At 57.8% G+C, this 54,760-nt stretch carries 40 protein-coding genes and 1 riboswitch; of the genes, 12 read left to right on the top strand and 28 right to left on the bottom strand.

Features of this window, described 5'->3' with window-relative positions; genetic code table 11:
- Positions 1 to 153: 153 nt before the first annotated feature.
- On the bottom strand, positions 154 to 951 hold the full coding sequence (locus Q0650_RS17750) for an SDR family NAD(P)-dependent oxidoreductase (protein ID WP_298821432.1): 798 nt from the start codon (positions 949 to 951) through the stop codon (positions 154 to 156).
- 80 nt (positions 952 to 1,031) lie between these two features.
- The gene (locus tag Q0650_RS17745; protein WP_298821429.1) at positions 1,032 to 2,156 is read right to left on the bottom strand and encodes an ArsA-related P-loop ATPase; all 1,125 of its coding nucleotides are present in this window, start codon (positions 2,154 to 2,156) and stop codon (positions 1,032 to 1,034) included.
- Positions 2,157 to 2,365: 209 nt separating this feature from the next.
- On the opposite strand from Q0650_RS17745, the gene Q0650_RS17740 reads away from it, so the two are divergent.
- The 8 genes from Q0650_RS17740 to Q0650_RS17705 all read left to right on the top strand — a co-directional run bounded on the left by Q0650_RS17740 (position 2,366) and on the right by Q0650_RS17705 (position 9,611).
- The gene (locus Q0650_RS17740; protein WP_298821427.1) at positions 2,366 to 3,004 is read left to right on the top strand and encodes a cyclodeaminase/cyclohydrolase family protein; all 639 of its coding nucleotides are present in this window, start codon (positions 2,366 to 2,368) and stop codon (positions 3,002 to 3,004) included.
- Positions 3,001 to 3,858 (top strand): bifunctional 5,10-methylenetetrahydrofolate dehydrogenase/5,10-methenyltetrahydrofolate cyclohydrolase, encoded by an 858-nt coding sequence (locus tag Q0650_RS17735; RefSeq protein WP_298821425.1) that lies wholly within the window; start codon positions 3,001 to 3,003, stop codon positions 3,856 to 3,858. Before Q0650_RS17740 ends, Q0650_RS17735 begins: the two co-directional genes overlap by 4 nt.
- Positions 3,859 to 3,906: 48 nt before the next feature.
- Positions 3,907 to 5,214, top strand: coding sequence for a phosphoribosylamine--glycine ligase (locus Q0650_RS17730; RefSeq protein ID WP_298821423.1), 1,308 nt, complete (start codon positions 3,907 to 3,909; stop codon positions 5,212 to 5,214).
- Positions 5,215 to 5,358: 144 nt separating this feature from the next.
- Positions 5,359 to 5,802, top strand: a complete 444-nt coding sequence (locus Q0650_RS17725) for a GNAT family N-acetyltransferase (RefSeq protein WP_298821421.1) — start codon at positions 5,359 to 5,361, stop codon at positions 5,800 to 5,802.
- 178 nt (positions 5,803 to 5,980) lie between these two features.
- Positions 5,981 to 6,460 carry a phasin family protein gene (locus Q0650_RS17720; RefSeq protein WP_298821419.1) on the top strand — a complete coding sequence of 160 codons (480 nt, stop codon included), beginning with the start codon at positions 5,981 to 5,983 and terminating at the stop codon, positions 6,458 to 6,460.
- A 162-nt stretch (positions 6,461 to 6,622) separates the two neighbouring features.
- The gene (locus tag Q0650_RS17715) at positions 6,623 to 7,150 is read left to right on the top strand and encodes a polyhydroxyalkanoate synthesis regulator DNA-binding domain-containing protein (RefSeq protein WP_298821417.1); all 528 of its coding nucleotides are present in this window, start codon (positions 6,623 to 6,625) and stop codon (positions 7,148 to 7,150) included.
- A gap of 33 nt (positions 7,151 to 7,183) precedes the next feature.
- Positions 7,184 to 8,401, top strand: coding sequence for a patatin-like phospholipase family protein (locus Q0650_RS17710; protein WP_298821415.1), 1,218 nt, complete (start codon positions 7,184 to 7,186; stop codon positions 8,399 to 8,401).
- A gap of 1 nt (position 8,402) precedes the next feature.
- Complete coding sequence (locus Q0650_RS17705) at positions 8,403 to 9,611, top strand: glycosyltransferase (RefSeq protein ID WP_298821413.1); 1,209 nt, start codon at positions 8,403 to 8,405, stop codon at positions 9,609 to 9,611.
- A gap of 14 nt (positions 9,612 to 9,625) precedes the next feature.
- Here Q0650_RS17705 and Q0650_RS17700 read toward each other — a convergent pair whose 3' ends face one another.
- The 24 genes from Q0650_RS17700 to Q0650_RS17585 form a co-directional block, all read right to left on the bottom strand.
- Positions 9,626 to 11,497 carry a protein kinase domain-containing protein gene (locus tag Q0650_RS17700; protein WP_298821411.1) on the bottom strand — a complete coding sequence of 624 codons (1,872 nt, stop codon included), beginning with the start codon at positions 11,495 to 11,497 and terminating at the stop codon, positions 9,626 to 9,628.
- A 112-nt stretch (positions 11,498 to 11,609) separates the two neighbouring features.
- Positions 11,610 to 12,839 (bottom strand): anaerobic glycerol-3-phosphate dehydrogenase subunit C, encoded by a 1,230-nt coding sequence (locus Q0650_RS17695; protein ID WP_298821409.1) that lies wholly within the window; start codon positions 12,837 to 12,839, stop codon positions 11,610 to 11,612.
- A gap of 74 nt (positions 12,840 to 12,913) precedes the next feature.
- A complete protein-coding gene (gene glpB / locus Q0650_RS17690) occupies positions 12,914 to 14,152 on the bottom strand; it encodes a glycerol-3-phosphate dehydrogenase subunit GlpB (RefSeq protein ID WP_298821407.1) in 1,239 nt (412 codons plus the stop codon).
- Between the two features lie 24 nt (positions 14,153 to 14,176).
- On the bottom strand, positions 14,177 to 15,847 hold the full coding sequence (gene glpA / locus Q0650_RS17685; protein ID WP_298821405.1) for an anaerobic glycerol-3-phosphate dehydrogenase subunit GlpA: 1,671 nt from the start codon (positions 15,845 to 15,847) through the stop codon (positions 14,177 to 14,179).
- 188 nt (positions 15,848 to 16,035) lie between these two features.
- A complete protein-coding gene (gene glpK, locus Q0650_RS17680) occupies positions 16,036 to 17,532 on the bottom strand; it encodes a glycerol kinase GlpK (RefSeq protein ID WP_298821403.1) in 1,497 nt (498 codons plus the stop codon).
- A gap of 46 nt (positions 17,533 to 17,578) precedes the next feature.
- Complete coding sequence (dhaL, locus tag Q0650_RS17675) at positions 17,579 to 18,226, bottom strand: dihydroxyacetone kinase subunit DhaL (RefSeq protein ID WP_298821401.1); 648 nt, start codon at positions 18,224 to 18,226, stop codon at positions 17,579 to 17,581.
- A 59-nt stretch (positions 18,227 to 18,285) separates the two neighbouring features.
- A complete protein-coding gene (gene dhaK / locus Q0650_RS17670; protein WP_298821399.1) occupies positions 18,286 to 19,284 on the bottom strand; it encodes a dihydroxyacetone kinase subunit DhaK in 999 nt (332 codons plus the stop codon).
- Between the two features lie 38 nt (positions 19,285 to 19,322).
- Positions 19,323 to 20,057, bottom strand: coding sequence for an MIP/aquaporin family protein (locus Q0650_RS17665; protein WP_298821397.1), 735 nt, complete (start codon positions 20,055 to 20,057; stop codon positions 19,323 to 19,325).
- A 442-nt stretch (positions 20,058 to 20,499) separates the two neighbouring features.
- Entirely contained in the window at positions 20,500 to 22,383 is a 1,884-nt protein-coding gene (locus Q0650_RS17660; protein WP_298821395.1) for a sigma-54-dependent Fis family transcriptional regulator, read from the bottom strand.
- A 206-nt stretch (positions 22,384 to 22,589) separates the two neighbouring features.
- Positions 22,590 to 23,774 carry an acyl-CoA dehydrogenase family protein gene (locus tag Q0650_RS17655; RefSeq protein WP_298821394.1) on the bottom strand — a complete coding sequence of 395 codons (1,185 nt, stop codon included), beginning with the start codon at positions 23,772 to 23,774 and terminating at the stop codon, positions 22,590 to 22,592.
- 186 nt (positions 23,775 to 23,960) lie between these two features.
- The gene (locus Q0650_RS17650; protein ID WP_298821393.1) at positions 23,961 to 26,069 is read right to left on the bottom strand and encodes a glycoside hydrolase family 3 N-terminal domain-containing protein; all 2,109 of its coding nucleotides are present in this window, start codon (positions 26,067 to 26,069) and stop codon (positions 23,961 to 23,963) included.
- 15 nt (positions 26,070 to 26,084) lie between these two features.
- Positions 26,085 to 28,322 (bottom strand): beta-galactosidase, encoded by a 2,238-nt coding sequence (locus tag Q0650_RS17645; RefSeq protein ID WP_298821391.1) that lies wholly within the window; start codon positions 28,320 to 28,322, stop codon positions 26,085 to 26,087.
- Positions 28,323 to 28,346: 24 nt separating this feature from the next.
- Positions 28,347 to 29,585 (bottom strand): glucoamylase family protein, encoded by a 1,239-nt coding sequence (locus Q0650_RS17640; protein WP_298821389.1) that lies wholly within the window; start codon positions 29,583 to 29,585, stop codon positions 28,347 to 28,349.
- A 3-nt stretch (positions 29,586 to 29,588) separates the two neighbouring features.
- Positions 29,589 to 30,572, bottom strand: coding sequence for a LacI family DNA-binding transcriptional regulator (locus Q0650_RS17635; protein WP_298821387.1), 984 nt, complete (start codon positions 30,570 to 30,572; stop codon positions 29,589 to 29,591).
- Between the two features lie 19 nt (positions 30,573 to 30,591).
- Positions 30,592 to 31,977 (bottom strand): glucoamylase family protein, encoded by a 1,386-nt coding sequence (locus Q0650_RS17630; RefSeq protein WP_298821385.1) that lies wholly within the window; start codon positions 31,975 to 31,977, stop codon positions 30,592 to 30,594.
- The gene (locus tag Q0650_RS17625; RefSeq protein WP_298821383.1) at positions 31,970 to 32,899 is read right to left on the bottom strand and encodes a carbohydrate ABC transporter permease; all 930 of its coding nucleotides are present in this window, start codon (positions 32,897 to 32,899) and stop codon (positions 31,970 to 31,972) included. The genes Q0650_RS17630 and Q0650_RS17625 overlap by 8 nt, the downstream gene beginning before the upstream one ends.
- A gap of 15 nt (positions 32,900 to 32,914) precedes the next feature.
- Positions 32,915 to 33,784, bottom strand: coding sequence for a carbohydrate ABC transporter permease (locus Q0650_RS17620; protein WP_298821380.1), 870 nt, complete (start codon positions 33,782 to 33,784; stop codon positions 32,915 to 32,917).
- A gap of 83 nt (positions 33,785 to 33,867) precedes the next feature.
- Positions 33,868 to 36,015 (bottom strand): DUF5696 domain-containing protein, encoded by a 2,148-nt coding sequence (locus Q0650_RS17615; RefSeq protein WP_298821377.1) that lies wholly within the window; start codon positions 36,013 to 36,015, stop codon positions 33,868 to 33,870.
- Entirely contained in the window at positions 36,008 to 38,047 is a 2,040-nt protein-coding gene (locus Q0650_RS17610) for a YIP1 family protein (RefSeq protein ID WP_298821375.1), read from the bottom strand. The genes Q0650_RS17615 and Q0650_RS17610 overlap by 8 nt, the downstream gene beginning before the upstream one ends.
- Before the next feature lie 49 nt (positions 38,048 to 38,096).
- On the bottom strand, positions 38,097 to 38,999 hold the full coding sequence (locus Q0650_RS17605) for a carbohydrate ABC transporter permease (protein ID WP_298821372.1): 903 nt from the start codon (positions 38,997 to 38,999) through the stop codon (positions 38,097 to 38,099).
- A 2-nt stretch (positions 39,000 to 39,001) separates the two neighbouring features.
- Positions 39,002 to 39,916 (bottom strand): carbohydrate ABC transporter permease, encoded by a 915-nt coding sequence (locus Q0650_RS17600; protein ID WP_298821368.1) that lies wholly within the window; start codon positions 39,914 to 39,916, stop codon positions 39,002 to 39,004.
- On the bottom strand, positions 39,906 to 42,758 hold the full coding sequence (locus tag Q0650_RS17595; protein ID WP_298821366.1) for an extracellular solute-binding protein: 2,853 nt from the start codon (positions 42,756 to 42,758) through the stop codon (positions 39,906 to 39,908). Before Q0650_RS17595 ends, Q0650_RS17600 begins: the two co-directional genes overlap by 11 nt.
- A 152-nt stretch (positions 42,759 to 42,910) precedes the next feature.
- Positions 42,911 to 44,362 (bottom strand): ABC transporter substrate-binding protein, encoded by a 1,452-nt coding sequence (locus tag Q0650_RS17590; RefSeq protein ID WP_298821364.1) that lies wholly within the window; start codon positions 44,360 to 44,362, stop codon positions 42,911 to 42,913.
- A 97-nt stretch (positions 44,363 to 44,459) separates the two neighbouring features.
- On the bottom strand, positions 44,460 to 46,841 hold the full coding sequence (locus Q0650_RS17585; RefSeq protein ID WP_298821363.1) for a GH36-type glycosyl hydrolase domain-containing protein: 2,382 nt from the start codon (positions 46,839 to 46,841) through the stop codon (positions 44,460 to 44,462).
- A 404-nt stretch (positions 46,842 to 47,245) separates the two neighbouring features.
- On the opposite strand from Q0650_RS17585, the gene Q0650_RS17580 reads away from it, so the two are divergent.
- From Q0650_RS17580 to Q0650_RS17570, 3 genes are all read left to right on the top strand, one after another.
- A complete protein-coding gene (locus tag Q0650_RS17580; RefSeq protein WP_298821361.1) occupies positions 47,246 to 47,545 on the top strand; it encodes a DUF507 family protein in 300 nt (99 codons plus the stop codon).
- A 471-nt stretch (positions 47,546 to 48,016) separates the two neighbouring features.
- A complete protein-coding gene (locus Q0650_RS17575) occupies positions 48,017 to 48,379 on the top strand; it encodes a Rieske (2Fe-2S) protein (RefSeq protein ID WP_298821360.1) in 363 nt (120 codons plus the stop codon).
- 71 nt (positions 48,380 to 48,450) lie between these two features.
- Positions 48,451 to 49,617, top strand: a complete 1,167-nt coding sequence (locus Q0650_RS17570; RefSeq protein ID WP_298821358.1) for a serine hydrolase — start codon at positions 48,451 to 48,453, stop codon at positions 49,615 to 49,617.
- Between the two features lie 71 nt (positions 49,618 to 49,688).
- Here Q0650_RS17570 and Q0650_RS17565 read toward each other — a convergent pair whose 3' ends face one another.
- The gene (locus Q0650_RS17565) at positions 49,689 to 51,365 is read right to left on the bottom strand and encodes a hypothetical protein (RefSeq protein WP_298821356.1); all 1,677 of its coding nucleotides are present in this window, start codon (positions 51,363 to 51,365) and stop codon (positions 49,689 to 49,691) included.
- A 466-nt stretch (positions 51,366 to 51,831) separates the two neighbouring features.
- Positions 51,832 to 52,866: a uroporphyrinogen decarboxylase family protein gene (locus Q0650_RS17560; RefSeq protein ID WP_298821353.1), complete on the bottom strand. Its 1,035-nt coding sequence runs from the start codon at positions 52,864 to 52,866 to the stop codon at positions 51,832 to 51,834.
- Positions 52,867 to 53,112: 246 nt separating this feature from the next.
- Positions 53,113 to 53,213: riboswitch (TPP riboswitch) on the top strand.
- A 111-nt stretch (positions 53,214 to 53,324) separates the two neighbouring features.
- Between Q0650_RS17560 and tenA the strand changes: the two genes are divergently transcribed.
- Positions 53,325 to 53,978, top strand: a complete 654-nt coding sequence (tenA, locus tag Q0650_RS17555) for a thiaminase II (protein ID WP_298821351.1) — start codon at positions 53,325 to 53,327, stop codon at positions 53,976 to 53,978.
- Positions 53,979 to 54,760: the final 782 nt, after the last annotated feature.

Below are 54,760 nucleotides of genomic sequence, written 5' to 3'. Positions count from 1 at the left end.
GTGATAAATTGTGATACGGCGCCGCGTTCTGGCACAGGATGGGTGGGCAGGCGGCACGAGAACTATCTACCGGCGAACAGAGCCGCTGACTGGCGCGCAGCGCGTAGTTCCGTTCCCGGTCGTTGGTCATCTTTGGGAAGTCGAAGTCATTGGTTACCGGCGTAGAGCAGCCTTGATCAGCCGCCAGATCGCGCGATGACGCGGCATGACCTCGAAGATCTGCCCGCTCTTTCCTTCCCGCACGATGCGCAATGCCAGCTCTGCCGTCTCTTCAGCAGTGGTGCCGAAGATGCGCAAGACGCGCGGCAGTTGTTTGATAGCCTCTCCGCCCGGGCCGACAGTCTCGAAGTGGTTGATCATGTCGGTAGGCACCATCCCCGGAGTGAGCACGTTAAAGCGCAAATATGGGTGATCCTGGTAATCACGAGCGAAGGCTTCGGTCAGGCGAACGATGGCCGCTTTCGAGGTGCTATACGCCGAGAGAAAGCGTTGAGCGCGTTTAGCGCCACCGCCGGACAGATTGATGATCTGACCGTTGCGCTGTCTTATCATGTACGGCAGCGCAGCCCGGCAGCCGTAGTACGTGCCGAGCAGATTCACCCGAATGACTTGTTCCCAGGCTTCCGGCGGCACATCGAGCGCATAGCCGAATGGCCCGGAAATGCCGGCATTGTTAACCCACAGATCGATGCGGCCCATACGCTCAACCGCAGTGGCAGCCAGCGCTTCCACTTCAGCGCGGTTGCTCACGTCGCACCGCGCGCCACTCACATTGAGGCCGGCAGCTTGCAGAGTGCGTTCGGCTTCAGCCAGGTTGGTCGCATTGGCTGACGAGATGACAACCTGTGCCCCTGCCCGCGCCAATGCCTCGGCGATTGCGCGCCCGATCCCGCGACTGCCTCCCGTGATCACTGCGGTCAGGTTGCGTAAATCTGTGGTTGTGCGAGCCATAATCTCCTCTTTGCAGCAAAAGCAGGTTGCTTCGCTCAACAGGCAACATAATCGCAAAACAGTTTCAGGCCTTGGAACGGTTACCGTCGCTGAATGGTCAGCCGATCTCCCTCGCGCGTGGCACGGATCGGCACTCCCCGCAATGGTGGCGGCAAGAGCAGATGTCGTCGGTATGTCCCGAGCGAGACGATTAACTCGTCACCACTCACGCTGATACTGAGATCGTCGCGCGCAACGCCGGGTAGTAACAGGCTGAGAGAAGCGTGGTCAGGCGCGCCATATCCAATCGGCGGCGGTTTCGGTACTGGCGGATAGAGTAAATCTTGCCCAATCGCTGCCAGGCGAGTGATTTCCAGCGGGGTGGAACTCAGGGGCAGGCGCAAGAGGGGCAAGTTTGGCCAGCGCGCGCTTACAGCGGACAGCGCGCCAGCCTGCTCTTGAATAAGTGCGCTCAGCGGATCTGGAGTTCCGGAATCAGGTAATAGCGGGCCAACGATCAGCGCATCGAGATTAAGTCCAAAGAGTGGCAGTGCCGGCGCATACAGGGTTGCGGCCCGCAAGCCGGCCTGATCAGGACGAATGACTAACCGCGCGCGCACCCGCGTCGGATCGAGCGCGGCATCGCGCAGTTGCTCGAACTGCACCCGCGCCTCTTGCATCTGCCCGATCTGCTCGAATGGCAGAAGATTGGCCGGTAGAGCAGCCCGGGCCAGCGAATCGCTTGATTGCCCGGGACCGCGGTCAAGACCAAAGAGCTGGCGCATCAGCCAGCGGAAGGTATCGGGCACTGCCAGCGCGCGAAGCAAACCATCAGGTGAACCGGCATCAACACAGATCAGTTGATAACCGCGTCGCGCATGCACAGCCAGACGATACACTGCCAGAAAGAGTTCGAGACCCGGTAGTAAGGGCAGATCGTTGCCGTCAATTGGCGGACCGGGTAACCTGACCCGAGAACGCAATTCATCCCAGGTTGCGCTCAGATCGACCAGTGGGTTGAACGTCCAAAGATCGAGGCTCGGCGCAATCGTTGCCGGTTGGATCGCGAGCGTGGTTCCCAACAGCGCTGCGCAGGCATGGATGGGAGTCAGGCTGGCAAGGAGAGTGTATTGACCTTTGGTAGCCGAAGCTGCTGCGGTAGCGGTAGCGGCAAAAGCGCTCGCTTCGCCGCTAAAGATGATAATCTGCGAGGTGGTGGGCCACATAGGCGCAATCCTGATTGCAGCACAGGTAAAAATACCATGCTTCTGTCGGATATTATATGCAACTTTGCGGCAATGGTGGTAAAGAGCGCCATACCCGGCACACTCATGCTGCCGGTATGGCTCGTTGGCTGGTACTACCGATCAGCTATAATGAGGGCAAACGTCACAGAGCGTTCTTACCATGAGTTTGTCCAGCTCAGGGAGGCGACATGTCAGAATCATTAATGCAACAGCCGCTCGGCGCTATCCTCGATGCTCTGGCTTCGCGCGCGCCCACCCCCGGCGGTGGCAGCGTAGCGGCCTTGACCGGCGCAATGGCGGCTGGTCTGGTGAGTATGGTATGTGAGTTGACGATCGGCAAACCACAATTTGCCCAGGTTGAAGATGAGTTGCGCGCTATTCATGCCCAGGCTGAGCAGTTGCGAGCTGAATTGCAACGGCTGGCCGACGAAGATATTGCCATCTTTAACCGGCTGGCTGCCGCGTACAAGCTGCCTCGCACAACTGAAGCCGATGCGGCAACCCGTAAAGCGGCAATCCAGCAGATTACCCGGCTGGCAGCCGAGGTACCGCTGCGAGTGGCCCAGGCTGCGGCTGCGCTCCTGCCACTCTGCACAACGCTGGCCAGCAATTGCGCCCGGCTGGTAGTGAGCGATGTCGGTGTGGCCGTCTTGCTGGTGCGCGCCACCGTGCAGAGCGCCGCGCTCAATGTCGAGATCAATCTGGCGGCCCTGGAAGATCAGGTCTTTGTGCGTGAAACGCGCGCCCAGTTGCAAGATCTGCTGATCGGGCTTGGTGACGAAGTTGACGGTATCGTCACCATCGTCCGGGGAAGGATGGTGGCATGAGTGCCCAAATCCTGGATGGTCGCGCGCTGGCGCAAGAGCTACGCGCCGAAGTTACCGCCCAGATTGGCGAACTGCGGGCGCAAATCGATCGTCCTCCTACCATTGCCGTTGTTCAGGTAGGCGATGATCCCGCAGCGACCCGTTATGTGCGCAGCATTGATCGACTCTGTCAGGCACTGGGAGCGGCCTGTCGGGCCATTGCGTTGCCGGCGGTGACCGAACAGGCTGATCTTGAAGCAACGGTTGCCGGTTTAAGCAGAGATGACCGGATTGATGGCATCTTGTTGCAATTGCCATTGCCCGCCGGTTTATCACTCGATGGAGTGTTGCATTGTCTCGCGCCGGAAAAAGATCTCGATGGTATCCATCCCATTAATGCCGGCTTGCTGGCGCAAGGCCGGCCTGCGCTTACCCCGAATACACCTGCTGGTGGGATGGAGCTATTGCGCCGTTACGGGATCGAAGTGCGGGGTAAGCGAGCGGCTGTGGTTGGTCGATCGGCTATCGTCGGTCGCCCGATGGCTCTCTTGCTGCTCCAGGCTGATGCAACTGTCACTATCTGTCATTCGCGCACGCCCGACTTAGGCACAGTTTTGCGGGAGTGCGACATTGTAGCCGCTGCTGCCGGTCGGCCCGGTCTGATCACTGCTGATATGATCAAACCCGGGGCAATTGTCATCGACTTCGGCACAAACGTGTTAGCCGATGGCAGCATGGTCGGCGATGTCGATTTTGCGGCGGCGGTTGAAGTTGCCGGCGCGATCACGCCGGTGCCCGGCGGCACTGGCCCGGTCACCAACATGATGCTCATGCAAAACCTGATCAAAGCAACACGCTCTCGATTGGGGATCTGAGCGCAGCTTTGACAGGTAACGCACACGCTCCAGTAAGGCAATGCAGGCATGAAAATACTGGTTCTCGGCAATGATGGGCGCGCCCACGCGCTGGTCTGGAAACTCTTTGCCAGCCCGACTGCTGATGTACTGGTTGCGCCGGGGAATGGCGGCGCGTGCCAGATCGCGCCCCAGGTCGATCTCGATCCCTTACAACCGGCGCAGGTCGCGCAATGGGCATTTAACGAAGGAGTCGATCTGATCGTGCCTGCCGGTAGCGAACCGCTCTGGGCCGGACTGGTTGATGAGGTTGTGAGCATGCACATCGGTGTGTGCGGCGCTTCACAACGTAGTACCCGGATCGAGTGGAGTCGCTGCTACGCCAAAGAGCTACTCCTGCGCTATCAGTTGCCAACGCCGGCAGGACGGTGCTTTACCAGTCTGCCGATGGCCGAAAAGTATCTCGCCGCGCAACGATTACCGGTCGTCTTGCGCGGCGACCATCCGGCTTCTGGCGAAGGCGTGTACCACGACCGCTACACCGCTCTGGAGGCATTGCGCGCGTTGTTCGTTTCGCGACCTGTAGAGGGGAGTAGCCACGGGGTGGTGATTGAGGAACACGTAGCCGGGCCACAGGTCAGCTTTTCCGCGATCACCGATGGCAGTCATCTCATTTCGCTGTTACCAGCGCGTATCTATGACGGCATGGGGCCACAGCCTGACAGTCCGCCGGCGCCAGCGATGGGCGCCATGACCAGCAATTCAACCTATGCCCATAAGCTGAAGGCCTATCTGGAGCGTCACATCATGCAGCCGCTGATGGCAGCCATCGCGCGTGAACAACTGCCCTACTGGGGCATAATCGGCGTTGATTATATCATCGGCGCGCAAGGCCCGCGGATCATCGGCTTGCGTTGTAGTCTGCGCGATATGGAAGCGCAGGCCGTCTTGCCGCGGATGATCGACGATCTGGCCTCCTATTTCGAGGCGGCCATTGCGCGGCGATTGCATCATCTGCCGCCATTGCGCTGGCGCGACGAGGCGACTGTCGCCCTGGCGCTGGTAACTCAGGGGTATCCCCATCACTACCCGATCAACGCTGCCGTTGAAGGAATCAGTGAGGTCGAAGAGGGGGTGCTGGTTTTTCATGATCAGACCGAGTCGCCGTTCATTTTGCGCTACGATCCCGCCCGGCGCGATCGCTTATTTGGTGGCGGCAGCGGTGGGTTGTATTTAACCGGTGGGCACGTCGTGGTTGTGGTGGCGTCAGGCGCAACCCTGGCCGGCGCTCGCGGGAGGGCAATCATCAACGCGGAACGGATCCGGTTTCCGGGACGTACCTACCGCGATGATGTTGGCGCCAGCGAACAGGCATAAGGTGCAACACCTTTCTTCTTTCCTCGTTGGTATCGATTCGCAGTGATCCATGCGCGCTTTGCTACCCCTGGTTGAGGCTATGTTTGGCGCAGATAGAGACTGCATTAAGCGTATTCCTGTTCTCTTGTAAGCGGAGTAATTCAGATGCATCCTGACCTGTCAATCGTTCTGGCAACCGCCGACAATGAGATTGCCGCCTGCTATCCGGTAATGCGCGAACTTCGTCCTCACCTGGAGGAAGCGACCTTCGTTGCGCGCATTCGCCAACAGATGGCGCAGGGCTATCACCTTGCTGCGGTTTGGGTTGCCGGCGAGGTTGTTGCAGTGACCGGCTTCCGGGTAAGCGAAAATCTGGCCTGGGGCCGGTTTCTTTACGTTGATGATCTGGTTACGTGCTCTGATTGTCGCTCATGCGGATATGGCGCCGCACTGCTCACCTGGCTGAAGAAGCAGGCCGTCGCCGAACGCTGCGACCAGCTTCATCTCGATTCCGGGGTGTGGCGCAAAGATGCGCACCGTTTCTACGAGCGAGAAGGCATGCGGCTGAGCAGCTTCCATTTCGTGTGGGATGTGCCGGCGACAGCGTAGATCGATGGTGGTGTGGTTAGTACCAAAGCTTGCCTGCTGGCAACTTTTCTGGCATTGACTTTCATGACGCAGTGTGTTATATTCGAGTCTGTAACGCGCTGCGTTATACGGCTACCGAAACCTGGTAGACTGTGCTATGATAATAACAGGCCATACAAGCATAGAGCAGGAGGCTCTTATGACGACGGTTGAAGAGATTGAGGTTAACGTCCGCCAGATTGACGAAACACCGCCACCGGTCAATCCGAGCGTACAAGTCTTCGAAATTGTGCGTAAGCTGATGCTGGCCGGGATCGGCGCTTTTGCGCTCAGCCGCGAGGAGGCCGAGGCATTCCTCAACCGGCTGGTTGAGCGGGGTGAGCTGGCGCAGAAAGATGCGCAGAAGCTGTTCGAAGAGGCTGCTGAGCGCTTCCGCAAGACGGCGATGCCTCAGGCCGATCAAGTGCAGGCCAATCTGAATAATCTGACCGCGCAGGTTGAAACCGGTTTTGAGCAGTTCCTCAACCGGCTCAATATCCCATCCAAGCGCGACATCGATGAGCTGAGCGCCAAGATTGCCCAGTTGGCCGCTCGTGTTGAAGAACTGCGCCGCGCTCAAGAGACGCCGAGCCGCAGCCGCGCTCGCAGCGAGGCGAAGGAAGAGGGTGGCGATAAGTAGCTGGTCAGGTTTGTTGACGCCGGCGCTGCGGCATTGTCCGCAGTTGCCGGCGTTTTGGCGCAGCGTGTTATAATTGCCGCTGATACTACTTCATCCACGCCGAAAGTGAGGCAAAACGGAAACCTGATCTCGTTGCCTGGTTCGGCTGAGGGCGGCAATACCATGCATGTCATCAAAAAATACGCTAATCGGAAACTCTACCATACCAATCAGAAGCGTTATATCACGCTCGACGGCATTGCCCGGCTGGTGCAAGAGGGCGAAACGGTTCAGGTACTCGACAACGAAACCGGCGACGATATTACGGCCAATATTTTGGCGCAGGTTGTATTGCAGGCCCGCGGTCGCAACTCGCCGCTGCCGACCAATCTGCTAACCGGTCTGATCCAGGTTGGCGGCGATACCCTGACGACGCTGCGGCGCACTCTCTTCAGTTCGCTCGGTGGAGACGATCTGATCGAGGCTGAAATTGGTCGGCGCATCGATGTGCTGGTGAACGAAGGCGAATTGTCGCCTGAAGAAGCCGATCGCTGGCGCAGGCTTCTTTTGCGACAAGAGTTTGCTCGTGACGCGCGCAACCAGCTTGCCGATCGAATAGCTGACGTGCCCACGCGCAACGATGTTGAGCGGCTTCACGCTCAAATTGATGCCCTGGCCAGAACAGTTGAGCAGTTACTGCGCCGGCGTTGAAGTGTTCAGAACATAGTAGCAAAGAGGCAGGCTATGCATCGCAGCACGACGGCTCTGGTTCTGGCAGGTGGTGGTGTCGCCGGCGCCGCCTACGAAATTGGCGCGCTCTGCGCGATCGATCAGGTACTGGAACATCTCTCTGTCAACGAATTTGATATCTACGTCGGCACCAGTGCTGGGGCATTGATTAATGCCTGCCTCGCTAACAATATGTCACCGCGCACGCTGATTAGCGTGCTCGAGAGTTCGCTGCTCGGGATCGATCAGCTCGAACCCCACCATCTCTACCAATTGAATCTGGCCGATTTGTTGCGGCGGGCGGCTCATTTGCCTGGCGCGCTGGCGCATGCTATCCAGCGCTGGTTGCGTGAAGGAAGTGAAGCTTCTTTACTCGATCTGATCGAGACCCTGGCTGTGGGTTTGCCGACCGGTCTATATGACTCACAGGCCCTTGAACGCTATCTGCGAGTAGCGCTCGAACAGCCTGGCCGCTCGAATCGTTTTACCGACCTGGATCGAGAACTGGCTATCATCGCGACCGATCTCGATACTGGCGAGCGGGCAGTGTTTGGCTTGCCGCCGTTGGAAGATGTCCCGATTTCGCTCGCCGTGTGCGCATCAGCCGCCATCCCCATCTTTTACCGTCCGGTACGGATCGGTGACCGTGATTATATCGATGGTGGCCTGCGTGGCACGGCCAGTCTCGACGTGGCCATTGAGCGTGGGGCAGAGTTGATCGTTTGTATCAATCCGATGGTGCCGTTTGACAATCGTCGTCATCCGCCCGGCGCGGCGATCAGCGATCAAGGCATTCAGCGCATCGGAAATCAGGTCTTTCGCACCTTTATTCACGCCGGTTTGCACTACCACATCAAGCAGGTTCGGCGCCGGCACCCTGAGGTTGATATTATTCTGATCGAGCCATCGCGGCATGATCGAACGATGTTTGCCGAAAATACGATGCGCTTTCGCACTCGTATGACGATTGCCCGTCACGGATTCGAGAGCGTGGCGCGTCATTTGTGTGATCACTATCCGTATTATCGGACAATGATGGCCCGCCACGGCATTTCGATCACCGATGAGCGGATCCGGCAAGATTTGCGAAACCTGGAGATGGCCGGCGATAATCCGCACCTGGTGCGCGCGGCGCTGGTAACGGGTGGCTCGTTGCATACTGCGCCGGAAGGATTAGCATCAACCCTGGCTGAACTGGATCGTCTGTTGTCGCGGCTTGAAGTCGCCCGTTGACATGATCGTCTATATTGCTTATCCAACCAGTCTCAATCTGCAATCGGCCAATGCATTGCAGACTTATACTACGTTGCGTGAGTTGCGCGCGCGTCGATCCGATACCCTCGCCCTCATTCCACGTTGGGGCCTGGAACCGAGCCGATTCAGCGAGGTGGGCGCTGTGCATTTGCCGCGTCCGGCAATCGGGAAGTTGTCGCGTTTCTACAAGAGTACGCTGCTTTACTATCTTGAGCATTCGGCGTTTGCCGCAATGACGGCAACGCTGGTTGCCCCTCTCCGACCCAACGTCGAGGCGGTCTACATTCGGCAGCCAATTATTGCTGCCTGGTGGGCCGGTGTCTTTGGGCCTCGGCTCAGCATACCGGTGATTTACGAGGCGCACGATCTCGAGTCACGCAATCCCTCGCGCGCCAAAGAGCGGTGGGCGCGCGGGTTGCTCGATCTGATCGACCGGACTGCCATCTGCCGCGCGACTGCCGTGGCTTCACTGACCGACGATTTTCGCCGATTGCTGGCTCAGATCGGGTGGCGCGACCCGGCAGGTGTTGCGGTGATCCCTGACGCTTACGATGAACGGATCTTTGCGCGTCAGGATCGGGCCGCGTGTCGCGCTGCGTTGGGCCTACCACCTGCCGCGCCGATTGTGGCCTATGCCGGGATGACCTTCGCTCATCGCTGGCTCGACGGTCTGCTCAGCGCTGCGCGCGCGCTCCGCGCAACCCATCCGGCGCTGATTACTCTGATTCTGGGTGGTCGCCCTGGCGAGCGGGCAGCTCTCGCGGCGCATGCGATCAGTGAAGGTTTGCGTGTGGCTGAAACGACAGCGATGTCTGCCGATCTCTACCTGTTGCCGCCGCGTCCACAGACGGAAGTAGTGCGCTGGCTGGGCGCGGCTGATGCGCTGGTGATTCCCGATACCGTAACCGATGTGACGGCTTCGCCGTTGAAGCTGTTCGAGTATATGGCGTTAGGGTTGCCGGTTGTGTTGCCGGCTTTGCCGGCACTATACGAAATCTTGCCGCCGCATCTGGCCTACAGCTTTCCGCGCCGCGATCTGGCCGGTTTGCAGGCAGCGCTTACCGCTGCGCTGGCTGAAACTGATCCGGCATTGCCGGCGGCGCGACAAGCGCTCGCCGCCGAACATACATACGGTCGGCGAGCTGAACGGATTCTTGCCCTCATCGAACGGATCCGGGTAGTGTGTTAGCGGCGCTGGCGCAATCACTCGATGGGTGCCTGCCAGAGGCAGATGCGGCCATCGTGAGCGCCGGTTGCCAGCAACTGACCATCGGGGCTAAAGCTCAGGCAGCTTATGCCGGCGCTATGTTCAAGTGTGAGCGCGAGGGGTTGCCCGTGTTCGATGTGCCAGAAACGCGCGCTGCGATCTTCACTCACCGATGCCAGGATCGGTAAGCGTGGGCTAAATGCCAGTCCGCGCACCGGCGCGGTGTGACCCTGAAGTGTGTCGAGGGGGTGGCGGTCTTTGAGGCGCCATAATCGGATGCTAATGCCGCTGCTGGCAGCGATGATGGCACTGTCCGAATTGAATGCCACGCTATAGATAAACGTGTTAAAACCACTGATCGGTTCAAGTGCCTGTTGATCGGCGACACGCCAGAGGTAAATGGCGCCATCGTAACAACCGGCTGCCAGGAATAATCCATCTGGTGAAAAACTCAGCGAATGGACGAATGGGCAGGTCAACAGGCCGATCGGTTCGATACTATCCTGCCGGATTTCGTAGAGAGTGATAGCGCTACCCCAGCCGCCAACTGCCAGATACCGACCATCAGGACTGAAACTGACACTCTCAATCGGGCAGGCGGGATGTTGAATAATTCGCATCGTTTGCCAATCGGCAGCGCGCCAGATCCGCGCGGTTTCATCATCGCTGCCGGTAGCGATCAGTTTGCCGTCAGGACTAAACGCAACCGAACGAACGCTGCTTTCGTGGCCGCGGAGACTGGCGATCTGCTCGCCGCGGCTCACATCCCATACACCGACGGTGTAATCATCATATCCGGCCAGCAAGAGGTTCCCATCAGGGGAAAAAGCGAGGCTGCGCACCTGACTGCCGGTGACCAGGCGCCGAAGCATTGTGCCGACCGGTGTTGGCGTTGGCGCTGACGGAGTAACGGTTGGCGCCGGCGTCGATGGTGGTTGTGTGTCGGTGGTGTCAGGCGCTGATACTGCTACCGGTTGTGGTATCGGTTGAATCGGGGCCGATGCCTTCATTCCAACTGGCCGTCCGCGCAGGCGATGCAACGCCTCACGCATCTCACGAGCTGACTGAGGGCGCTGATCGATCAGGGTGGCCATGCCTTGTTCGATCAGTTGGGCGAGTCCCTCCGGCACGTGGGGCGCAAGGCTTCGAATCGGGCGCAAAGGATCGGGCTGACGATTGATCAAACTGGCCATGCGGGTCATCGCATCGGTCGGCAGCACGCCGGTTAACAGGTGGTAGAGCGTGGCCGACAGTGCATAGATGTCGCTGCGCGGATCCGGATCGCCATCGCGCATCTGTTCATACGGCGCATACGGTGGAGTAAAGCCGTACACTTTGCGCGTTCCCGATCCGTCAATGCCGGCGGAAATGGTCATGCCACCGCGGGCCAGGCCAAAATCGAGCAGGATGATGTCGTGACTCGGGGTCAGTTTAAGGTTCTTCGGCTTAATATCGCGATGAATTACCGGCACTGGCCGGGTATGTAAATAATGCAAGACATCGAGTAGTTGATCCATCCACTTCACCACCATCGGCAGTACCTGAGGTGACGCAAAGCGGCGGCCAAGGCGGGCAAGCTGGTTACCGAGATCTTCGCCGTGGATGAATTCCATCACCAGAAACTGACCCTGCGGGTCGATGAAGTGGTCGATCACGCGCGGCAGGGCCTGGTGGCGCAAGCGGGCCAGAATCTGCGCTTCACGCTCGAATGCCTGGCGATACGCCTCATCATTGAAGAGAGTTTGCTTTAAAGCCACGTCAATGCGTAGCCGTAGATCACGCGCCTGATAGACAGCACCCATGCCGCCTTTAGCGATTTGGGCAATGACGCGATACCGGCCCTGCAAGACTGTTTCTGGCGCAAGCATGCCCAACACTCCGAGCAGAAGCGGACACAGTGAACCGTATTATAACAAATTGTCGAAGCAGCGCCGAACCAGATCGCCGCTTCGACCGTAGGGAGTGTTGACGATAAACCGGTTATGGCTGAAGTCCGTATGCTTCGGCCAGGATTTCAATCGGATGTCGCGTTGCGACTCCGGTGGCGTGACTGATCTGCCAGCGACACGTTTCACTGTCGCACAGAGCGAGATCCTGGCCACTAGCGCGCACGAATTGAAACAACGGCTGACCGACATCCATTGCAATCTGATATTTCTCGCGTTTGATGCCGTAAGTGCCGGCGATACCGCAGCATTCGGCGCGGCTTTCCTGCAAACGCAAGCCAGGTACCAGGCCGAGGACATCGAGCACAGGCCTACCAATTCGATGCGCCCGCAACTGGCAGGGGGGATGATAGGGGATCGCGCGTTCGATTGGGCGAAAATCAGTGCGCAGACGACCTTGCATATACAGGTCACGCAAAAATTCAAAGATGTCGTAAGTGCCGGCTGCAACCGCGCGAATGTCATCGCCGTGCAAACCGAGCAGTTCGGGAGCCTCTTCCTTCAGGGTGAGTGTGCAACTGGTGCTGGTGCCGACAATCGGAATGCCGGCGCGCGCATACGGTAAGAGGTGGGTAACATTATATTCGTGCTGTTTCTGCGCAGCGGGAAAATCGCCGTTTGAGAGCAATGGCAGACCACAACACCGTTGAGGTGGCACAATCACCTCAAAACCAAGGTGTTCGAGCACGGCAATTGCTGCCTGACCGACGCGTGGTTCGTAGTAGTTGGTGCTACACCCGTGGAAGTAGACCACCTGTGGCCGCTTGCCATTGACCGTCGGTTTGCGCCGCTTAAACCAACTGCGAAAGGTGTATGTACTGGCTTTCGGTAACGGAGCGTGACGATGAATCCCCATTACCCGTTCGATCAACCAGCGCGCCGGAGCAAAATTGAGCGTAAAATTGACCAGAGGCGCATGCGGCCCGCTGCTCAGGCGTCCAACCAGTCCAGAACGGGCAATAATCCGGTTACGCAGCGGCATACCGCGCTCGGCGACAATTTGCGCGCGGGCGCGGGCATTGAGTTCGGCAATGCGCACTCCGGTCGGGCAGACCTGATTACAGACCCGACAGCCGGAACAATAATCGACCGACTCATCAGGCACCGGCTGAGCGGCGTGGCGGAAGCGTTGCGCCTGTGGGCCGACGTATTTCGGACCGGGGAAGGCATCGGTCACTGCCGCCACCGGGCAGGCCGATGTACAGATATTGCACTTAATGCAGTGATCAAGTGACTGGGTGAGCGAAAGCTCGATATGATCCATGATGCCTGTTCCTGTGTGTGCAAGAAGCAATGTCAGTCGCTGAGAGCCACGAAACTCGTCACCTGATGCCTCATTCATGACATCCCTGCCATCCAGCCGGTAGCGATAGCTGCGCCTTCAAGACACCCTTCGCGAATAGGGTCGAAGCCGGCCAGCGCTCCACCGACGACCATCACATTGTCGTATACCAGCCGACCGGCAGCATCAAGCGGACGCAGGCGCTCATCAACCCGGACGCCACTCTGAAAGATCGGATGCCCCTCTTCGTTGAGGAAACGCGGCGCAAACCAGCCAGCGCGCCCGGCGGGAGCCTGGAGTGGCAGATCGAGCGCCGTTTCACGCACATAGCCTTCCGGGGTAGCGCGCGCGCCACCGCCGAGAATGCCTCCGGTGGCCAGCACCCAGCGCCGCGCAGCGTGGCGTTGTTCACGCGCTGCTGCTTCGCTGAACACAGCGACCAGTGTGTCGCTGATGCTTTCACCACGTTGCACAAACCCGCCAAGCTGGATGCGGCCACCCAATCTCAGGAATTCATCCTCTAGAATTTGGTACAACCGCATGCCCGGCACTGAGACTGGCAGGGTTGGAATTTCAAATACCAGCGCGCCAGCGCGGTTTTGCAGATCACGCACTACCTCAGTAGCGTGTTTTAGCCCGAGAATTGCCGGCAATCCAATGCGAGCATAGTCACCCTGCCGCGCGAGCGCCGCCAGTTGTTCGCCAAGGCTGGCGCGAAACGCAGGCTGCTCGCAGAGGCGGGCCAGGGTGGCCGGACTGAAATCACGTTGCCGACCCACAGGCGGCATAGCGAGTTGGGCCGCTGTGGCGGCGATGCCTTGCGCGCGCAGGTTGGCAGCAATTAAAGGCGGAAAGAAGTCGCGCAATTCGGCAAAGCCAGCGATAAGCGTTGGACGGCCATCGCGCAACTGGCGGGCATCGCCGGCGATCATCGTGACCGGCGCGAAGGTCGTAGGCCGCAATGCACCCAGCGCAGTGGGTAGGAGCATATGCCGATTGAGATTGCCGACCAGCGGATAACCGGCTGCTTCACAGATAGCCCGGAGGCGAGCAATCCCACCTTCAATCATTGTCGGACCGGCCAGGGCATAAGGATGATGGGGCCGTTGCGCTGCCAGTTGGGTAATACCGTGGAACGGATCATCACAACCGGCCAGGAGATCGATACAGCCGGTTGACCAGTGAGTAGCTCCGTAACCTTTAGCCAGTACCAGTACCTTTTCGCCCCGCTCGGCGCGACCGATAGCAGCCATCATGCCGCTCAAACCGGCGCCTATGACAATGGTGTCGTACATATCTGCTCCCCCGTATCCCGGTAGCTATGCCTGCACGTATTCGGTCGCAATCGCCGGATGCTGCGTGACCAGGCCGCCACCCGGTTCGGCCAGCGGTCGCAGATACTGGATGCCCAGCACGCCGACGTAAATGAGTTCATCAAGCCGCGCCTGGCGCAATTGATCGCCCCATAAGACAGATGTCAAGCCCTTCCAACGTTCTTGCAAGAAGTGCATAATAGCTTCGTTGGCATTCGTATGAGTCAAGCCGTTAGCGCACCGCCGTTCATAAAGCAGATTCGCAGTGCGATAGATACACCAACCGCCCTGACACGGCCCCATACCCATCCGCACATCGCGGCGAATGTCATCAAGATTATGCGCGCCGGCATCGATAGCAGCCAGAATGCGCTCGCGGGTCACCAATTCACACTCGCAGATCAGCTCGCCGGCAGCGTGTTCGCTCTCGACCAGGGCCAGCGGTTTGCCCAACCAGTAATAAGGTGTTTGGGCTGCCGGATCAGGTGATACGGTGACGGTAGAATGAGCGCGATGCTCGAAACGGGGCACCGGCAAGACCTCGCTGGCCGTGCGGCAAGGCTGGGTATTACCCAGGCGACGGGCAAGTTCGTTGACCGTTTGCTCGGCCATCAGGCGATAGGTTGTCCACTTACCGCCGACAATCGAGAGAATACCACGAACACCATCGCGTGCCTCGTGGTCGAGGAGTTTGAACGTGCGGGGAATGTCGCGGTCGCTGGCAACGTCTTTGTCTTTGTAGAGAGGGCGTACACCGGCCCAGGCCCGCAATGCGCGATACTGGCGGAAGCCAGGGATCAGCTTCTCGCCCTCATCGAGCATAAATTGAATCTCTTCCGGCTCGATTCCGAACACATCGGGATCGGGCACATGCACATCGGTCGTGCCAATCACGGCTACGGTATGAATGGGCACAATAATATCGCCATCAGACGGCAACTTGCAGCGATTGACCACGGTATTGACCATACGATGGTTCATCGCGACCATCGTGCCCTTACCCGGCACAACCGTCACCGTCACGCCGGCCATCGCCGCAATCTTGCCGGCCCAGGCGCCGGCAGCATTAAGCACATACGCGCAATCGATCCGAATGCGTTCACCGCTCCGCAGGTCTTCAACAATAGCGCCCATCACCTGATCGCCGACGCGGATCAGGTCAACAACATTGTGATAGGTGCGAATATCGGCGCCGTACTCACGGGCAGCGAGTGCCACTGAATGCGTGGCGAGAAACGAATCGGCGGAGGCATCAGGAACCTCAAACACCCGTGAGATGCGCGGATTGAGTACCGGCTCACGGCGTAGCATCTCAGCGACCGAGATCTCTTGCACCGGTACGCCAGTGCGCTGACAGTTGGCGACAAACACATCGCCGTAACTCTCATCATCCCACGGAGTAATCACAAAGAAGCCGGACGTTGGCTCGATGCAATGCGGCATGATCCGGCGCAGAATAGCATTCTCATGCGCGCATTCGGTGGCCGATTGCGGATCTTTGGTTACATATCTTCCGCCGGAATGGAGAAGGCCGTGGTAGCGACCAGTTGTGCCGTGAGTCAGATCACCCTTCTCAACCAACACACAGCGAATACCGCGCATTGCTAAATCGAGCGCACAACCGGTTCCGGTCGCGCCACCGCCGATCACCAGCACATCGGTGGAAATGGTTTGCATGAGAGTCTCCTGACGGGCGGCAAGACCGGCAGGATAGGATTCCTGCCGGTCTTGCTACAATTCAGACGCTGTACCATCGATTGGCGCTTGGGAAGTTCAACTGATCGCAACTCATCATTATGCGAAGGTGTCGTTATCCCTTGCCAACCGTTGAGGTCTGGCGTCTCTCTTTTAACGTACTATGGTGACTATTCCACCCAATCGAAGGTGCGGGTCACCGCCTTCTTCCAGCCTCGATAGAGGCGTTCGCGGGTTGCCTCATCCATTTTCGGCGTCCAGGTATGATCGACGCCCCAGTTAGCCCGCATCTCATCCGTATTCGACCAGAAACCAACCGCCAGGCCGGCAGCATAAGCGGCGCCGAGAGAGGTTGTTTCCGCAACTTTAGGCCGAATGACCGGCACACCCAGGATGTCGGCCTGGAATTGCATCAGGGTGTTATTATATACCATACCACCATCAACCTTCAGCGCGGTCAGTTTCACACCCGAATCCTGCTCCATAGCATCGAGCACTTCGCGGGTCTGGTAAGCAGTCGCTTCCAGGACGGCGCGAGCGAGGTGTCCTTTATTGACATAACGGGTCAGGCCAACGATCGCGCCACGCGCATCAGAACGCCAGTACGGTGCGAACAAACCGGAGAAGGCCGGCACGAAGTAGATACCACCATTATCTTCCACCAGGTTGGCCAGTGCCTCAACCTCTGCCGAGGTCGTGATCAGGCCGAGATTATCGCGCAGCCACTGTACCAACGCGCCGGTAATCGCAATCGAGCCTTCGAGCGCATAAACGGCAGGCTGGTCACCGAATTTATAGCACACGGTCGTCAGCAAGCCGCTCTTCGAAGGCACGATCTTGGTACCGGTATTGAGGAGCATAAACGAACCCGTGCCGTAGGTATTCTTGGCCTCGCCAACGTCAAAGCAGGTTTGGCCGACCATGGCTGCCTGCTGGTCACCGAGGATTCCGGCCACCGGCACGCCAGCCAGTTCACCGGTAGCCGTGCCATAGACAGTGCTCGAGGGCATAATCTTTGGCAGCATCTGGCGGGGAATGCCCATGATACCGAGGATCTCGTCGTCCCAATCGAGTGTTTCGAGATTCATCAGCATCGTGCGCGAGGCATTAGTTACGTCGGTCACGTGGACGCCGCCATCAGGCCCACCGGTGAGCCACCAGGTCAGGAACGTATCAATATTGCCAAACACCACGTCTCCCGCCTCAGCGGCTTCACGGGCGCCGGGCACATTGTCGAGGATCCAGCGAATCTTGGGGCCGGAGAAGTAGGTTGCCAGGGGCAGACCGACTTTGGCGCGGAAACGATCCTGACCGCCATCAGCCGCCAGCTCATTGCAAATCTGATCGGTGCGAGTGTCTTGCCAGACGATAGCGTTGTAGACCGGGCGACCAGTCTTGCGGTTCCATACGACAGCGGTCTCGCGCTGGTTGGTAATACCTACCGCGACAATATCGCTCGCGCTCAGGTTACCCTTCGTCAATGCGCCCCGAATCACACTCTGAGTGCGTTCCCAAATCTCATCAGGACTATGTTCAACCCAACCGGGGCGGGGATAGATCTGCTCGTGCTCTTTCTGGTCGTAGCAAACGACGTTGCCACTATGGTCAAAAATCATGCAGCGAGTGCTGGTAGTACCCTGATCAATCGCAGCGGCATACTTTGCCATACTGTCAGACTCCTTTGTCCCTATCACGCCGCCAGAGCGTGACAGACTAACCTTCTTGAGCAACCTGCTCAAGCACTGTAAGCATCACCTGGGCCATCAAAAAGGCAGAAGCAGCTCCTGGGTCACGGTGACCAATTGAGCGTTCACCGAGGTAGGAGGCTCGCCCTTTCGTGGCCAGCATCGGTTCGGTTGCGATCATACCCTGTTCGCACGCAGCAACCGCAGCGCGCATGGCTGCCAGCAGATCACCGCTCGCCGCATACTGCTCTTTCAGTGTATCGATTGCCGGCGCAATAGCATCGATCATCGTCTTTTCGCCGCGGGTGGCTTTGCCGCGGGTCTGGATCCCTTCCAGGGCCGCAGTGAGCGCAGCGATCAGCTCATCGGCGCCAATGGTGGCGCGATCGCCGACTGCAGTGCTGGCGCGTAGAAAAGCGGTGCCATAGAGCGGTCCGCTGGCGCCACCAACCGTTGAGATCAGGGTCATACCGGTCAGCTTGAGAAGGCCGCTGATACTGCGATCAGTTGCCGACGGTAATTTGCTCATCACCGTGCTGAACCCACGATCAAGGTTTACGCCGTGGTCGGCGTCACCGATGGCTGCGTCAAGCCGGGTCAGGTAATCGCGTTGTTCCTTGACCCGTTCTGCAACCAGTTGGAGGAAACGAATGACGTGATCAGCAGTGATCTGCATGGTTCCCCTACGTTCGTCTAGCGGCGGAGCCAGGCGCTCCGCCGCGGCTTCCTTTCCCGCTACATCCCCCAGCGCAAAGCCGGCGTATGCACCGGCGCATCCCAGAGCTTGATCATCTCGTCATCGAGTCGGAGCAGGGTGAAGCTGACTCCGGCCATCTCGAGCGAGGTGATGTAGCTACCCACCAGCGATCGCGCGATTGTAATGTTGCGATCTTTCAGGATGCGCGCTAATTCATTGTACATCACATACAGCTCGATCAGTGGCGTGCCTCCCATTCCATTGACAAAGGCCAGCACGGCATCACCACTCTTAAACGGCAGATCTTCCAGGATGGGTCCGGCCAGCATCTCGGCAATATCGCGGGCAGGAGCCAGCTTCTCGCGGCGGCGACCTGGCTCACCGTGGATGCCAATTCCGACTTCCATCTCGTCGTCGGCCAGCTCGAAACCAGGTTTGCCGGCTTGCGGTACGGTACATGGGGTTAACGCCATGCCCATGCTGCGGCCACTGGCATTAACACGCTCGGCAATAGCCTTGCAGGTAGCCAGATCAGCGCCGGACTCAGCGGCGGCTCCCACGATCTTTTCGAGCAACACGGTTACGCCGACACCACGACGGCCAGCCGTCCAGGTGCTATTCTCAACAGCCACATCGTCATTGGTGACCACACTGGCGACCTCGATGCCCTCTGCTGCGGCCAATTCTGCCGCCATCTCGAAGTTCATCACGTCACCGGTGTAATTCTTGACGATGTGCAACACGCCCTTACCGCCATTGACCGCTTTGGTAGCCGCGAGCATTTGATCTGGCACCGGCGATGTAAAGACCGCGCCGGGACAGGCCGCATCGAGCATGCCATAGCCGACAAATCCGCCGTGCATTGGTTCGTGTCCCGAACCGCCGCCGGAAATCACACCAACCTTGTTGTGTGGTGCGCCCTTGCGCGCGATATAGTCGGGATCGTAATGCACGTCGATCAGATCGGCGTGAGCGATCGCCATACCGGCTAACGCCTCTTTAACGACGTTTTCCGGCGCGTTGATCAACTTCTTCACAGGCTTCCTCCCCTTGAGGTGATAACTGCTAATGGTTGTTACATGCCTAGCGCATTCGCCAGCAACGCGGCAATCGAGCCACCGATAATGGGACCGACGACCGGCACCCACGAGTAGCCCCAATTGCTATCGCCCTTGCCGGCAATCGGCAGCACTGCATGGGCAATGCGCGGGCCAAGATCGCGGGCCGGATTGATGGCATAGCCGGTTGGGCCGCCGAGCGAGAGACCGATACCCCACACCAATGCCGCCACCAGGTACGGGCCGAGACCGCTGGCTGGGCTGCCGCCAGTGGCGCCGTCGCTGCTGAAGATCGCAAAGATGATGAAGAGCAGCGCAAACGTGCCGATCACTTCGGTAATGATATTGTTGACCGGCTTGTTGATCGCCGGGCCGGTGCTAAAGCAGGCCAGTTTCAAACCGGGATCTTTCGTAACTTCCCAGTGCGAGAGGTAGGTCAACCAGACGAGGGTTGCGCCGATGAATGCGCCGATAAACTGGGCGATGATATGCATGATCGCCGTGCCGAAATCATAGTCACCGCGGATAAGAACAGCAATCGTCACAGCCGGATTGAGATCGGCGCCAGGGCTGCCGAGCGCTGCCGCAGTAAAGACACCGCACATAACGGCGAAAGCCCAGCCAGTGGTAATGACGATCCAGCCGCCGCCATTCCCTTTCGATTGTGTCAAGAGCACATTGGCGACCACGCCGTTGCCAAACAGGATCAGAATCATGGTGCCGAATACTTCGCCCAGAAAGGACGCAGGCATAGAAGGTCTCCTCCTTGCAACACAAGCGAAACCAGTTCTTACGAATCAACCTTGATCCAGCGTTCGAACAGAGAACGTGATGCGTGTAAACCCTGGTAGTGGCGCAAACGATTTGGCCACTCTGCACGCGCGCATGGCGTGCCAACGCATCTGAACTGGATTGGGCGTTCACGCCGTTTGGAAAGTGAGAAGCATTCGGCGACCCGCCCTGCGCACCTCCTTTCTTTGCTGCGATGCATTGCCGGACGCAATGCGCAAAAATTCCCAGGCACCACAACGATACGTCTAACAGCGTATCGTCAATGGCCAAGGCCAACATGGTTATTTAGTGAATGAGTTTAATAGTGCTTTGGCATAAGTATCGTAGCAAAGTAGAAGGATCGGCGTCAAGCTGTGAAAAAGCCGGGCGAAGCATAAAAATGTTTCAATATTGAAACACAAGTCATGGAGTGAGATCATCGCGCGCGATTTGATAGCGGGTCATTTTCCGCCAGAGCGTTGCCCGACTGATACCGAGCAGCGTTGCGGCGCGGCCTATGCGACCGCCGGCGGCGCGGATGGCGCGCAGGATTGCGTCACGCTCGCTTAACTCGTGCGCTTCGGCCAGTCTCGGACTGTCTGCCATTGTGAGCGGCGTGGCGTGGCGCGCGATCGATGGGGGCAAATCGTGAACGGTCAAGACGCTCTTGGCGCTTACCTGCGCCATTCGTTCGAGCACGACTTCGAGTTCTCGCACATTGCCCGGCCAGGGATAGGCGCGTAACGCGGCCAGCGCATCGGGATCGAGCGCAATCGGACGCCCTAGTTGCTCGCTCTGGCGTTGCACCATATAGTTGGTGAGCAAGATGACATCGTTGTCGCGCTGGCGCAATGGGGGAATATCGATGGTGAATACGCTGAGGCGAGCGTAGAGATCGGCGCGGAAGCGTCCTTCTTGCGCCAGTTGTTCGAGATCGTGACCGGTGGCAATCACGCGCACATCAATTGGAATAGGGCGCGCGCCGCCGGTCCGTATCACGCGCCCCATCTCGATGGCGCGCAGCAGATTGGTTTGCTGATCAAATGAAAGGGCGTCAATCGCTTCCAGATAGATGACGCCGCCGTGAGCCAGCTCTAGTTTGCCAGGCCGACCGGGTTGGCGTTCGTTCCCTTCAACCCCAAATAGCTCACTATCGAGCAACTGACGCGGGATGGCTGCGCACGAGACGCGCACAAATGGCCCGTTTGCCCGGCTGCTGGCATTGTGTATCGCCTGGGCAAAGACATCTTTGCCTACCCCTGGCTCGCCGCGCAACAGCACTGCGCCCCGTCCGGCTGCCGCCAGCCGGGCCTGTCGTAACGCGTGGCGGATAGTCTCACTCTGACCGATGATGTCGCGAAAAGTAAACGTGGCACGGGCTCCGACAACTTGTTGTACCAGTTGGCGGACACTTTCAGTTGGGCGGAGGGTGATCAGGCTCCCCAGGTAGCGTTTGCTCCGATCCCACACCGGTCGCACGCTACAGATCACTGCCTGCGCGCCGACGGCAGTTTGCCAGATCACTTCCTGTTCTTCCAGCGTGCTCAAGTGTTGCAGCGCGGTAGCGATTGCCGGTGGCAGTGGAATAACGCTGGTCAGGGGGCGACCGGCGGCTGAGCGCGCATTGATTGCAAGGATGTTTGCCACGCGCCGACTCAGCCGGCGAATCTCACCATGGGGGCCGACGAAGATCAGTCCCTCATTGATTGTGTCCAGTGTGGCATAGAGTTCGCTCAGGTGATCGTTGGCTTCGTTGAGTAGTCGTTCGGCTCGCAACTGGTTGTGCAATGCCTGCGCTGCGGCAATGACCAGGCCGAGGATGTATGGGTGGTTGGCATGAGCTGGGGTCAGAATGGCCAGCGCGCCTAATGCTTTGCCATCGGGGCTGAAGATCGGTGCCGCGGCCAGCGCAAATGGCTGCAACCATTTGCAATAGTGTTCATCGCCACTGGTCTGGCAAGGCAGGGCTTCACGCAATGCCAGATCGACTGCGTTGGCGCCAGCAATCTCTTCGGCCAGGCTAATGCCATACCCAAACCCGCGCTGTTGCGCCTGCTCGATCACGATGCTATCACCGGCTATGTCGATAATGGTTCCTTGCTCGTCGCAGACAAGAACGGCAAAGCCGGGATGATCGCTGAGCTGGTAGAGATCCTCGATTGATGAACGGGCCAGCATTTGCAGATGGCTATGGCTCCACCCATTCAGGTTAACCGTGCCGACCCGTGGCGGACTGTTTGGATCGAGATTGCGTGCCCGGCAGCGTTCCCACGAGCGCTGGATTGGCGGAAGAGGGAGTGTGACCATAGTCCACCTTTGATAACATGTCGTTACCATTATTATATGCCAGATTGAAAGTTCGTTCACCTCCTGCCAATGTTCCACTGTGAGAAGCCTGTGATCTTACCCGCTATCAGATGTGGGAAGCGTAGTCCATGGCTTCCTTACAGCGTAGAGACGGCGCATTACACCGTCTCTACACCTCGCGCATAATATGGTAGTGTGGTTGACTGCTACACGAAGGCGGCAATACCGGTAATCTCGCGTCCAACAACCAGCGTGTTGATCTCGTTCGTGCCTTCATAGGTATAGACGGCTTCGATGTCGGCGAAGTGGCGGGCAATGTGGCGGTCGAGCAAGATGCCGTTGCCGCCGAGCACCTCGCGGCCAAGGGCGACGATTTGCCGCGCTTTGGCTGCACAATATTGTTTGGCAAGCGAAGCCATCCCTTCGGTGATCTGGCTCTCGTCCTCGTCACGCAGTTTGCTCAGTCGCCACGCCATCAACTGGATCGCGGTCAGATCGCCGAGCATCTGCACTAGCTTCTGCTGTACCAACTGGAAACCGGCAATCGGGCGGCCAAATTGTTCGCGCTGCAAGGTGTATTCGCGCGCCAGTTCGTAAGCGGCCTGCGCGTGACCGACCGCTTCCCAAGCCACGCCGTACCGGGTGTTTTTGAGAATGTTGGCCGTGTCGCGGAACGAGCGGGCCAGCGGGAGTCGATTCTCTTCCGGGACGAACACATTCTCGAGTGTGATGTCGGCGTTGATGACCGACCGCTTGGCAATCTTTCCTTCAATCTTGGTCGCCTGATAGCCTGGCGTGCCCTTCTCAACCAGAAAGCCGCCAATACGTCCCGTTGCTTCGTCTTGCGCCCAGACCACAATCACATCGGCGAAGGTGGCGTTGCCGATCCAGCGTTTGGCGCCATTGAGGAGATAGCCGCCATCCACCCGCCGGGCAGTCGTGCGAATGTGAGCTGCGTCAGAGCCGACGTAAGGTTCGGTCAGGGCAAAGGCGCCGATCTTCTCCAGCCGGGCCATCGCCGGGAGCCAGCGCTGCTTTTGCTCTTCGGAACCGCATGCGGCGATAGCGCCCATTGCCAGCCCACTGGTGACGCCGACAAAGGTGCCAATGCTCCCGTCGCCGCGGGCCAGCTCGGCGGCAATTAATCCCACTTCGACGCTGGTGAAGCCCGGACAACCGTACCCCTGGATGGTGCCACCTACAATTCCTAGCTCAGCAATACGCGGCACTAACTCGAAAGGAAACTCGGCGCGCTCCCAGTAGTCGTTGATGATCGGCAGGACATGCTCGTTGCAGAATGCGCGCACTTTGTCACGTAGGGCGCGTTCACGCGGGGTGAGTAGATCGTCGAATCGAAACAGGTCAGTTCCGCGTTCAGCCGCGATCGTCATTGGTCGCCTCCTCAAGTACTTGTTATGACGCACTGCGTAATAATTATAGCATATTTCGAAACAACCGATACAGGTGTACCGGCAAGCGCGAGCGGCGCGGTATCGTTGTCAATCATTGCAGCGGTGTATTTGTGGCGCACATGTGAAATGGCGGGCACGATATTGTTGTGCCCGCCAGAGGTGAAATTACAGCATAAATTCGCCTTCTAATCCGGCTTCGCAGTGGGGAGCGATCCATACCTTGAAGCGACCCGGTTCGGCGCCCCAACTGCCATCGGCGCGGGTAAAGGCGAGATCTTCTTCGCGCAGCGTGAATTGTACTCGCCGGGACTCACCCGGTTGCAAGGTCATGCGCTGAAATCCCTTCAGTTCGCGGATCGGTCGAGTCAGCGAGCCGACCAGATCGCGTATGTAAAGCTGCACGACTTCGGTACCTGCGCGCTCTCCCACATTGGTGATGAGCGCACTGACGGTGAGTGTGTCGCGCATGCGCTGACTGCTTATCCGTAAATCGCTGTAGCTGAAGCGGGTGTAGGTAAGGCCGTATCCGAACGGGTATAGTGGCACAGTTGGTAGATCGACATAACGAGTACGGAAGGGGCCATCTTCGCGCAAGGGCCGGCCTGAGGGCTTGCGCGCATAGTATATCGGCGCCTGACCGGTTGCTCTTGGCATGCTGACCGGCAATCGGCCAGATGGCGCAGCCAGACCGAAGAGGATTTCAGCCAGTGCTGCTGCCCCTTCCAGCCCCGGATGCCAGGCATAGATCGCTGCCTGCACCTGAGCGATTGCGCGGGTGATCGCCAGAGGCCGTCCGGCAAAGACGACGAGTACTGTTGGTTTGCCGATTCCTGCTACCGCCGTGATCCATTCCAGTTGTCCGGGTGGTAGATTCAGGTCGCTCACGTTGGCGTTCTCACCCGAACGGGCCGGATGTTCTCCCATCAGCAAGATGACGGCATCGGCATAGTGGGCGCGTGACAAAGCCAGATCCGGCGTCGCAGCAAACCACAGTTCAACCCCTGTCGGCGCGATCTGTCGAAACGCCTGATCGAGCGGAACGACATCCTCCGCTCGCCCATCCATCGTCCAGGTGCCGAAGAGTTCGGCAGTGGCATGAACGAACGGGCCTGCCACCAGGATACGGCGCATGTCGCGTAGCGGCAAGAGGTTGCGGTCGTTTTTGAGCAGCACCATGGTTTCGCGCGCGGCCTGACGGGCAAGGTCACGCGCTTCGGCAGTAAGGATGTCGCGGCTTGCGCGTTCGGGATCAGTGAAGGGGCGTTCGAAGATGCCGGCGCGGTGTTTGATGCGTAAGACGCGGCGCACTGCGGTATCGAGTTCTGCATCAGAGATTCTGCCGCAGCGTAGATTTTCGGCCAGCGTCTCCTGATAGGCTCCGCTCACCATATCCATATCGACACCGGCATGGAGTGCCAGCGCCGCTGCCTGGGCGCGATCTTCGGCCACACCGTGCTGCGCCAGCTCGCCAATCGATTCCCAATCTGAAACGACAAAACCGTCAAAGCCCCACTCACCGCGCAGAATGTCGGTCAAAAGCCGGCGGTTGGCAGTGGCCGGCACTCCATTGAGATCAAGAAACGCGCTCATCACGGTGCCCACGCCAGCGGCAACGGCAGCGCGGAACGGCGGGAGATAGACATCGCGCAGAGTTGGTTCGGAAATTTCAGCCTGTTCGTAATCGCGGCCACCTTCGGCAGCGCCGTAGCCAACGTAGTGTTTGGCGCAGGCAACCAGTCGGTCGGGTTGGCTGACATCGTCGCCCTGAAACCCGCGCGCGGCAGCTTCCGCCATCCGCGCCGTCAGGTATGGGTCTTCGCCGTACCCTTCAGCAATTCGCCCCCAACGCGCATCGCGGGCAATGTCTAACATCGGCGCGAATGTCCAGCGAATGCCGACTGCGCTGGCTTCACGGGCAGCCACGCGGTTGATTTGTTCCACCAGCGTCGGATTGAAGCTAGCTGCTTGCGCCAACGGGATGGGAAAGACGGTGCGCTGGCCGTGAATGATGTCACGTCCGAACAGTAATGGAATGCCCAGACGAGATTCGAGCGCGGCTTTTTGCAGCGTGTTGCACGCTTCAGCGCTGCTGAGGTGGTCGAATCCTTGCCCGCTGAGCGCGCCGAAGGCATTGATGATCGAGCCGGCTTTGCCCTGACGCAAGAGATCAAGTCCAGGCAGACCGTGGATCATCGGTTGATTGAGCTGACCAATCTTCTCTTCCAGGGTCATTTGTCCCAGGAGATGGTCGATCCGCTCTTCGATGTCGTTCATGGATGCTCCTAATCTCTATTGCGATGACTCTATGATCTGAATAGTGCCGTTGGTGAAGTAGATGAATTGCGGCGCCGGAGCGCCATCTCTTTCCAGACAGATCACCCCTTCAGGTCGGGCAAATGTCAAAATCAGCGCGCCGGCGACTGCCGTTACTGCTCTGATTTCTGCAGTGGCATAACGCGCCGTCAGGCCAGGGCGAATCCTCCAGTTCAGCGGCAAGATCGCGCCGCTCCGCGCCGGCATAGTGATCGGGTGGCCGTCGAATAACGGCCTTCCACGATAGTCGATTCTGGTTTCGAGTGGATCGTCGCCATAGTGATTGACAAACAAAAAGTCACCCTGCGGGCCGCGACTCAGATGAACATCGACCCAGTTGGAGAGGGTGAAGGGCGCGACGCAATCAACCCATTCGGCCAGACGAGAAAAGACGGCGAGATCGGTAAGGTTGACAATCGGGAAGGCTGCCCCAAGCATCACGATCTCGCCCTTGCCGAGCTGTTTGCGAAAACCGATTGACTCATCATTGACGGTAGCGAAAATGTTCCCCGGTTCGCCGTGATAGTACTGCGCAAAGCTGACCGGAATGTCGGCGTTGTCGAAGATGTGCGCCCGACGAGGCGTGAAGGGTGGGTCGCTGCTGACCTGGATAGCAAGCGCGGTTGCCAGTATGCCGGCTGTGGGCAATCGTCCAACAATCACTACTCGTCCACCGGCAGCAACATATTCAACCAGCTTGCGTTCGGTGGCCGGATCGCAGTTTTCGTCGAGCATCGTCCAAAGGAGCGGTACCTGTGCCGGATCAAGCGGGGTATGTTGTAGCTCAAGCGCCTTGAAGTCGCGGTGGGTGAGAGCCAGTCCGCGCGCGATGAAGTCAAACAAGATCACATCGCGCTGATGAGTGATGATGTTGGTTGCCGTCTGCGTACAGGGCGCATTGACTTCGGTCATAAAATCATCAACGCGAAAACCGATAGTGGTGATCGTTTCCGGTTGCGCGAGGGTGAGCGCATCGCCGTAGCTCGCTAACGCGCGTGACAAGAGCGGGTAGCGATGATAGTGGCTGCGCAGTGTGCCATCGACGCGCACCGGGTGCCCCCAGTCGTGCCGTTTGATCGGGCTGAGCAGCGGGTCGTTTTCTCCATCGAAAAAGAGGTAGTGATTGATCGCGCGCATACCGTTGGCCAGGCTCAGTCGGGTGTGGAGGTCGTAGAAAGAACTTGACATATTGCTGAAGTCGAGATTGCCGCCTGCCTGAAATTCGATCGAAAAGAGTGGCTGAGCCGGATTTTGGATGGCGCTGGTCATCGCGTTAATCAGCATAATCTGATGGAAGGTGCCTGCGCCGATCTGACCCGGATAGACATCGGTGGCGCTGATGATCTCAGGGAGACGCAATGTCTCGAGCAATTGCGACAAACCTATTGGAAAGGTTTTACCGCCATTGGCAAAGCCGTGAATGTTGATCACTGCCGGCGTCTCAAGACCATTCGCGCGCGCTTCGGCCAGCATCCAGCGCGTATAGTCGCGCAGATAGCTCCGGTAGAAGCGACGATAGTCAGCTACCAGTTGCGCGCCGGCTTCACCTTCGGCATGGCGCAACTGTTCGGCCAGGGTTGCCGGATCGTGGATCAGCGCGGTATGACCGGTTGCATTGAGCCAGGCAGCGAAGTGCTGCATCGCCACCGGATTCAGATCAAAGCTGTTGCGCACCCAGTGCAGCATACCCATTTCATTATCAAGTTGCACGAGAATGATGGGGCCGCCGCGCGTGATCTGGCGCGGCGCCAGTATGCCGAAGACGGCGCGATACCAATCGGCGACGCAGCGCAGAAAATCGGGATGCAGGTAACTGGCGATCTGTTCCGCTTCGCCACGCTGGTTGATCAGCGCGATCTGCGGGTAGTGCTCAAATACCCACGGTGGAATCCCCTCGTTGATGGTTTCGGCCATGATGTACGGGCCGGGCCGGGCAATGACGTAGAGTCCCATCTGATGCGCCAGATCGAGAAAACCGGCCAGATTGCGCATCGGGTGCGTTTCCCCCTGCACATCGATCACGGAAGGTTGTGGCTGGTGCCACAGCCATGGAATGTAGCAGGCAACCGCGTTAAATCCGGCCTGCGTCAGCAGACTGAGGCGTTGCGGCCATTGATCGGCAGGCGCGCGGAAGTAGTGAAACTCGCCCGCCTGTAGCAATAGTGGTTGACCATCGAGCCAGAAGCGCTGGCTGTGGACTGTGAAGTCAGGCATTGTGATAACCTCTCGATAACAGTATCAGGCGATTGATGGTTGTCTGGTGAATCCCAGGACATTGAGCGCGTGTTGGATGCGCGAACCAGACGTATAGACATCCCAGATCAGGCCGGTGCAAGCGTTTTCCAGCATCAGTAAGGCGCAGCCTTTATTAATCCCGTATACGGTGCGGCTATACCACGGTGGATTGGTCGAAAGGTTATACGCATCGTAAAAACCGTATGGCCCTTGAGTGTCCGGCTGTTTGTGGTAGAGATAATCAAGCATGTCGAGCACAGCGTCGGGCATATAGGGCATACAGGACAGAGCGTTACTGATCGAAACGGTGCCGTCCGGTTCAGGTGGTATCAAGGCAGGTGGCGCGCCAGCCACGACGTAACCGCGAGGGGTATCGCCGCATCCGATCCCCCAGCTTCGTTCGTGGTAGGCGCCAAACCGATCGCGCAGGCTGAGACAATAGTCGCGGTTGGCCAGCGCAGCAAGTTGTGCATTGCGGAACCAGTCAATACCGTCAGGATCACGGTAGCTACGGGTATCGAGCCAGGCTTCAGTGTATTGATAGGCAAAGAGCGTTCCACCGGGATTGATAATTACCGGCTGGCCCTGATAGTAGCCGATGTCGCTTCGAAACCCTTGATAGAGCGCGCGAGCAGTGACCGGCGGCAATCGTAACGCAGCCTGGAGGTACAGCAGCTTCTGTTCGGCAGCCATATCCCAGAAGCTGATAAACCCCGGCGTATCGGTCACATAATCGCCATCAGCATCGGGATTGTACGACATGCGCAAGACCAGATGCCCGTCTCGTTCGGCGAGAAATGCATTCCAATCGATCCGGTCGAGCAGACGTTCGGTCAGCTCTTCGATTTCGGCGTCACGAAAATAGGCCGCAGCCGTCAACACACCGTTCAAGCAAAGACCGGTATCAATCGTGGAATATTCGCAATGACCCCAGCGTGCTGCGGTGGCGCGGTCGAGAAAGTGGGCAAAGAAGCCGTATTGATGAGGCACCCGCTCGTAGAGTGTCCGCAACGTGCCGCGGGTGAGGTGCAGAGCGTCGGCGTAGCGCATCAAACCGCGCTCAACCGCAATCACCCAAGCGCTAAGCGCAAATCCAACTGAGGCGATTGACGCGATCTGAGGCCGATGGATGGCATCGACCGTTAAACCATAGCCAGGGCTGGAGGGATCAAGGTTCGTGCCGGCGCGAAAGAAAGTAATCGCGCCCTCGATCTCAAAGGTGATCGGCGTTGTCGTATCCACAGGCTACTCCAGGTTTTCAGGACGTTTGAGCGACGAAGCGCGGGCGATAAAAGCGGTTGGTATGCGCTGAGGTGGCGAGACCTCTTCGCGCTCAAGGTAGCGCATTAACCAGCGCGCAGCGGTACCGCCCCACTCGCGCCGTGACGCGCCGATGGTCGAAAGCGGCGGTTGCACATATCGGGCCAGCAAAATGTCGTCACAGCCGATCACGGCAATGTCGCGTGGCGCCTCGAGACCGTGTTCGCGCATCGCGCGCATAAAGCCGATTGCCATCTGGTCGTTGGCGCAAAAGACACCTTCGGGTAGATCGCCCTCGTCGATGATCCGTTTAGCCGCCGCATAACCCGATTGCTCGGTAAAATTGCCGGGATAAACGCGCACTGACAACTGATGACGCGCCGCTTCGTTCAGAAAGGCTTGCATGCGCTCGTTGTTGTCAAATGAATCGGGCGCGCCGGCGATATAGGCCAGTCGCTGCAATCCCTGACGGTAGAGATGCGCAAACGCCTGCGCGACGCCTTGCCGGTTGTCAAGCAAAAGCGGGAAGACATACTCGGCTTCAAGCTGCCGATCCATCACCACAATCGGGAATTTCGGCCCGGCAAGGCGCAGAATCTGTTCGTCGCGGATACTGGTATCAAACACGATTGCGCCATCGACCTGGCGATGGGTAAAGATGCGCCGTTCGACCCGTGTCTCCGGGCAGACGATCAGCTCGTATTCGGTGGCGAGAATGACCTCGTGAATGCCATCAAGAATCTCTTCGTAGAAAGCGCCGGCGAAACGGGTAATAAAGATACCAATCGTGCGCGACCGGCGCGCCTTGAGGTGGCGGGCAAAGGCATTGGGATGGTAATTCAGCTCTTCGGCTGCTTGTAACACCCGTTGCCGCGTCTCTTCGCTGATGGTGCCGGTGCGGTTGAGGGCATACGAAGCCGCAGTCACACTGACACCGGCGCGGCGAGCAACGTCTTTGATCGTCGGCATTGTTCCTCCCCTAATCCCATCACTCCTTCGCTGCAATCCCCAATTGCGTCAGGCCAGTCTGAATAATCGGATGGCTCATCATCACCCGGTGGATCAGGTCATCCTGGTAGTTCGCCAGCATCACCAGCGAGATACCCTTGTCGATGCCGATCACGTCGGTGGCATACCAGTTGCGTGACAGGTTGAAGGCATCGTAAAAACCATACTGCCCTTTCAACTGCTCAAGCGAGTAGTAGAAGCGCATCGCCTGCAACGACTCTGCCGGAGTGAAGATGATCGATCCGATTGCTCCTGCTGGCGGCACGGTATCGTCGATGAAGTGGGCGCGGTTGTCGTACCCCGATGGCGGCGCGCCGTAGCGTCCTTCATAACCGTTGGGGCCGTCGCAAGCAGTCAGCCCCCAGGCATTGGGACCAATGGTTTCGTATTTCGCATCCATTGCCACAGCAAAGTCGTAGTGCGCGCGCGAGGCGGCAACCGAGTTCTGAAACCAATCAACCCCTTTCTGGTCAACCAGTCCGCGAAAATCGATCCACGCATGACTAAACTGGTAGGTAAAGATCGATCCAAACCACGAGTGAATAAACGGCTCTCCATCGCCATACCGTCCCGTGTGGCGAATGAAGGTGTAGTACGGTGTTTCGTCAACCGGATAGGTGGGCGATGCTGCTGCCAGCACGTAGAGCATCAACTGTTCGGCATAAAAATCCCAATAACCGCTGAAGCCTTTTTCCGGGTAATACGCCATATAAAACATTTGCCGGTCGGGATCAAGAAACCAGGGCCAGTTAACCCGCTCGTAGATGGTATTGGCCAGGGTGGCCACCTCTGCGCCAAAATAGTGCCCCACCGCCAGCACTCCCATCAGCAAGATAGCGGTGTCGATACTCGATACTTCACTCTGCCAGGCTCGCTGACCGGTATGAATATCTACGAAGTGGTAGTAAAACCCCTCAACCGATTCCATTCGCGTAAGGGTTTGTAACGTGCCTGAGGCGCGTTCATAGCCTTCGTCGCGCGTGATGTAGCCTCGTTCCACCCCAACAATGAGAGCGGTCAGGCCAAAGCCAACCGAGGCAATACTGGCAATTCCTGCCGATCCCGGATAACGGTCGCGAATGAGGCCATAGCCGGGGCTATCAGGGTCGGTGTTGGCCTGTTCCCAAAAGAAGTCAAACGCTGCGCGCATTTCGTAGGCGATGATCTCGTCGTCGCCGACGATGGTCGTGGGCATCGGCATCGGTGTCGGCGTTGACGCTGGCACGGATGCTGGCAGTGATGTTGGTGTCGCGGCAACGGTGGCCGTCGCGTCCGATGGCTGAACGCTCGGCCCGGTTGGAGTTGCGCAGGCTGTGATCAATAATGCCAGCCCCATCAGCATATTCCAGATGCGTATCTTATTCACCGGCAAGTCCTGATCGTTCAATTGACTCGACAAACCAGCGTTGCAAGATGAAATACATCACCAGCAACGGCAAAATCGTCAGCAACGTTCCGCTCATCTTCACCGCTTCGTTGAGCCGGTCAAAGATGTTGACCATACTCGACGGGTAGAGGTTTTCGTAGGCCTGGGTAAACCGGGCCAACTGCATCGGCAGCGTCTGAATACCGCCCTCGAGAAACACCGTGGTCAGGTAGGTTTCGTTCCAGTACCAGACCACCGAGAAGACAAACGAGACGATAAACGCCGGCGTCGCGCCGGGCAACGCAATCCGCCAGAAGATACCCAGGTCTGACGCGCCGTCAAGCCGGGCCGCTTCTTCCAGCGCGCGCGGCAGTGACAGAAAGTTTTGGTAGAAGATGAGAATGAAGATCGCACTCTTAAAACCTTGCCCCAACGCTGCCGGAATGAGCAGTGATAGCGGATTGCCGAGCAGGTTGAGATAGCGGTAATTCAACATCTGTGGAATGACGGTATTTTGGGGAGGAATGACAAACGTAGCGAAAATGAGCGCGAAGAGGATCGATTTCCCCCACAGGCGGTAACGGGCCAGGCCATAGCCGATCAGCGCGCACACCACGACCTGCAACGCCGTTGGCGCGACACTAATGACGATAGTTTCCCGAAGTGTCTCGAGGTAGTCCAGTACCCGAAACGCTTTCTGGAAGTTGCCGATATACAGCTCAGTTGGTACCCACTGCACCATCGGGTTCAGCAAGTCATCGGGACTTTTGAAGCTGGTGATCGTCATAAACAGCAGCGGGTAGAGGTAGACGAAACCGATAGCGATCAAGACTGCGTAGAGCAGGATCGTGGGCAGGATACCGGGCCGGTTGTGTGCGCCCCAGACAATTCGGCGTAGATAGTCAATGCGTAGCCGTGGCATAGCCCAAACCCTCCCCTACTCACGCGCGCGTGGTCGCAAGACCAGGAATGTTGCCATCAGCAGCGCGATCAAGGCCAGCGCATACACAAAAGCCATGGCGCTGGCATAACCGATACCTCCCTCGACATCGTAAATCCGCGAATGGATGTACCGGATCACTTTATTTTCAGAAAAATGTGACAGGGTAATGATGGTGTAGAGCGCATTGATCACAGTAGTTGTGCGAAGCGACGGCAACGTGATTTTCCAAAATGCTTCCCACGCTGAAGCGCCATCAACCGCTGCCGCTTCGTAGACAAACCGATCAATTTTTTGCAGTCCGGCCAGATAGATCAAAATCTGCACCCCCGAAAACCACAAGATGAGAATAAAGGATGACAGCAGATAATGCGCCGGTTCGCGCAAAAGCGGCGGTAACTGGCCGACGAAGGCCGCCACGGCTGTCGATGACGCAACCTGAGGCGCCGATGTCGCCCCTTGAGCGACCAGTTCCCCGATCACCGGCCCGCTGGTGATGACAACCGGTAGGAAGAAGATAGTACGGAAGATGCCTCTTCCCCAAAACGGTACATTTAAAAAGAGGGCAATGATCATTGAAAAGATGAGAATGATCGGAACCGAAAGCGCGGTTTCAATCACATATTCGATGAGTAACTGAACAAATGTCGGATCGGTAAACAGCGCTCGGGTATAGTTTTGCCAGCCAATAGCAGTTAATTCAATCCCTGTTACTGCGACTTTGACGTTGCTCAGCCTGTATTGGAACGTTTGCGCCAGCGGCGCGGCAGTAAACAGCACGAATCCAATCAGCCATGGCAGCAGAAAGCGATAGCCCTGAAGGTTTTCCCGCAGGCGAAAGCGCCATCGCGATCCCAAATTGGTCATACCAATCTTCCTTACATTTTCCTTAGCAGACGAACCCTGCCAGCGATCTTTGCCAAACCCGCGCGCTCGCGGTTCGCTCCTTATCATGGTCTGCCAGACGGTGCGCCATCGATCACGATTGCATCGCGCGGTGGGATGGTCTGACCGGCCAGCGTGATCGATTGCGTGGTGTAGTTGACGACAACTCGTTTCCCATTCGCGTATTCAGTCACAGATACGCCGGGCAGAGGTGTTGCGCGCGCCACAATCGCCGATCCCTGCACCGGCCCAAGCACTCTAGCCAGCCATGCATATGCCCGCTGTGCTTCGTCACGCCACTGGTTGTAGGCTGAGGTATAGATCCAGTTTGAGCGTGTCTTTAAGATCGCCGCCGTTGCTTCGTGGGTAAGAAGAAATGACGGGTATGCGCCATAATCGGCGTGACGCAGCAGATCTGCTTCCAGATTCGACGAGAAGTTGAGCGGCGGGCCATAGTATGGAATGTAACCGGCGAGTACAATCGGCAAGAAGGGCACCGCGGCAGTGGTGTAGAGGTACCCACTGTCGCCGAGTGGTATATCGTAGTAGGCGCGGGTGGCTTCCCACAGATAGGCATTTGGGCGATACATGGCAAACGGGCCATACTTGCTCAAGAGCGTCTGGTAGGCTTGTAACATCTCTTCGCGGTTGCGGCGATTCGCTGCCTGAAAATCGCTATACAACCGAAAGCCGATGCCATCGAGCGCAATGCCGAGTCCTGCCGGTTCAAAGGCGTTGCTCCAGGCTTTGAGGCGCTGTTCAACAGCTTGCAGATTGAAATAGAGCTGCTGCATACCGCGATGGGTACCGCGGATCAGCGCCCGGTTGATCGCCATCGCCACATCGCTGCGCGTGTAACCACTCTCGTCAACCAGGCCGGCCTGGGGGTCAACGTAGAGACTGAGCGTTCCACCCTGAGTCTCTATCGTTCGGGCTAATTCCACCAGGGCATTCCGGCTACCCAACGCGCCTTCGATCTGAAAGCTGAGCGGTAGTGGCGCGGTGGCTCCCTGCGGTTGCCAGCCATAGTAGACCACTTCAACTCTGCTGGTTGGCAGCGTGGCCAGGATGTCGGCCATCTGGGCGATGGTCGTCATCGGTATCGCCCGCTGCCAGAAGAGCACCCGTTCCCGCTCGGCGGCCAGAAACTCGACGCGCAGCGGTAACTCGCCATTGGCTGCGCCTGTAGGGCGCAAGATGCCCTGCTCAACCAGAAACTGCTGATAAGCTCGCGCCAATCCGACATAATCAGCTTCAGCGCCGGTGAGAAACTGGTAGTGCTGTACGATGTCGAACGCATTGGTTTGCGGTTGGATAGTAGTCACTCCCGCGCCAGAGCGGTTGGTTGGCTGGAAGTAGCTCTCGTTGTAGATGAAGAGGTGGTAGAGAAAGTTGAATCTGGTTGTGATGCCTGCCGGGTGAACGAGCAGTTCGGCAAAGGCTGAACCGCGTTCAAGGATGGCGAGCGCCGCGTGCTGTTGCTCGCCGTGGACGATACCGAAGACCGGCGCCGAGAGTGGATAGGTCGGGCGGGTATCGGGGTTGACCGGTAATTCGCCGCGCATCCCGATGTCGGGGCCATAGTAACGGCCATACAACATTGCGCGCGCATTGGTGCGTTCCGTGAACGCAATCAGACTGCCACTGCCATCGGGGATCAGCATGTATCCCGGTGTTTCGGCCTCGCGCGTCGCGCCGAAGAAGGGGTAGAGATGGAGTTGGGCCAGCCGGAAGTTTCCCGCTTCGCTGATCCCGCTGAAGGGTACTTCAACCCGTACCCCGCGTGGTGTCAGCGTGACCTGTACCGTGATCGTGATTGCCGGATCGACAAAGGTAACCTGCCCGCGAAAGCCATCACTGAGCGTAGCAATCTCTAGCCGATGTTCGGCATTGGTGATCGATGCCCGGCGCGTGTTGGCGCGCGCGTCCATATATTCGATGCTAATGCCGCTGCGCGCGAACGCCGTCCAGGTCCGGTTGAGGCGGTCGGCTGGCGTTACCTCATCGAGCGTCGACGACCAGAGATAGCCACTGCGTCGGTCACGCACCTTGAACGCCAGCGTCTCGCGGTTGAGATACAGCTCGAATGTGGCATTAGCAGCAACCGGCTCGTAACCGGCAGGAATACCGGTCATCGTTTCGGCGGCCTGAGCCACCGGGAGCGACATTGTTAGCAGCAACACTGCTATCAGCACATGGATGAGCTTACCCACGCAAACCAATCTCCTGCCAGATAGCGCTGATAAAATCGAACAATTGCCCAAACAAGAGCGAGAGAATATAAGCGGTGAACGCCAGCATCGCCATTGTGAACAGGGTCTTGAGAACATTGCCGGTCGTTTCTGAGATGGTATAGTTGTGAATTTCTCGCACCATGATGAAAAGCATCAATCCAGTCCAGGCAAAAATAACCTGCTGCGAGAAGGTGACCAGAAAGATCTCGTTGAGCGTCAACACATTCGAGACAGCGATCACGACTGGCATAAACAGCGCATACGGAAAGAGGCTGTAGGCGCTGCCGATCACGACGTCGCGCACCCGGCCTTCGCCGTCGCTGATCGTTGACACCAGATAGTTCGCCGTATTCCACAACCCGAAGAGCACCACCAGCAGCGCAATTTCATTCTCGACCCGAATCTGTCCGGGGTAGGCATACTGATTAAAGGGAAAACCCATCAAATAGAGTGAGAGCACGTGAACGGCAATCACCCAGAGGTAGATCAGAAAGGCAAAGCGCAGACTGCCGCGCTGGTTGGCTTTGATGTAGTAGAAGCTATCAACCGGATGGCGCACAAAGCGCAGCAGGAAGACAGCATCGTCAATCAGTCGGCGCCGGCGAAGTTGCCGCATCCAGGCCCGCAACGGTTCAAACCAGCCGTACCGACGTTCGAAGCGTCGCATAATGCTTTGACCAAGCGCCGCCAGCGTGATAGCAATGATGAATGGGCCGAGATATTGCTGTAGTACCGCATTGCGTAGCTCCCAGAAGGACTCTGAATAACCGGCCCGATCTTCGGCGTAGCGGTAGGCCGTCAGCGCCGCGCCGTAATTGCCGGCTTTGAAGTAGGCATCGGCCAACCCCTGATACGCCATGATGAACGAACCATTGAAGTTGAGCACCTGTTCAAAATAGGGCTGCGCTTCGCGGTAAAAACCGGCCAGATAGAGCCGCATCGCCCGATGCACCGTCTCGGCGAAGGCAGTGGCCTGATAGCGGATCAGCGCATTCTTTTCTTTGTCGAGGACATAGATCAGGTCGCCGTAACGGGCAATTCCGGTCGGATTGATCAGTGTCCCGCGCCGTTGATCGCCATTGTCGCGGGCATTGAACAGAAACAGCAACGTGCCATTCTGGTCGTACTCGAAGATCCGGCCCTCGCTATCAACTGTCACCAGTAGACCATCGGGATCGATGTGGATGTCGCGGAATGAGGTTGAGCCGATAACAGATGGAAAGATATTGCGTCCGGCAACGGTGAATTTGCGGATGCTCTGGTCGGCAAATGTGCTGGCAGTAATGGTGTAGAGCATCGATTGCCGGTCAATAGCCAGGTTCGATGGCGAAGCAGCTTCGTTTCGCGCCAGTTGAGCCAGTTGCTCTTCGCTCAAGAACATCCGCTGTAAGAGCATGCGCAGCGACATCTGGGCGGTATTGGCAGCGAAATTACCGATGAAGCGGCCATCGGGGTTGAGCAGGATGACCCCTTGCACCGATCCTTCGCCGATGACATAGAGGTTGCGGCGCTGATCAACTGCCACTTTGCGGGGCAGGAAGCTGCGGTTCTTGCCGAACAGTGGTTCAACCGGTCGCCCGAACTGGTGGCGGAGCGTGCCGTCTGCGGCCAGCACAACAATCTGATTCAACCCTGCGTCGGCCACATATACAGTGCCTTCATCATCGACGAAAACGCCGAACGGTTTTTGCAAAATTCCCTTTCCATACTCTGCCACTACCGTCAGAGTCTCATCGAGCCGCGCGATTCGTCCATTGCCGGTATCGGCCAGATAGATGATCCCATCCGGCGTCATAAACATGTCTTCGGGGCCGGCTACTGGCAAAGGTGTCTCGCCAATCGGGATATATGCATCCTGGGTCATGTATAGCTCGCCGCCAGGGCCTGGTGTCCAGGTTACGTAGGGCGCATCAGCCTGAACTACCGGCGCGCGCACTACCGTCCCCAGCGCCAGGGCAATCACAACGCCGAGCCAGAAAACACTCTGATTGCGGATGCGCACCCGATCCATAGTCGTCTCTCTCGCGTAGCGGCCTTCACTCAAGCGCAGGCGTATCCACTCACTTCAATCCCGAATGCGACATTGTGCTCATCACCTGACTCTGCAACAGAATGAAGATGATCAGGTTGGGGACAAAGACGATTAACGAAGCCGCCGCCGCCATCCCCTGGCCGGCAACCAGATTGGCGCCAGCCGTCGTTGACGTGAGCGTTGAGAGATAGAAGGCAAACGTCTTCAGGTTTTCGTCATTGATGTACATCGCCGAGGTATCAACATTATTCCAGGAAGCCTGAAAGGCGAGAATGGCAATTGTTGCCAGTGCCGGCCTGGTCAGCGGCACAATAATGTGCCAGTAGATCTGCCAGTCGGTAGCGCCATCGATCTGAGCCGCTTCGATTATCTCGTTGGGGAGCGCATCCATGAACTGTTTGAGCAGAAACAGACCGACCGGCATGGCCAGCGCGGGCAGAATATGCACCCAGAAGGTATTGAGCAGGCCGAGCTGCTGGATGATCAGGAAGCGTGGAATAGTGACGGCGACCGGCACAAACATCAACGCTACCGTATTGATGGCAAAGAGTGTCTGCTTGAGGCGAAACCGTTTTTTCGATAGCGCAAAGGCCGCAGTCGAGCCAACAACAACCGAAGCCAGCACGGTGAGCAGCGTAACCATCACGCTATTAAACAGATAGCGACTCACCGGCACTTCCGAGGTAGAAATGCGGGCAAAGAGGTCGGTAAAATTTTTCAGCGTTGGTCTGACGACAAAAAAGCGCGGCGGATAAGCAAACAATTCCTCTGGCGGCTTAAAGGCGTGCGAGAAGATAAAGACGATGGGCAGCAGCATAAACGCTGCCAGCGGCGCCAGCACCAGATAAAATTTGAGCTGACTGGGGTGAAACCCTCGTGGATTCATGCCGCTATCGCGCAGACTGTAGCTAAACCAACGCTTGCGCCTCATGGTCAATCCTCGCGAAAGAGTTTGTTGGCGAGCCGGTTAAACAGCAATACCATCAACAGCAACACGACCGAGACTGCGGCAGCATACCCCATCTCGTAACGCAGGAAACCGTAGTCTTCGATGTGGTTGACGATTAGTTGGCCGGCGTAACGCGGCGTAGGGTTGCTCCCCGATAGCGCTACACCGATCGTGCCGGCCTGAAAAGCGCCGACAATCGCCATCACGGCGCCAAAGAGCATCTGCGGCTTCATCGATGGAATCGTGATGTAGATAATCTCTTGCCAGCGGCTGCTGATCCCATCGAGGGCGCCGGCTTCGTACAATTCAGGATTAATGTCGAGCATTCCGGCCAGCATAGCCAGAAAGCCGACTCCCATACTGCTCCACAGCGTGACAATGATCATGATCGTCATCAAATACTCTGGCGATTGCAGCCACTGGATCGGCGCCTGGATCAGATTGAGGCTGAGCAGGAAACTGTTCAGATACCCGTTCTGATCCCCACTAAAGAGTGTCTGCCAGACGACCGCCATCGCCACCCCGCCGGTCATCGACGGCGAATAGAGAATGAGGGCAAAGATCGCGCGCGGCAGGCGCGGCAACTGGGCCAGCATCCAGGCCAGCAAAAAGGCCAGCGCATAACCTCCCGGCCCAACCAGCACGGCAAACTGGATCGTGTTGGGCAAGACGTAGCGCATAAAGATGTCGTCTTGGGTCAGCAACACGATGTAGTTCAACAACCCGTTGAACTGTGGCGGCTGGATCGAATCGAAAAACGTAAATGAGAGCAGAAATGCCGCCAGCACCGGAATTGCGATGAAGACTGCGAACAGCGCGGCGTAAGGCGCGACGAAGACATACGCGCTTGCCTCCTTGCGCCATTGGCCGATCATGTGGTTACGCCGGTCAGTTTGCATGCGCCATCCACTCCTTCACTGTCTCAATCGTAGGAATTGTGAAGGTCTTCACCCGCTCACCGTTGCGGATATAGCCGAATTCGGTCATCTTGCGCGTAATCTCGCGGTTGATTACCGTCACGGCAGCGTCAATCGCCACGCGCGGATTGGCGCCGTCAAAGACGATCCGGTTCCAAACGTTGCTCAGTTCGCGCTCTTGCATATAACTACCCGGCAATTTAACCGGCTCTTGCAACCACTGCCACTGCTGCAAGATCACGTCGCGGTGCGAACCGGCAATCGGCGTAAACCGGAATGCCTCCAGATTGGCCGAATTCCACAGATATTCCAGTCCATAGTTCATCATCAATTCGCGCTGGAATGCAACCTGCGTCTCAGTGGACATCCACCAGGTCAGGAATTGCCATCCTTGCTGCGGTTTGTCGGTATTGGCGAACATCATTGCCGCCTGGGCCGAGCCAGTCGCGTAGCGCAACTGGCGTCCATCGGGCAAGACGGTCGCCGGGTAGAGAGTAATATCCCACAGGCCATCAATTTCAGGCGCGGCAGTGAGCAGCTTGAGATAGGTTTCAAAGTTCGAGATGCCAACCGGGGTTTCGCCGGCGCGAAAACTTTCGTAGAAACTGGCGGTGGTTAACGGCATGCCATAGATGGTGAAACTTTCGGCCATAAACCGGATCGCCTGAATCGCCTCGTCGCTACCCAACCCCGACATGCCATCCGGAGTATAGAGTGACGCGCCATTGTTGAAAAGATAGGGCGCGGTCACCAGATACCCTTTCAAGCCGCTACCACTCGAGAGCGGCGTGTTGTAGTTCATCCCGAAGCGTTGCAGCTCTGGCAGAATCTCCAGCACCTCGTTCCACGTTTGTGGCACCGGCAGGTTGAGCGTTTCCAGAATGTCTTTGCGGTAAAACGTGACCCAAAAATCTTGCGTCTCTGGAATGGCGTATACCGAGTCGTTGATGATATAGCTCAACAGAGAACCGGGCGCATATATGCGAATGAAGCGATCAAAGTCGGGAAAACGGCGCAAATCGTAGAGCGCATTGCGAATCGCCAGTTCGTAGGGGATGTTAGTGCTGACACCAAGCGCAATATCAGGCTGAGTGCCGGCGGCGCAGGCCAGGATTAACTTCGCCTCGTCAGGCATGATCGAAAACTTGACCTTGATTCCGGTCTGCGGGGTGAACTGCTCATCGGCCATGCGTTGGAGTAAGTTGACATATTGCTGTGGGCGATTGACCCACACCTCCAGTTCATCCGGCGCGGCGCCGATACTCTGGTAAGGATTGCTGCGGAAAGAGGCGAGGAAACGCTGTGCCCAGTCGAGAATCACTGCGCCGGTTGTAATATTCGGTTCGGGAGGGATGATGTCCGGAGAATGGATATAAATCTTGTCAAGAGCCAGCGGTTGGCTCTGCAACGAAGGCAAGACATTCCCGAGCAACTGCGCTGCCGATCCCGCCCCTTCCGAAAGGCGACTCATTCGCACCGGAATCCGGTTAGGGTCTTGCGCCAGCACTGCGAGATTGTCAATCGCCATCTGGTACGCCAGCACCTCTGCCGAAGCCGGGGTTTGGTTGACGGCCAGCAGCGCTTGCTGATCGGCGCGAAGCTGATCGGCCAGCATCGTCAGTCGTTCGCGAATGTCAGGAATGTAATCGGCAATCTCCCATTCTTTGTAGATGTCGATCTGATTGCCGGTCAGACGCTTGATCGCGAAGGCAAGATCGGCAATTGCCTTGAGGCTGGCGCGCACCCGTTCGATTGATTCGTGGTAGGGCGCGGCGGTTGCTTCAATCCCCAGCACGTGCCGACCCTGTTCGAGATAGATCAAGTAAGGCGTTGCACCGCCGAGGGTATAGTTACGCCAGGTCGGATTGTAGCTGAACGGTACCGCATTGAATTCAGCAAAGGGGACGTGATCGTCAATCAAGATCCGTCGGTAGACGGTAAAGTTGTTTTTGTAATCCTGAATTGCGCGGAGCGTAATCGCATACCAGCCGCTCTGTGGCACGATAAATTCGTAGTAAACTGCCGTTCCGCTGCGGTTCCAGTTTTCGCCACCCAGGGTGTTCATCAGCATTCGGTAGGGATCGTAGGGAGTCACTGCCAGATTCTGGCGGCTAAGCGGACGCACAGCAGTATCGTTCTTGTAAGCGGGTTTTTCGGCTTCAAGTTCAATCAATACACCATTGACCTGATTGTCTGGCTGTTGCGCCCGATACTCAGCGTAGGTCGGGTACGAACTGATTGCCGGCAGCAGATAGATGCTGCCCAACACGACCGTCCCTTCGCTCAGGCTAAGCGAAAATTGCTGGCGACCGGCAGACAACGTGATGGCAAGCGGGTAGGGCTGACTGAAATTGACATCGCGCAAGAAGACGCGACTCCAGCGGGCCAGGCGGGCCTGGGGAATAAGAACCTCGTTGCCGTAGCGGTCGAGCGGAAAGGTGTCAGCGGTATCGTGGTAGAAGAGCGGAATGAGCAGTCGCCAGCGTTCGGCTTGACCGGCAATCTGGACAAGCAGTTCTGGTGGGATAAAGGTGATCGATTCTGGCACGGCGGCATCGATTGCCAGCATATACGCGCCGGTTTGCGGCACGTCAACGGCAAAGGTTACCTGATCGCCGGCGTTGATGGTAACGCTCGGTTTAGCGTAACCGGCTGACAGCGGATGGGTGCGCAGTGGCAGACCGAGCGCATCGGCGCCGATTTCGATTACCGGCGTCTTCCCGGTGTCGGCTTGCGCCGGCAGCGGAGCCAGCAGCAATCCGGCCAGCGCAAACCAAAGCGCAAGGATCGGTTGGATTGACCGGCCAAATCGATAAGCGTACATCGTGTTTACCTGTCCCTGTTCCCTATCGGCGCAAGCCGGGTGCAGCGAGACGTGATCGGTCAACGAAAGGGTGATACCACGCGCTTGAGCGCTGCGGACGCCGGCGCATCCCTGTCTGAGATTTGGCGCCCGCAGCCATAACGGAATCGGGCCTACTTCAATGCCTCGTCAACCTCTGCTCTGGCCGTATCGAGGATATTGTTGGCGAAGGTCTCTAACTGTGGCGCATAGTCTTCGTACTTATAGATACCGTCGCCAGCGCGGAAGAACATAAACCACATATTCACGTCTTTATCCTCGCCAATATCGATACCCGGCTTGCCCTCCCAGCGGGCCTGGATGTAACCTGGCACCAGCTTGGCCAGCGACTCAACCAGGCTGTTGTCCAGATTCTCGAGGGCGGCGTTAATGCCCGGCTTATCGAAGAACTGGCGATAGAGGGCAATCGACTCGGCATCGATAGCAACCGGCATCTTGCTCGGCACACTGCCCATCTCGCGCGCCAGCTCGACTTCTTTAGCATAAGCGGCGCGGGCGAAGGTCATCCAGCGCGCGAACTGGTAGGCCTCTTCCAGATTGGGCGCTGTCTTTGCCACGACGATAATATCCATGACAATCGCCTGATTGCCACCGGGAATCCCGACAAAATCCCAATCGAAGGTTGCATTCTGGGCGAATTGGGGAATGGCCCAGCCACCTTCCCAACGCATGCCAACTTCCTGGTTCAAGAACAGCTCCCATGGCCCGGCTGACTTGAAGTTGGCCTTCTGCTCATCGGTCAGTCCTTGCCACGTGTAAGGCTTGAGTTCAGTTACCCGCGCCACCGTCTCTTTAAACGCAGTTGAGTTGTAGTTCATATGAACGCCATCGAAGCTAAACCACTGCAACCGGTTATCGAGCGTATGCGGGTACCATCCCATCACGAACTCCATCTCATCGAGACCGAGCACGCCACGCGCCGGGTTGTGCAGACCGGTCACCGCTGCATTGAACTCATCGAGCGTAAAGCCATATTCAGGCGCGTCGAGATTGGCCGCCTCGTACAGATCGCGGTTGACGAAATAGCCCATAATAAACTGCGCGGCGGGCAAACCCATGACCCGGCCATTATAAGTCACCCCCGAGCGCAACGCTTCCGGGATCAATGCCCAATCGGGGTCATTGGCCACCAGATCGGTCAGATCGGCCAGCCAGCCATTTTTCACATACAGCGGCATGTTATTGGCCATAAAGACATCGGGTAACTCACCTTTAGCCGCATATGTGTTGAGCATATCATCCCAGCCACCGCCCGACATATCGACAAATTCAATCGTCACGCGCGGGTTGAGTTCGGTGTATGCCTTAACCAGCCGGCGTTGAATGTTGTTCTCCTCCTCAGTGCCGAGATTCCAGTTGGCGTAGCGTAATGTGACCGGTTGCTTCGCCGCTGCCGTAGGAGCCGGTTCGGCGGTAGGCGCAACTGTCGGTTGCTCAGGGGGTGTCTGCGGCGCCGTTGTTGGGGCCTGGGTAGGTGGCGGCGTAGCGGCTGGTGTACAACCGACCAGCGCTGCCAGCACCATGATCACTACCAGCAGAAAGCCGCCTTTGGCCAAAGGTTTCATGCTTCTCCTCCTTGAAATGCAAATACTGCTGCAACTCCTGATGAGAGCGATTGGGTTCCGTTATCGAATGCGCCACCTCCTTTTTCGTGTATGAGCGTCACCCCATCACCACCCGCACCCGGTGAACCTGACCGTCGCCGAATACCGGCACAACGTTACCGCTGAGGCGCTGCCCATCAACTTCCAGGATGGCCACCCCGCGACTGGCGTGGTTGGGATTAAGCACTTCAATCTCGTACACCGCATTGCGGAAGCGACGGCGCGCGCTGAACCGCTCCCAGGTTGAAGGGATAAGTGGGTCGATCAGCAATCCATCGGCTTGTGGGCGGATCCCCAAAATCCAGTGGGTTGCCATGCGGTGGAGCCACTGCGCCGAACCGGTATACCACGTCCAGCCACCTCGCCCAAAGAAGGGCGATTGCGGCCCATCGACATTGCCCGGCGTCACATATGGTTCAGCTTTATACCGGTCTGGATCGGCGCTGCGGTTAGGTGGACAGATCCGGCGATAGGCCTCGTAGGCATGTTCGGCATCGCCCAGCAGGGCATAGGCCCACACGGCCCACGTCGCGGCGTGGGTGTACACACCGCCATTTTCACGCAACCCCGGCGCATAGCGGGTCACGTAGCCAATATCAGGGCGGGGTCGGGTGAAAGCGGGATAGTTCAAGAGGGTGCCATAATCGCAAAGCAGATACCGGGTAACCGACTCCATTGCCTGGCAGGCCCGTTCATGATCGGTAATGCCGCTAATCACTGCCCAGATATTGGGCATCAGAAAGATGCGCCCCTCATCATTCTGGCGTGAACCTAGCGGCAACCCTTCATCGGTCGTCGCCTGCAAAAACCACTCGCCATCCCAGCCATAACGGTTGGTAGCCCAGCGCAGCGTCTCGCGGACAGCGGCGCAACGGTCGGCGAAGGCGGCATCATTGCGTTGCCGGGCAATCGGGATCCAGCGTTCCAGGATCGCGTAGAGAAACTCGGCTACCCAAAAGCTCTCGCCGCGGAGATGGGTTCCGACGGCATTCAGGCCATCATTCCAATCGTGATCGCCCATCAACGGGATGCCGCGAGGAGAAAAGCGACTAAACGAACGCTCGATAGCGCGTTTGCAGTGCAGATAGAGCGATTCGGCGGGAGCGTTGAGATAGGGTACCGGCTCATCGAGGATTGCCGTATCACCGGTCTCTTGCAGGTAAGAATCGACGATAAACGGCAACCAGAGGAGATCGTCCGAGCAGTTGGTGCGCGGGCCGCCGCCGCGGATCGAAAACCACCAGTGCAAAACATCGCCTTCCACAAATTGCTGGGCAGCGTGGAGCAAGATTTGCCGTTTGGCCAGCTCGGGATCGCACACCAGAAAAATCTGACTGTCTTGCAACTGATCACGGAAGCCGTATCCCGCCGAAACCTGGTAGAAGGCCGACTTCGCCCACAACCGGCCAGAGATTGCCTGATACTTCAACCAGTAATTAGTCATCAGATTGAGGGCCGGATCGGGTGTATCGACAAATTCAGCCTCAACCAGACGCGCCCAGAAATCGTGTACGGCAGCCAGAGTCTGAGCAGCGGCGGCAGGGGAGGTGAAGCGACGGATCAGATCGGCGGGGTCTTCGCGGCCCTGCTCGGCGGCGCCCAGCGTAAAAATGATTGTGCGACTCTCGCCAGGCTCCAGCGCCACTTCAACCTGCAAAGCCGCAATCGCATCGCCAAAACGCCCAACCCGCCCGGCTAGCGTCGCCATCTGCATCGCCTGAGGGTGTTCGAGACTCTGGTACAGACCGATAAACGACTCTTTATCGCCGTCAAAGCTCTTCAGCGGCTCACTCACCGCCATAAACGCCACATAAGGCCAGTCGAGGTTGTTATGGCGGCCCGCCTCATCGGCAAAACCCCACAAATACTTACGCGCCAGCAATGCATTCAGCGATAGATCGACCGTTGTCTCGATAAACAACTTGTGGAACTCGCGGTGTTCGTCAGGAGCAAAGCCCAACAGCCACTCAACATAGGAAGTGACATCAAGCCAGCGCGGACGCGCAGAGAGATTCGTGAGGGTAAGCTGAAACATTTCTACCGGATCGTGAGGGGCCACAAACACGGTCAGATGGCTACGAATAGCATGCGCTTCCTGGATGAAGTGCGAATAGCCCAGACCGTGGGTCACCTGATAGTGATCGTAAGCGTGCAATGTTGGTTTATAGGTTGCCGACCAGTACACTCCACTATCGAGGTCGCGCAAATAGAGATACTTGCCCCAGTTATCTTGCACCAGATCCTGAAACGAGCGGGTGATGCGGTTTTGGCCGGCATTATTGCGCCAGCTATAGCCGGAACCGGTCTGCGACACCATCAGCGCATAATCGCCGTTGCTAATCACATTCCCCCAGGGGCGGGGCGTTAGTGGCGTGGTAATGGTGTATTCGCGGCCATCCGCGCTAAAGTAGCCGTAGCGGCTGGCAAAAAGGCGTTCCATAATGCTCCAGACTAGTGTAACGGCCTGTATATGAAACGTTTCATACAGGCGAAGCGAAAAACTTCTGGGCTACTTTGTCAACTTGCGGCTGATGGTTCCCATTCTAGCACGGCTTATTTTCCTGTCAAGAGGGAATGTGTAACGTTTCACTCGTAACTAATGAGTGTGAAACTATTGAATCGTTGTCGATCGCATGGTTTGCCGTTATAGCATGAAATGTTTCATTCCAACGAAAGATTGGTGTTTTGTGCTCTCTTCAGCAATCAGGCAGGCTGTAAGGGGAACCGGGGAAGAATCACTGCGGGTAGATCGTCCGTAACCGGCAGCCACATCGACCGGGCCGCTCGACTTGATGTACAATGAACAGAGAAATTGACCGACACTAATTACTGCCGGAGTGCGCGATGCGACTAAGCGAAGACAAAGTGCGTCGAATTGCCGAACGTCTGCACGACGAACTGGCCGAGCGCGGGCTACTGGCTTATCGCGACCAGCCCGGTCAACGTCCGAGCGATGGCCGCGCCTTGCGGGTGAAAGCGATCTATGATGCGATTGTCGCCGATCTCAAGATCGAAGAGGAGATTGATGCCGAGGTTGATCGGATTTTAGCCACCTACAGCCGCGAGATCAAAGGTACCGAACGCGACATTCTCTTCCGCAAGCACAAGGAAGAGGTAGCGCGCAAACGAGGGTATATCTTGTGATCCAGGTGTAGGGCAGGCTTCAGTCGCCGGGTACTTCTCGCCTCATTTCATCATCAGCGCGCCGTCGCGCTTCCCGGTTGGGGGCAGGATCGACCGCAGAGCGCGCAGCGGTGTATGCATTTCGGCGGGTGCCGTCGCGCTTCCCTGCTGGGGGCAGGATCGACCGCAGAGCGCGCAGCGGTGTATGCATTTCGGCGGGTGCCGTCGCGCTTCCCGGTTGAAGGCAGGATCAACCACAGAGCGCGCAGCGGTGTATGCATTTCGGCGGGCGCCGTTTCGCTTCCCTGCTGGGGGCAGGATCGACCGCAGAGGACGCAGAGGCGTGAATGTTCCGCTGCGCGCCGTCGCGCTTCCCTTATCTTCGTCGCGCGCGCAGCGACAATAACCACTCTCGCGCCTTTCCCCTTCTGTAAAGCTATGTTACGATAAAAATACCGACTATCACTCACAAGCCGGTAGAGGAGGAAACGTATGCGAATAAAGATCGGCGTTTCAGCAGACTTCCCTGAATCGACCCTGGTTGAGGTAACCGGCAAGAATGTCAATCTCATCGCAGCCCGGATCAATGGCACCGTCTACGCTGCACAGGGGCGTTGTCCTCATTTGAATCTACCTTTCAACCGCAGTAAACTCGAAGGTAGCACGCTCACCTGCTCGTGGCACGGCTCGAAGTTTGATCTCATCACCGGCAAAAATCTAGATTGGGTGAACAGTGTCGCTGGTCTGCCGCTGCCGGGCTGGTCGCGCTCACTGATTGCGATGGGCAAAGAGCCAACCCCGTTGCAGACCTACCCGGTGACCGAAGAGAATGGCGAGGTATTCGTCGAGCTATAAGCAGTATCTGACAATCTCTGCAACCACAATGGTGTGGTTGCTCCGTTTCAGATGAGAAATGAGGAAGAGCGATGACGCTACAGACAAAACTTGACCATCTGTTTCAGTCAGCGGTTGATCAGGGTGACGTGCCGGGTGTAGTTGCAGTGGTTGTCGATCGCGATGGTTCACGGTATGAAGGCGCCTTCGGGAAGCGCAATTTGACTGCCGACGCGCCGATGACGGTAGACACCGTGGCCTGGATCGCGTCGATGACTAAAGCGATCACAGCGGCTTGCGCAATGCAACTGGTCGAACAGGGCAAGCTCGATCTCCACAGTCCGGCCAGTCAGTGGGTACCGATGCTGGCTGAAGCGCAGGTGCTGACCGGGTGGGATGCCGACGGTCAACCGATCCTCCGTCCACCTCGTCAGCCGGTTACGCTCCATCACCTGCTCACCCATACCGCTGGTTTTTCCTACGAGTTCTGGAATGCCGATATTCTCAGATACCAGCAGGTGATGGGTATCCCTGGCGCTGCCAGTTGTGAACGGCGCGCATTGACGACGCCGATGCTGTTCGATCCCGGTGAGCGTTGGGAATACGGCATCAGTATCGATTTTGCCGGGATGGCAGTCGAAGCGGTGAGTGGGAAGTCGCTTAGCCAGTATATGCGCGAGGCGCTATTTGAACCGCTTGGTATGCGCGATAGCGCAATGAAGATTCGGCCTGATATGCGCGCGCGATTGGCTTCGATGCACGCTCGGGACGCTGAGGGCGGGCTGGCGCCGATGGAGTTTGAATTGCCGCAAGAGCCTGAAGTGGAGTTGGGAGGTGGGGCGCTGTACAGCACGGCGAGCGATTATGCCCGCTTCATTCGCATGGTGCTCAACCGCGGTGAACTTGACGGTCAGCGCGTCCTGGCTGCCAGTACGGTCGATCTGATGTGTCGCAATGCAATCGGTGACCTGACCATCCCCAAATTGACCTCGGTGTTACCGGCCTTCTCGCATGACATCGAGTTTTTGCCGGGCGTGAAGAAGGGGTGGGGCTATAGCTGGCTCATCAATCTCGAACCTGTTCCCGGTGGACGATCGGCAGGCAGTCTCTTCTGGGCCGGCCTCTCCAACTCATACTTCTGGATCGATCCGAGCCGCGGAATCGGCGGGGTGTATATCTCCCAGATCGTGCCATTCGCTGATCCCAAATCGCTTGCTCTCTTTGCAGCGTTTGAAGCGGCAGTATATGAGTACTGCTGATGGGTAATAGCTCCAAACTGGTCTGACAGCGCGCGTATTGTGGCGCGCTGTCAGCAGGCGGGCGCGACCTGTTAACGCGCGGCGTTGCTCACCAGCGCGTCGGCCAGCTCGTTCAGATAACATTCCAGATTGGTATAACCCTCTACCCCCGTCAGCTTCACCGACAACTGCATGCCATTGTGATCCGGCAGGTTTGGATCCAGGCCGTGGCGCATTTCCCAATCGTCGGGCATACCATCGCTATCGGTGTCCAACGGCGCTGGTGGCGGCGCAGCGGGGTCGAACCGCAGCGCAAAGGCATCATTCGCCCCTGGTCGCTCAAATCCGATCCCAAATTCGGTTTGACCGCTTGCCACTGCCGTCAGGAAACGCTGATCCATCGGGTCACGCGGAAAGGCGCCCACATTCGCCACCATATAGGCCGGCAAATCCTGCGCCGGTCGATACGTGATCGGCGGAAAAGGATGACGTTCGCTCAGGCGGGTCGCAACACCCGGATCGGTATTGGGATTTTTGTCAGGTTGAGAAAAATCATTACAACAATACGCCAGATCATAATCGGCATAATCGGGGTAGAGATTCATCCGATTGCCGGCAAAATACAACCGATTCTGCGGCGCCTGCAACACACTATGCAAAATCATACCGAACGAAAAATCGGCTGGCGCCACCAGATAATTGTTCACCCAATTCAGATGAAGCACATAGTCGCCATTGGCCGGATTGCCATCAATTTCGCGGTTATACCAGATATTGATCCCCGGCGACCAGAGCAAATTGTTCGACAACTCCAGCCGGAGCGGATGGGCCTGGCAACCGATTATGCTGGGTGTTTCATCAGGGTAGCCAGAGGCGGCGCAACTGATTTCCGGCAACGCTCCACCCAGGCGAAACCACAGATTATGATGAATCGAAAGATAATCTTGCGGATGGTGGGGCGCTGAATAGTTCAACAACATCCCGCCAAAAGCGGCATTATCGCCAACCGTTTCAGCAAAGATCGAGTTTTGGATTGTCCCATGCTGCGCCCAGCTCAATTGCACGACTTCATCACCGGCGTGCGCAAAGGAGCTGTGGTCAATGATGAAGTTCTGGAGTCCTTCCAAACGTATCGCATCATCGAGCGCATTGCCGTTGCCGTCCACGTGAAAGGCCGGACGCGAACGGATATGCCGGATGATCAGGTTATCGCACTGATTGCGGGCAAAGCGACCATCACACACGATCCCGCGCACGGTAATGCCACCCGGCGAGGTTTGCCCGGCAATCGTGACATCGCCATGGACGATATTGGCGTGTCCGTGAATCACGCCACTCACCTTAAACAGAATGTAGCGCGGCCCTTCCTGGCGCAGCGCCCAATTGAGCGACCCTGGAATTTCACCTTTCGGATCGGGATCGAGCGTGGTCACGTACAGGACGCGACCACCGCGACCGCCGGTAGCGGCAGCGCCGAAGCCCTCTGCGCCTGGAAAGGCTGGCGGTGGACTGGTAACCTGAGTGGAGGTGGGGCGCGAAGACGCTGCAATCTCCTGAGTAGGCGCAGGATTGCGAGGCTCCGCAATCGGAGAAGCCGGTTGTGCCGTTTCTGCGCTGACCGATGTAGATGCAGGCGGTTGCGAAGTTGTCGCAACGTTGCTCGCCTGGTCAGGTGAAGCGGAGCAGGCCAGCGCCAGGAACAGACCGGCCAATACCATCAATGCGAGCAAAGAGCGCCGTTTGATCCGACTATTACGCGACAAAGACATGCAAGAATCTCTCCCGCTGCGACTGGATACACCGGTAACATCGTTCACATCGCTGCCGGGCCTGGATACGGCAGGGAAACGCAGGTCAGCGCTGATGCGACTGCATCTCGCCGACGCTGCGCAGCGAGCGATCCTACCCGGCTCGGAAACCGACGCCGCGCAATCCTTCGCGAACGGTTCGGAGGTTTTAAGGTTGCGCTATCGTTGCCGAACCGCTATGCACCGCTCAAAGGGGAAGTCGCAGCAGATTGCAGTGAACGCCAGTCTAACGCTCCAGATCGACTGCCCTGCGATCACTTTTGATACCACCAGCCTATCATATCGGTTATCCGGTTGCAAGAGGGGATAGGCGATCAAAAAGCGGCACAGCCTCTCCCAATCCCGCCGTTAATCGGGATCACGCGCGATCAACCGCCTGGCGCCCGGGTGATCCGCTGCGTCCATGTGCGCGCTTGGTTAATCGGGATCACGCGCGATCAACCGCCTGGCGCAGCGCCATCAGATTGGCGACCGGCGTATGCATTGCCATTCCACACCCTGGCGCAAGCAGAAACTTTGTCGTACCACCCGCCGCGAGCGCGGCTGCCGCCTCAGCCATCACCTCTGCCGGCGTACCGTGGAGCAGCGCTCCCGTCTCGTTGATTCCACCCACCAGCGCCAGGTTCGTCCGAGCGCGCGCTGCCGCTAGATCAGGGTTATGCTGACCGACCGCAGCCCAGTTTAGCGCATGCACCGGATAATCAAGCACCTGATCGAAATAGACCCGCGGGCCACAGATATGAAGCAGATTGAACGACGCTTCCCGCGCCGCCTCCAGCACCCGCAGATCGTAGGGACGGCCAAAGGTAGCGTATTCTGCCTCGCTCAGCACCCCGGCTCTAGCCAGACGCACAATGGCGAAGAAGATCCCGCTGGCGCCCGCCTCGAGACAGGCGGCAGCGTAACCGGCCAGCGTTGTTGTAATAGCGTCCAGCGCAGCGTGAACTGCCGCCGGATCGGTATGGATCAGAGCGCGCAGATGGCCCATATCAGCATCGGATCCCACGCTCACCGTCTGATCGCCAGGACTGGCGGTAAGAAACGCCAGCACCGACAACGGTGAGAAGATCGTCTGGAGCAGATGCACATCACCGACCGCGCGCCGGACGCGCCGAACTGCATCGAGATGATCAGCAAACACGCCGGCAGTTGGTTCAACCGGAACGACACGTCCCAGATCGGGCGCCGCGCGCACCGGCCCGTCCACGAGGCGCGGCAACACCCCGTCATAATGGTCGAAATCGTAGCGATTACCCCAGGCCTCAGCGTAATAGGTAGCGCGGGGATTGAGCTTAATCCAATCCCAATCAAACGTCTGAACATGGGCAACTGTCGCCTCGGCGAGCGCCGCACCAGACAACTCTTCGGGGATAAAATGGCGCCATGCGCTCACCGGCGCGCGATCAACCGGTTGACCGGCCAGCGCAGCATCAACTCGTTCACGTTTCGAAAGAGCAGCCATTGAAGTAATCCTTCCATTCTGGCGAACATCGGCACCATCGGACGATGACAGCAAGGATCGGCGCACCTCGCCCTCTGACGGCAACTTTCGGCCTCAAGATACCGTCATCTGGCGTAAAGTCCAGCTCTATCTACAACCTGATCGCACCCATATTGTACCGCAGACAGGCAGACTCTACAGCTCAAACTGCGTCTACAACAACCTCATCTTCACTTGACGATCAAGTTCCCTACCGCTATACTTCTTCCCGTTCCGTAGGGGCGCTTCGCCAATATAGCGAGGCTGAGAGAGTACCCTCGAACCTGATCCGGGTAATACCGGCGTAGGAAATCGGAACAACAATCCGCTTTCTCCTGCATACCCGATCCGGCTTCTGGGTGGAAACATCTCTCTCCCGGCGCTTCAGCGTCCCTGCAACGAACAGCGACAGCGAGCTTGCAGTTACCGGGAGGGACAACATGCGCTATACCGAAACACTCTGGGCAGCGATCACCGACATCTACCAGGCCATTATTCAACACCCATTCAACACCGAACTAGCGCAAGGAACGTTACCCAGAGAAAAATTTGCCTTCTATATGGAGCAAGACGCGCTCTACCTGGCGGATTTCGCCCGCGCTCTGGCAACAATGGCCGGACGCGCGCCAGATGAAGAGGCAGTCATCCAGTTTGCGCGCTTTGCTGAGGGAGTAGCCGTCGTCGAACGGTCTTTACACCACACCTACTTTCAAGAATTCGGCATCACAGCGCCAACCAGACAACAAGCGCCAGCCTGCTTCACCTACACCAATTTTCTGCTGGCAACCGTGGCAACGCGCAGCTACGAAGAAGGAATGGCAGCGCTCCTACCGTGCTTCTGGATCTACCGCGAAGCTGGCAACGACATCTACCGCCGCGCCACGCCAAACAACCCATACCAGAAATGGATTGACACATACGCTGGCCAGGAATTTGCTGAATGGGTTGATCGAGCAATAGCGCTCACCGACCGAATTGCCGAACAGGCTTCAGAAGCGGCCAAAGAACGCATGCGCGCCGCCTTCATCCACTCCTCCCGGTTGGAATGGATGTTCTGGGACAGCGCCTACCGGCTTGAGCGATGGCTACCGTAAATCGGGAGCCCGGAACCGGCGACCAGCGCCGCAGGTTGCGCGGGCGGATCCTACCGCAGAGGGTGCAGAGGACGCAGAGGGACGAGGGGAAACCAGCGACCAGCGCCGCAGGTTGCGCGGGCGGATCCTACCGCAGAGGGCGCAGAGGACGCAGAGGGACGAGGGGAACCGGCGACCAGCGCCGCAGGTTGCGCGGGCGGATCCTACCGCAGAGGGCGCAGAGAACGCAGAGGGACGAGGGGAAACCGGCGACCAGCGCTGTAGGTTGCGCGGTCACAGCACTGCCGCGCTCTTGACAAGTTGTCAGTTTCGCCATCAATACAGAGGGGTGGGTTCCAAACCCGCTTCTCCAGCAAGTGGTTACATAGTGTCCAGACGCGGCAGGACGACAGGCCGCGGCAGGTGAGGGGGGCGACGAGCCAAGGCCAGACAAGGCCAGCGAGCGGGAGACGGGAGGCGGATGAGGCCGGACAAGGCCAGCGAGCGGGAGACGGGAGGCGGATGAGACCGGACAAGGCCAGCGAGCGAGACGAGAGGCGGATGAGGTGGGATGATGTGACGACGTAAGGGCGAATAATTATTCGCCCTTACGTCGTCCGTTAGCAGATCTGGCTTTGTTAAAGAGGGATAGAGCAGTTACATTGCAACGGCTCTGCCTAATGTTGTCATCCCCGTGAGGGGATGTTGGTTTTTTGAAAGTGAAACGTCTGTAGGGGCGGGTTTAAAACCCGCCCCTATATTCACGTTTCAATCCCCTCACGGGGATTTTGGTTTTTTGAAGG

The sequence above is a fragment of the uncultured Chloroflexus sp. genome, assembly GCF_937129525.1.
Lineage (GTDB): Bacteria > Chloroflexota > Chloroflexia > Chloroflexales > Chloroflexaceae > Chloroflexus.
This window is presented reverse-complemented; position numbering and strand designations above follow the sequence as displayed.

Excerpts from the sequence above, each read along its gene's own strand:
- Q0650_RS17620 (WP_298821380.1), bottom strand. The coding sequence starts at position 33,784 with ATGACCAATTTGGGATCGCGATGGCGCTTTCGCCTGCGGGAAAACCTT.
- Q0650_RS17570 (WP_298821358.1), top strand. The coding sequence starts at position 48,451 with ATGACGCTACAGACAAAACTTGACCATCTGTTTCAGTCAGCGGTTGAT.
- Q0650_RS17725 (WP_298821421.1), top strand. The coding sequence starts at position 5,359 with ATGCATCCTGACCTGTCAATCGTTCTGGCAACCGCCGACAATGAGATT.
- Q0650_RS17580 (WP_298821361.1), top strand. The coding sequence starts at position 47,246 with ATGCGACTAAGCGAAGACAAAGTGCGTCGAATTGCCGAACGTCTGCAC.
- tenA (WP_298821351.1), top strand. The coding sequence starts at position 53,325 with ATGCGCTATACCGAAACACTCTGGGCAGCGATCACCGACATCTACCAG.
- Q0650_RS17590 (WP_298821364.1), bottom strand. The coding sequence starts at position 44,362 with ATGAAACCTTTGGCCAAAGGCGGCTTTCTGCTGGTAGTGATCATGGTG.
- Q0650_RS17665 (WP_298821397.1), bottom strand. The coding sequence starts at position 20,057 with ATGCCTGCGTCCTTTCTGGGCGAAGTATTCGGCACCATGATTCTGATC.
- Q0650_RS17740 (WP_298821427.1), top strand. The coding sequence starts at position 2,366 with ATGTCAGAATCATTAATGCAACAGCCGCTCGGCGCTATCCTCGATGCT.
- Q0650_RS17595 (WP_298821366.1), bottom strand. The coding sequence starts at position 42,758 with ATGTACGCTTATCGATTTGGCCGGTCAATCCAACCGATCCTTGCGCTT.
- Q0650_RS17610 (WP_298821375.1), bottom strand. The coding sequence starts at position 38,047 with ATGGATCGGGTGCGCATCCGCAATCAGAGTGTTTTCTGGCTCGGCGTT.
- Q0650_RS17650 (WP_298821393.1), bottom strand. The coding sequence starts at position 26,069 with ATGAACGACATCGAAGAGCGGATCGACCATCTCCTGGGACAAATGACC.
- Q0650_RS17645 (WP_298821391.1), bottom strand. The coding sequence starts at position 28,322 with ATGCCTGACTTCACAGTCCACAGCCAGCGCTTCTGGCTCGATGGTCAA.
- Q0650_RS17560 (WP_298821353.1), bottom strand. The coding sequence starts at position 52,866 with ATGGCTGCTCTTTCGAAACGTGAACGAGTTGATGCTGCGCTGGCCGGT.
- glpK (WP_298821403.1), bottom strand. The coding sequence starts at position 17,532 with ATGGCAAAGTATGCCGCTGCGATTGATCAGGGTACTACCAGCACTCGC.
- Q0650_RS17715 (WP_298821417.1), top strand. The coding sequence starts at position 6,623 with ATGCATGTCATCAAAAAATACGCTAATCGGAAACTCTACCATACCAAT.
- Q0650_RS17730 (WP_298821423.1), top strand. The coding sequence starts at position 3,907 with ATGAAAATACTGGTTCTCGGCAATGATGGGCGCGCCCACGCGCTGGTC.
- Q0650_RS17720 (WP_298821419.1), top strand. The coding sequence starts at position 5,981 with ATGACGACGGTTGAAGAGATTGAGGTTAACGTCCGCCAGATTGACGAA.
- Q0650_RS17565 (WP_298821356.1), bottom strand. The coding sequence starts at position 51,365 with ATGTCTTTGTCGCGTAATAGTCGGATCAAACGGCGCTCTTTGCTCGCA.
- Q0650_RS17575 (WP_298821360.1), top strand. The coding sequence starts at position 48,017 with ATGCGAATAAAGATCGGCGTTTCAGCAGACTTCCCTGAATCGACCCTG.
- Q0650_RS17735 (WP_298821425.1), top strand. The coding sequence starts at position 3,001 with ATGAGTGCCCAAATCCTGGATGGTCGCGCGCTGGCGCAAGAGCTACGC.
- Q0650_RS17660 (WP_298821395.1), bottom strand. The coding sequence starts at position 22,383 with ATGGTCACACTCCCTCTTCCGCCAATCCAGCGCTCGTGGGAACGCTGC.
- Q0650_RS17625 (WP_298821383.1), bottom strand. The coding sequence starts at position 32,899 with ATGCCACGGCTACGCATTGACTATCTACGCCGAATTGTCTGGGGCGCA.
- Q0650_RS17605 (WP_298821372.1), bottom strand. The coding sequence starts at position 38,999 with ATGAGGCGCAAGCGTTGGTTTAGCTACAGTCTGCGCGATAGCGGCATG.
- glpA (WP_298821405.1), bottom strand. The coding sequence starts at position 15,847 with ATGCAAACCATTTCCACCGATGTGCTGGTGATCGGCGGTGGCGCGACC.
- Q0650_RS17700 (WP_298821411.1), bottom strand. The coding sequence starts at position 11,497 with ATGCTTGCGCCAGAAACAGTCTTGCAGGGCCGGTATCGCGTCATTGCC.
- glpB (WP_298821407.1), bottom strand. The coding sequence starts at position 14,152 with ATGTACGACACCATTGTCATAGGCGCCGGTTTGAGCGGCATGATGGCT.
- Q0650_RS17695 (WP_298821409.1), bottom strand. The coding sequence starts at position 12,839 with ATGGATCATATCGAGCTTTCGCTCACCCAGTCACTTGATCACTGCATT.
- Q0650_RS17750 (WP_298821432.1), bottom strand. The coding sequence starts at position 951 with ATGGCTCGCACAACCACAGATTTACGCAACCTGACCGCAGTGATCACG.
- Q0650_RS17600 (WP_298821368.1), bottom strand. The coding sequence starts at position 39,916 with ATGCAAACTGACCGGCGTAACCACATGATCGGCCAATGGCGCAAGGAG.
- Q0650_RS17635 (WP_298821387.1), bottom strand. The coding sequence starts at position 30,572 with ATGCCGACGATCAAAGACGTTGCTCGCCGCGCCGGTGTCAGTGTGACT.
- dhaL (WP_298821401.1), bottom strand. The coding sequence starts at position 18,226 with ATGCAGATCACTGCTGATCACGTCATTCGTTTCCTCCAACTGGTTGCA.
- Q0650_RS17705 (WP_298821413.1), top strand. The coding sequence starts at position 8,403 with ATGATCGTCTATATTGCTTATCCAACCAGTCTCAATCTGCAATCGGCC.
- Q0650_RS17655 (WP_298821394.1), bottom strand. The coding sequence starts at position 23,774 with ATGACGATCGCGGCTGAACGCGGAACTGACCTGTTTCGATTCGACGAT.
- Q0650_RS17585 (WP_298821363.1), bottom strand. The coding sequence starts at position 46,841 with ATGGAACGCCTTTTTGCCAGCCGCTACGGCTACTTTAGCGCGGATGGC.
- Q0650_RS17710 (WP_298821415.1), top strand. The coding sequence starts at position 7,184 with ATGCATCGCAGCACGACGGCTCTGGTTCTGGCAGGTGGTGGTGTCGCC.
- Q0650_RS17745 (WP_298821429.1), bottom strand. The coding sequence starts at position 2,156 with ATGTGGCCCACCACCTCGCAGATTATCATCTTTAGCGGCGAAGCGAGC.